The organism is Luteimonas fraxinea, from assembly GCF_021233355.1.
GTDB lineage: Bacteria > Pseudomonadota > Gammaproteobacteria > Xanthomonadales > Xanthomonadaceae > Luteimonas > Luteimonas fraxinea.
This window is the reverse complement of the sequence record NZ_CP089507.1, coordinates 2,522,622-2,580,292: the sequence shown is the minus strand read 5'-3', so window position 1 is coordinate 2,580,292 and position 57,671 is coordinate 2,522,622. Positions and strand designations below refer to the sequence as shown.

The following is a 57,671-nucleotide window of genomic DNA, read 5'->3' as shown; positions in this document are numbered from 1 at the left end:
TCGGGTATCAGCCATCGATCAAACCGGACACGCAGTCCGTCGGCGCTGCGGCACGACGGACAGGCGTGACGCCAGCGCGGAAATCCGCGGCCGGCGTCGCCAACTCATCCCTCGCCGTTGCGGGGGATCGCGAAGCGGTAACCACGGCCGCGGACGGTCTCGATCGGCTTGAGCGCACCTTCCGGATCGAGCTTCTTGCGCAGGCGGCCGATGAAGACTTCCAGCACGTTCGAATCGCGGTCGAAATCCTGCTGGTAGATGTGCTCGGTGAGATCGGCCTTCGAGACCAGTTCGCCGGCGTGCATCATCAGGTACTCGAGCACCTTGTACTCGTAGCTGGTCAGATCGACATTCTTGCCGTCCACACTGACCGTCTGCGCGGCGAGATCGAGCGTGACCGTGCCGCATTCGAGCGTCGGCTTGCTCCAGCCCGCGGCGCGGCGAACCAGGGCGTTGATGCGCGCGAGGAGCTCTTCGACGTGGAAGGGCTTGACCAGATAGTCGTCGGCGCCCTGCTTGAGGCCGTCGACCTTGTCCTGCCAGCTCGAACGCGCGGTGAGAATCAGCACCGGGAATTGCTTGCCTTCTTCGCGCAGCGCCTTGATCAGCTCCATGCCCGACATCTTCGGCAGACCCAGATCGATGATACCGACGTCGAACGGCACTTCGCGCCCCATGTACAGGCCTTCCTCGCCATCCTGTGCAGCATCGACGGCGAAGCCTTCGCGCTTCAGGCGCGCGGCGAGGGTCTCACGCAGGGGAGCTTCGTCTTCGACGAGCAGGATTCGCATGGGTCAACTCCGGTCTGACGGCCGGCCCGGCCGTGAATGGGGGCGAGGATGCAGGATCAATCGTCGTCGCCGCGTGCACGGGGCGCACGGGCGCGCTGGCCGGGATCGTCGACGAAGATGCGCACGCGGCCGCTGTCGTCCATCACCTTGACGCGATTGAGGTCGCGGCCGTCGGAATGCATCTGCTCGATGCTGAGCACGCGGCCTCGGGTATTGCGTTCGATCCGCCGCACCGATTCCGTCATCGAGTCCTGCGCGCGCTGGCGGCCGTTTTCCGGCCGCTGCACCGACGCCCGCATGTCGGGCCCGCGCGCGGCAGGCCCCTGCGGCGGCGGATCCTGCGCGGCCACGACCGATGTCGCCGCACACAGCAGCAGGGCGATCGGGGCGCAGATCAGACGGTGGGACGACGGGACGGGCACAGTCACTCCTGGCGGGGACGGGGCGATCAGGTAGACGTTGGATGGTCGGGCCGAGGCGGTGAATCCGTCCTTAACTTTTCGTTGACAAGGCTGTATCGGTTCAGCTTCAACCGCATCACGCCGCCATTTGCGCGGCACGCCGCTGCAAATCAATGTCAGGCCGCGTGGCGCGCCGCGGATGCCTCGGTCGCCGCCAGCGCCTGCTCGACGAGCGACCAGTCGGCGCCGGGCAGATGCGCCCCTTCGCTGAGCACCTGCCGGTACAGGCGACCGCCGGGCTGACCGTGGAACAAGCCGAGCACATGCCGGACGATGTGCTTGAGCGAGACGCCCTCGGCCATCTGCGCTTCGACGTAGGGCCGCAGCGCGCGCAGCAGATCGGCGCGCGGCTGCAGCGATGCGCCGGACAGCGCCGCGTCGAGCGTGTGCAACAGATAGGGATCGTGATACGCCGCGCGCCCCAGCATCACGCCGTCGACGTACGCGAGCTGCTCGAGCGCGAGCGCCTGCGTCGCGATGCCACCGTTGAGTACCACCGGCAGGGCGGGACGCTCGCGCTTGAGCCGGTGCGCCCAGTCGTAGCGCAGCGGCGGAATGTCGCGGTTCTCCTTCGGCGACAGGCCGTTGAGCCAGGCATTGCGTGCATGCACGACGATCATCGATGCGCCCGCGGCCACCGCGCCGTCGACGAAACGCGCGAACGCGTCGTAATCGTCGTCGTCGTCCACGCCGAGCCGGCACTTCACCGTCACCGGCACGTCGCTGGCCTGCGCCATCGCGGCGACGCAGTCGGCGACCAGCGCCGGCTCGCGCATCAGGCAGGCGCCGAAACGCCCGGCCTGCACGCGGTCGGACGGACAGCCGCAGTTGAGATTGATCTCGTCGAAGCCGTGATCGGCGGCGATGCGCGCAGCCTGCGCCAGCGCGTCGGGCTCGCTGCCGCCGAGCTGCAGCGCGAGTGGCGACTGCAGCGGCGTCTTCGCCAGCAGCCGCGTGCGGTCGCCGTGGATCACCGCCTTGGCGTGGACCATTTCCGTGTACAGCCGCACGCCCGGCGCCAGCAGCCGGTGGAACTCGCGGCAATGCGCGTCCGTCCAGTCCATCATCGGTGCGACGGACAGACGCAGCGATGCCGCATAGGCATCGGCATGCGCGTCGTAGGACGGGAGCGTGGATCCGGTCATGTGTCTGCGGGGCTGGAAGGCGCGTGGGGCGCGGGTCGCGTCGAGGCCGGTGGCGCACGGGCCGCCGCCACGACGGGGCGTCAGGATACACGCCGCCCCTTGGCTTCATGCCGCAGCCGGCGCTGGCCGGTCATCCTGTAGCGCCCTACCGCCGCGCGCAGGAAGCCGTCGATGGTGTTTCTCCAGGTTTTCGCGTTGCTGCTGCTCGCGTGGTGCTTCGGTGCAGTCCAGCTGTCGCAACGCGCCCGCGTGCTGCACAGCGCGCCGATGTGGCTGGCGGTCGTCTGGGCACTGGGCATCGTGGTCTGTATCGGCCTCGGCGCGTCCGGTCTGCTGCGCTACGGCGACTGGGAGTCGCTGTCCACCGGCCAGGCGCTGCACCGGGTGTTCGGCGAAGGCAATCTGGCGATGCGCCGCTCGGAATGGGCGGCGCTGAACCGCGCGGCGGGCGTATATCTCAATCTGGATGTCGTCTGGACGCTGCTGGCGCTATGCGTCACGCACTTCCACTCGGCGATGTTCTGGTCCGGCGTCGCCGAGCGGCGGCGCCATGCGCGGGCGTTGCGACAGCGCGCGCGCTGAGCGTCCTTACTCCGCGACGCTGGCCGCCTGGCGCGGTGCGACCGAGACCGGCACCACCTGCAGTTCGGCCTGCGCGCCATCCAGCAGCGGCGCGGCCTCGATCTGGCTGCCATCGACCGGCACGGCGCCATGCGGACTCGACTGGCTGACGATGCGCACCAGTTCGGTCGAACCGTCCGGCCACACGACGCGGAAGGTGTTGCCGGGCGGCAGTGCGAGGAACGGCGTGGCGCTCTGCGCGCGATACAAGGCGGCGATCTGCGCGGCGCCGAGCTGACGCTGTTCGAGCGGCGCGGCGGTCGTGGTCTGCGCGACGTGGGTCAGGCGCCGGTAGTTCTCGCCGACCGCGTCGACGACCACACCGGCGACGGCCACCGAGTAGCCGACGAACAGCGTCGCCCAGAGCCAGAAGCGGAGCTTGCGGGGGAGCATGCGTTTCATCGTGTCACCATTCCGAGCAGTTGGCGGGACGCGGGGGCGCCCTCGACCAGGGTCTTCTTCATTCGATCGAGTTCTTCCGCGCCCTGGCGCGGCACCGCCGCGTCACGCACGAAAGCGGAAAAATCCTGTCGCGCATCGCGTGCGCAGATACCGCCGTTGACGCAGTACTCGGTCATCAGCGCGCCGTCGGCGCTGCAGTCCAGACCCAGATCGCATGCGGCCAGTTGCCAGGCCAGCGCATGGACCTGGGTGCCGGCGACCGTATCGGCGAGCGCCACATCACCGCTCGCCGCGACGCCCATCGCCGGCGACAGCGCGACGAAGGCTTCCGGATCGCGCGAAGCCTGCACGCGCTCGACGAGTCCGCGCCGGTAGTCCATGTCGTCCTGCAACGGCGCGCCCATCGCCAGTAGCGCGGCTTCAGCGGCGAGACTGCCGGCCTCGGCCGCCTCCTGGCGGCGCTCGACCAGTTGCACGAACGTCGTCGCATCGCCGGGCACGAAGCGTCCGCAGCGCGTGCCGATGCGGCCGCGGGCCGCGCCCAGCGCGCGCGCCGCGTCGAACTGCAGGCCGTCGATCAGGGCACTGTCGCGGGCGAAACCGGCCGGATCGCGTGCATAACCCGCGCAGTATTCGTCGACGCGGCTCAGGACCCAGCGCGCGTCGGCGTCGCCGGTGTCGGCCAGCGGCTGCAGCGCCTGACGGAACGCGAACAGATCGTCGGCCCGCTCGAACGCGCGCGGCAGCGGGCGCATCGCAGCGGTCGACCACGCAGCGACACGGTCGGCATCGGTCACCATCGCCGCGTCCGGCACGGAGGCATCGACGAAGCCGCGCGTGTCCACATCGGCATTCCACGCCGCATCGCCGTCGCCAATGAGCGCGCCGGGCACAGCCGGGCGCCACATCGCCACGGCGGCGACGAGAGCTCCCAACAGCGCGATGGCGGCGAACACTCGGACGGTCACGTCGGATCCTGCGGCATCCGGCCACCGTGATCGGTGGACCGGCAGGCGCCGTCGCGGTGGCGATGGCGCGGTTCTGAGCGCGGATTCTAGCCGACCGCGACCGCCGCTATCGCCGGCCTGCCGCGCCGGGCCCGGACTGTGCGCGCATCCGCGTCGGCGGCGCGACGGTGCGCACATCCTGCCCGGACCCGCGCCGGCCGCAGGCGACGCGTCGCGCCGTTCGCCCCTTTACGCGCTCCGACCGGGGCACCAAGATGCCCGACCCCACTGCCCCACCCGGACCACCCGATGCCTTTCCTCGAACTGAGCCTGCGCTGCACCGAAGCCGAGCAGCCGCGCTACGCCCACGCCCTCGAGGACATCGGCGCGCTGGCCGTGACGATGATCGACGCCGATGCCGACACCACGGACGAGCAGGCGATCCTCGAACCCCGCGTCGGCGAGACGCCGCTGTGGCACGCGATCGTGCTGACGGCACTGTTTGAGGACGACACCGACGCGCTGCTGGTGCTCTCAGCGCTGGAAGCCTTCGACGCCGGGCTCGACTGGAGCCGCGCGAGCTTCCGCAAGGTCGAGGACCAGGACTGGGAACGCGCGTGGATGGACCAGTACGCGCCGCTGCAGTTCGGCGCGCGCACCTGGATCGTGCCGTGGAATGCGGAGCTGCCCGAGGCTGCCGGCGACGATGCGGTGGTGATCCGGCTCGATCCGGGCCTGGCCTTCGGTTCCGGCACGCACCCGACCACATCGCTGTGCTTGCAGTGGCTGGACGCGTTGTCGGCGGAAGGCGTGCTCACCGGCGCCGAAGTGCTCGATTACGGCTGCGGCAGCGGCATCCTCGCGCTGGCCGCACTCAAGCTCGGCGCTGCGCGTGCGGTCGGCATCGACAACGATCCGCAGGCGCTGATCAGTTCGCGCGACAACGCGGACCGCAACGACGTCGGCGCCTCGCTCGATGTGTATCTGCCGACCGATGCGCCGCAGGGCACGTATCCCGTGGTCCTCGCCAACATCCTCGCCACCGCGCTCGACGCGCTGGCCGAAACGCTGGCCGAGCGTGTCGCGATCGGCGGCCGTATCGCGTTGTCGGGCATCCTCGACGGCCAGGAAGAAGAGCTGCTGCGTCGATACCGCCCGTGGTTCGAGCAGCTGGCGGTGACCCGCGAAGGCGACTGGGTCCGCATCGACGGCGTCCGCAAGCAGGCCTGACGCGCCGCATCCGCCAGCGCGGCGGCGTGATTCAATAGCCGCATGTTCATCAACTGCAAGCACTGCGGTTCGCTGGTCGCCACCGACCCCGCGACCGACCAGCCGCCGGAACGCTGCCCGCGTTGCCGCGGTGTGCTGCGCAGTGCCTCGCCGCCGATGTCGGTGGCCTCGCTGCTGAAGACGCCGACGCCGGTTGCGGACGTCGCGACCACGCCGAGCGGAACACCGGATGCGTCCAAGTCCGCAGCGCCGGAGATACCAGCGACTGGAACGCCGGCAGAACAGCCGGTGCTGCGCGAGACGCCTGCATCGCCACGCGTGGTGCACGAAGACAACATTGCAACGCTCGCGCCGGCGGATGTACCTGTCGACACCGGCGTCGTCGACGACGCCGTCGCGAATGTGGCCGGGACCACGCCCGTTGATCCGCCCGCAGCTGTCGAAGCACCGCTGCCGGCGCCTGCACCCAGGCCTGCAGCCACGCGCACTTCGCCGAGCTTCGCGCGGCGCGGTGCGCCGGGTCCGCTCGATGCGCGCATGCGTCGACAACATCGCATCCTCTACGGCGCCGTCGTCGCGCTGACGCTGCTGCTCGGCCTGCAGGTGCTGCTCGCCGATCGCGCACGGCTCGCATCCGATCCCGGCTGGCGCCCCACGCTCGCACGCCTGTGCGGCGCGTTGCGTTGCAGCCTGCCACCGTGGCGCGAGCCCGCGGCGCTGACCGTGCTCGCGCGTGATGTGCGGCCCGATGGCGCGCGCGCCGGACAACTGCTCGCCACCGCGACCTTCCGCAACGATGCGCGCTGGGCGCAGGCCTGGCCGCGCTTGCGGCTGACGCTGTCGGACATCGACGGACGCGCGGTCGGCACCCGCGTGTTCACAGCGCAGGAGTATCTGCAAGGCGCGCCGGCGCAGCCGACACTCGCCGCCGGCGACAGCGCCGACGCCCGTCTGCAGCTCGTCGAACCGGACGCGCGGGCGGTCTCGTTCGCCTTCGATTTTCTCTGAAACCACGCTGGCAGCCGCCCTGGGGCCGCGCTAGACTGGCCTGCCGCTCCGCCGTCCGCACAGCCGTCGTCCTCGACTTCCGGCCGCGACAGCGACGCCGCCATTCCGAGACTCGACTTGAACGCAGACCGCACCGACAGCAGCACGCGCGAAGCACCGCGCACGCCCCTGCGCGAACACGTCGCGACCTCGATCCAGCGCTATCTCGGCGATCTCAACGGCAACGACACCGACAACCTCTACGAGGTCGCGCTGCGCGAGCTCGAGATTCCGCTGTTCGTCGAAGTGCTGAATTTCTGCGACGGCAACCAGAGCCGCGCCGCGGCGATGCTCGGCATCCACCGCGCCACGCTGCGCAAGAAACTGCGCGAGTACGGGCTGACCTGAGAACCGGCTCGAGGCCCGTCGCGAGCGCAGTCGGATGGTGCGTGGCGGCGCGCAGGAAGCACGTCGTTAGAGTGATACGTGCGCATTGTGTCCGCCATCCATGACGTCCACCCTTCGGGCCAGCGGCAAGCGCAGCAGGGCGTAGAACCGGTTCGGAGCCGCCAACGCACGGCCGTTATAATTCCCGGCCCCCTCGCCCGCAGTCGACTTCCATGACCGTCTCCGTTCCGTCCGGCGCGCCCACCGCGATCCGCCGTGCCCTGCTGTCCGTGTCCGACAAGACCGGCCTGCTCGATCTGGCCCGCGCGCTCGCCGCGCGCAACGTCGAACTGCTGTCGACCGGCGGCACCGCGAAGGCGCTGCGCGAAGCAGGTCTCACCGTGCGCGACGTCAGCGACGTGACCGGTTTTCCGGAGATCATGGACGGCCGGGTCAAGACCCTGCACCCGAAGGTGCACGGCGGGCTGCTCGGGCGCCGCGGCACCGACGATGCGGTGATGGCCGAACACGGCATCGACGCGATCGACCTGCTGGTGCTCAACCTCTACCCGTTCGAACGCGTGGCCTACGCGCCCGACGCGAAGTTCGACGACATCGTCGAAAACATCGACATCGGCGGCCCGGCGATGCTGCGCGCGGCGGCAAAGAACTTCGCCCATGTTGCGGTGGCCACCGATCCGGCGCAGTACGACGCGCTGCTGGCCGAACTCGACGCCAACGACGGCGCACTGTCGGCGCATACGCGCTTCGCGCTGTCGGTCGCCGCGTTCAACCGCGTCGCGCAGTACGACGCGCGCATCAGCGACGTGCTGTCGTCGATCGCCGAACCCTCCGATGCGGGCGCCGCGCAGCGCGCGCCGTTCGGCGGCCAGAGCAACGGCAACTTCGTCAAGGTCATGGACCTGCGGTACGGCGAGAACCCGCATCAGCAGGCGGCGTTCTACCGCGACCTGCACCCGGTGCCGGGCACGCTGGCGACGTTCGAGCAGCTGCAGGGCAAGGAACTCTCGTACAACAACATCGCCGATGCGGATTCCGCGTGGGAATGCGTGCGCCAGTTCGATGCACCGGCCTGCGTGATCGTCAAGCACGCCAATCCCTGCGGCGTGGCCGTCGGCGCGGCGTGTGGCGATGCCTACGAACTCGCCTACGCGACCGATCCGACATCCGCGTTCGGCGGCATCATCGCCTTCAACTGCACGCTCGACGCAGCGACAGCGAAGGCGATCCTCGACCGCCAGTTCGTCGAGGTGCTGATCGCGCCCGACTACGAGCCGGGCGCACTGGATTACGCGACGAAAAAGGCCAACGTGCGCGTGCTGCGCATTCCGCATGGCGACCCCGGATCAAGTCCGGGGCAGGCGGCGGGAAACAGTATCGACGTCAAGCGCGTGGGCTCCGGCCTGCTGATGCAGACCGCGGACATCCGCGCAGTCACCGCGGACGAGCTCAAGGTCGTGACGAAGATCGCGCCGACCGACCCGCAGCTGCGCGATCTGCTGTTCGCCTGGCAAGTGGCGAAGTTCGTGAAGTCGAACGCGATCGTCTACGCGAAGGATCACCGCACGATCGGCGTCGGCGCCGGCCAGATGAGCCGCGTTTATTCGGCGCGTATCGCCGGCATCAAGGCGGGCGATGCAGGCCTCGTCGTGCCGGGTTCGGTGATGGCCTCCGATGCGTTCTTCCCGTTCCGCGATGGCATCGACGCCGCCGCAGAAGCCGGCATCAAGGCGGTGATCCAGCCGGGTGGTTCGATGCGCGACGGCGAGGTGATCGCCGCCGCGGACGAACACGGCATCGCGATGGTGTTCACCGGCGTGCGCCACTTCCGCCACTGATCACCGCGCATCGCGCATGCACGTCGGCGTGAATGGTGCACGCCGACGCCGCTGCTAGAGTCCGGCGCATCTTCTCCGCAGGATGCGCCGATGTTGTACGCCCGCTCGACGCTGTCGCGTGCCGCCCTCCCCGTCTGTCTGCTGCTCTCGCTCGGCGCCTGCGGCCAGACACCCGCGCCACCGGCCGCCGCCGTAATGCCGGCTTCGACACCCGAGGCGCTTGCCACGCGCACCCGTGAGATGCCTCGCGATGACGCGCTGCCGGTCACCGGTCTCGACGGCGGCGCGGTGCGCAGCTTCCTCGTGAGCCAGTACGGCGACCTCGCGCAACTGTCGGGCGACTGGCCGGGCACACCTGTCGCCGAAGGACTCGGCAACGATGCCGCCTCGCGCGAAGTCTGCGCACGCGAGGCGATCGGCACACCGGACGCACCGGCCGAACTCGTCGCCATCTGCGGTGTGCCCGACGACGCGGGACACGCGACCACCGCGCGCATCGACTTCTTCCTGTTGCGCGCAGACGCCGATACCGTCTCTGCCGACGCACGCACGCACATGGACGGCTTCGGCAGTACCGGCGATGTCGCCGGTGTCGACGTGCGCCGGTTTGGTCCGCGCCTGTACGGCTTCGTCGTCGACGACGGCTTCACCGGCCAGGGCATCACGATCGGCAACAGCAGCCTCGTGCTGCCCGATGGCGACGGCTTCAAGGTCGCCGCGACGCTGCGCAGCAGCCTCGACAATCTCGGCGCGATGGCGGGCTGCGCCGAGCGCGACGACTGCGCGCCGGATGCCGCCTACGACCTGTCGTTCGAACTCGATATTGACGATCGCGATGCCAGCGCAGCCGCCTGGCCGCTGCGTGTGCGCGAACAGGGTGATGCCTGCGGACGTCGCGTCGAGCGCACGCACCAAGTGCCGTTCGACGTGGCAAGCGGCACCTGGACCGTGCCCGCCTCGCTGCAGCGCGACGGCTGCGACTGAGCCGGGCCAACGCATCGCAGGACGGGTAGAGCGCAGCGACACCCGTCGTCGCCCGCAGCACCGTATCGACACGCGCAAACGGCGCAGCGCTTACTTGACGTTCGCCACCGGCGCCACGGTCTTTTCCGCCGTCCAGATGCTGCGATCGATCGCATCGCCCAGCTCCGGAAAATCCGCCGCATCCAGTCGCGGTGACGCGTCACCGGCGCGGATCTTGCGGTCGTAGTCGCGGGTCAGTTTGATCGCCACGCCCGACAGCAGCACGACCGCGATCAGGTTCACCGTCGCCATCATGCCCATTGCCGCATCGGCGGTATCCCAGACGATGTCGAGCTTGGCGAACGCGCCCCAGGCCACCATCGCCAGACTGCCCAGGCGCAGCAGCAGGATCGAGATGCGGCCGCCGCGCAGGAACATCACCGCGCTTTCGGCATAGGCGTAATTGCCGAAGATCGACGTGCCGGCGAAGAAGAACAGCACCACCGCGATGAAGGTCGGGCCCCAGTCGCCGAAGTGGAAGGCCATCGCCTGTTGGGTCAGCACCGCGCCGTCGCCGCCGGCCGTGTCGAGCGCACCCGACATCAGGATCATCAGCGCAGTCGCGGTGCAGATCACCAGCGTGTCGACAAATACGCCGAAGGACTGCACCAGACCCTGGCTGGCCGGATGGTGCGGCACCGGCGTCGCGGACGCGGCGATGTTCGGCGCGCTGCCCATGCCGGCCTCGTTGGAGAACAGGCCACGCTTGACGCCGTTGAGCAGCGCGACCGCGAGGCCGCCGAGCACGCCGCCGGCCGCCTGGTCGAGACCGAAGGCGCTGCGCACGATCAGTGACAGCATCGCCGGCACTTCGGTGATGTTGCTGACGATCACCCACGCTGCGAGCGCGAGATAGGCAAGTGCCATTACCGGAATGATCAGCTCCGACATCTTCGCGACGCGGCGCAGGCCGCCGAAGATCACAGGCGCCGACAGCGCCACGAGCACGGCTGCCGTCCAGCCCGGATGGATGCCCCAGGCGCCGGTCACCGCTTCGGAAATCGAGTTCGCCTGCACCGCGCTGAACACGAAACCGAAGGCGAGGATCAGGCACACCGAGAAGATCGCGCCGAGCCACGGCTTGCGCAGGCCGTAGGCCATGTACAGCGCCGGCCCGCCGCGATAGTGGCCCACCGCATCACGACGCTTGTACAGCTGCGCCAGCGCGCTCTCCACATACGCCGTCGCCATGCCGAAGAACGCGACCACCCACATCCAGAACATCGCGCCCGGGCCGCCGACCGTCAGCGCGATCGCCACGCCGACCAGATTGCCTGTGCCCACGCGCGACGCGAGGCTGGTGCACAGCGATTGCAGCGGCGAGATGCCGGCATTGTCGTCGCCGGTGCCGCGCACGAGGCCGGAGATCATCTTCGGGAACCGCCGGAACTGGATGAAGCCCAAGCGCACGCTGAACCAGATGCCGACCAGCGGCAGCACGCCGACCAGCAGGTAATTCCACAACACGCCGTTGATGCCGCCGACGATGGGTGACAGGACGTTCTCGATCAGCTGGACCAGATCCATCGGCGGTCGCGACTCCGTTGCGGCGAAACGATCGAGTGTAGCAATCGGGTCCGGACCGACCCGTCAGCATCGGAACCGCAGGGACGACACGCGCGCAGCGAGGCGCGCCGCGACGCCGTAAACTGGCGGCCCCCTTGTATCCGGTCTGTTGCGCATGAAGAAGGTCCTCGTCATCGGTGCCGGCGGTCGCGAACACGCGCTGGCGTGGAAGCTCGCGCAGTCGCCGCAGGTTGGCGAAGTCCTGGTCGCGCCGGGCAATGCCGGCACGGCGAAGGAAGCCGGCTGCCGCAACGTCGACGTCTCCGCGACCGATCTCGATGCGCTGCTGGCGCTGGCGCAGTCCGAAGGCGTGGACGTAACCGTCGTCGGTCCCGAGGCGCCGCTGGTCGCGGGCGTCGTCGATCGCTTCCGCGACGCCGGCCTGCGTATCTTCGGACCCACCGCGGCCGCCGCGCAGCTCGAAGGCAGCAAGGCTTTCGCCAAGGATTTCCTCGCGCGGCACGCGATTCCGACCGCAGGCTATTCGGTGTTCACCGATGCCGACACCGCGATCGAGTACGTGCGCCAGCACGGCGCGCCGATCGTCATCAAGGCCGACGGCCTTGCCGCGGGCAAGGGCGTCATCGTGGCGATGTCGCTGGAAGAAGCCGAAGCCGCGATCACCGACATGCTGTCAGGCAACGCGTTCGGCGCAGCCGGTGCGCGCGTGGTGATCGAGGAATTCCTCGACGGCGAGGAAGCCAGCTTCATCTCGATCGTCGACGGCGCGATCGCGCTGCCGATGGCGACCAGCCAGGACCACAAGCGCGTCGGCGATGGCGATACCGGCCCCAACACCGGCGGCATGGGCGCGTACTCGCCCGCGCCTGTGGTCTCGCCCGAGGTGCATGCGCGCGTGATGCGCGAAGTCGTCGAGCCGACCGTGCGCGGCATGATCGAAGACGGCGTGCCGTTCACCGGTTTCCTCTACGCCGGCCTGATGATCGATCCGCAGGGTGCGCCGAAGGTCATCGAGTTCAACGTGCGTTTCGGCGATCCGGAAACCCAGCCGGTGATGCTGCGCCTGCAGTCCGACCTGCTGGATCTGGTCGAAGCCGCGATCGACGGCCGGCTCGCCGGCATCGAAGCGCAGTGGGATCCGCGTCCGTCGCTCGGCGTGGTGATGGCGGCCGAACACTATCCCGACACGCCGCGCACCGGCGACGTCATCAACACCTGGGATACGCCGCCGCTGGCCGACACCAAGGTCTTCCATGCAGGCACGAAACTCGACGCGCACGGCCAGGCCGTGACCGCCGGTGGTCGCGTGCTGTGCGTGGCCGCGCTCGGCGAGACCGTCGCCGATGCGCAGACGCGCGCCTATGGCGAGCTTGCCGGCATTTCGTGGCCCGGCGAGTTCCACCGCCACGACATCGGCTGGCGCGCGATCGCACGCGAACGCGACGACGCCTGATCCCTTCCCTCCCGCCAAGGCCACACTCGTGATCCCAGGCAACGCCCAGCTCAGCATGACCGTGCTGATGACGCCGGACATGGCGAACTTCTCCGGCAATGTGCACGGCGGCACGCTGTTGAAGTATCTCGACGAAGTGGCCTACGCCTGCGCCAGCCGCTACGCCGGCCGCTACGTGGTGACGCTGTCGGTCGACCAGGTCACGTTCCGCGAACCGATTCATGTCGGCGAGCTGGTGACCTTCCTCGCCTCGGTGAACTACACCGGGCGCACGTCGATGGAAGTCGGCATCAAGGTCATCACCGAGGACATCCGCAACCGCGCGGTGCGTCACACCAACAGCTGCTTTTTCACGATGGTGGCGATGGACGAGGACGGTCGCTCGACCCCGGTGCCGCCGCGCGAGCCGCAGACATCCGAGGAGCGGCGCCGGTTCGAGCAGGGACGCCAGCGGCGCGAGATCCGCCAGGAACTCGAGCAACGCTACCGGGCGGTGCGCGAGACCTTCCCCGACACGATCGACTGATTCCGCCACCTGCCGCCATGCGGCTTTGCTAGGCTCCGCGCATTCGTCGAGGAGCCTGCATGTCCGGCCAGTCCCAGTTCGCGCTGCTGAAGCAGCGCCGCTTCCTGCCCTACTTCACGGTCCAGGCGCTGGGCGCGTTCAACGACAACGTCTACCGGCAGTCGATCATCGCGCTGCTGTTCTTCCTGGGCGTCAGCACCGCAGAGCGCACGCTCTACACCAACCTCGCGCCGGCACTCTTCATCCTGCCGTACTTCCTGTTCTCGGCGATCGCCGGGCAGATCGCGGAGAAGGTCGAGAAGCAGAAGCTCATCGTCATCACGACGACGATGGAGATCGTGATCATGTCGGTCGCGGCCGCAGGCTTCCTGCTCGAGAACATGGCTGTGCTGCTGGTCGCGCTGTTCCTCACCGGCACGCAGTCCACGCTGTTCGGCCCGGTGAAGTATTCGATCCTGCCGTCGGTGCTGCGGCCGGAAGAACTCACCGGCGGCAACGGCCTGGTCGAAATGGGCACGTCGATCTCGATCCTCGTCGGCATGATCTACGGCGGCCTGGTGTTCAAGCTCGCCGGCAGCTACGGGCCCGAGGCCGCCGCGGTGTCGGTAATCGTGCTGGCGGTGGCGGGCAATGTCGTCGCGCGGATGATTCCCAAGGTCGACGCCGGCGCCCCCGAGCTCAAGGTCAACTGGAACCCGATTCCAGAATCGCGCGCGATCATGCGTCTGGCCAAGCGCCAGCTCGCGGTGCGAAACGCGATTCTCGGCGTGTCGTGGTTCTGGTTCGTCGGCACGGTGCTGACCGCGCAGTTGCCGACCTACGCCGAACTGCATCTGGGCGGCGTCGCTAACGACACCGCGCTGTACATCTTCGCGCTGGCGCTGTTCTCGATCGGCGTCGGCGTCGGTTCGCTGCTGTGCGAGAAGCTGTCGGCCCGCTCGGTCGAAATCGGCCTGGTGCCGATCGGCGCGTTCGGCATCACCGCGTTCCTGCTGGATCTGTACTTCGCGCGTCCCGGCGCACCGCCGGCGACTGGCCTCACCATCGCGCAGTTCCTCGGCGACTGGGCCGGCTGGCGCATCGTCATCGATCTGACCGGCATCGGCATGTTCACCGGCTTCTTCGTCGTGCCGCTGTTCGCGCTGATCCAGAGCCGCACACCGAGGTCGGAACTGTCGCGCGTGATCGCCGGACTCAACATCCAGAACTCGCTCTTCATCGTCACCGCCGCGATCCTCGGCGTGCTGTTGCAGATGGACGAGCTCGCGTTCGGTGGCGTACGCATTCCGCTGCCGGGGCTGAGCATTCCGCAGGTGTTCCTGGCGCTGGCGATCGCCAACGGTCTGGTCGCGCTGTGGATCTTCACCATCGTGCCCGAGTTCCTGATGCGCTTCGCCAGCATGCTGTTGGTGCGCGTGCTCTACCGGCTACGACTGCGCGACATCGAATCCGCGGTGCCGGCCGATGGCGCTGCGCTGATCGTCTGCAACCACGTCAGCTACATGGATGCGCTGATCCTGTCGGCGGCGATTCCGCGGCCGGTGCGCTTCGTGATGTATCACCGCATCTACAACGTGCCAGGCATGCACTGGATCTTCCGCCACGCGAAGGCGATTCCGATCGCCGGTGCGAAGGAAGATCCCGAGCTGATGCAGCGCGCGTTCGACGCGGTGGATGCGGCGCTGGCCGAAGGCGAACTGGTCGGCATCTTCCCCGAAGGCAAGTTGACCCGCGACGGCGAGATCGCAGCGTTCAAGTCGGGCGTCGAGCGCATCCTCGAGCGCGCCGCGGAGCGCGGTCAGCGCGTGCCGGTGGTGCCGATGGCGCTGCGCGGCATGTGGTCGAGCATGTGGAGCCATCGCGATTCACGCATGGGTCGCATGCGCGTGCCGCGCCGCGCGCGCGCGCAGATCGACGTCGTCGCCGGGCCGCGGATCGAGGACGGCGCGTCGATCGACGCCGGCACGCTCGAAGCACAGGTGCGGATGCTGCGCGGCGACGCCGCATGAGTCTTTCGTGACATCGCTTTTTGCGTCTCTGGCGCTACAGTACGGCGTCCCCGTCCACGGACGGCGGTCATCGACATTTCCCAACCGTTCCAGCACCCAGGAGCTTTCTCGATGAGTTCGATTCCGCCGCCGCCACCCGGCTCGTACGGCATCCCGGAAGCGCCGCTTCCCGGTTCGCCGATCGCCCCGGGCACTGTGCCCAACTATCTCGCGTGGTCCATCGTGGTCACCGTGCTGTCGCTGTGCCTGTGCTGCATCATCGGCACGATTCCCGGCATCGTCGCCATCGTGTTCTCGGCGAAGGTCAACACGCTGCTCGGCCAGGGCGATCTCGCCGGCGCTCAGCGCGCGTCGAACACCGCCAAAACCTGGTGCTGGGTGACCACCGGCCTGTGCATCATCGGCCTGCTGTGGACGATCTACTCGCTGACCCTCGGCGGCGGCATGGCGCAGTACCAGATGATCCTCGACCAGATGCAGGCCGGCAGCTGATGTCGCTGGCCGGCAGCCACGCGCCGCGCCGCATCCGGTCTTCGACCTTCGCCCTCGCGGGCGGCGGCGTGGCACTGGCGGCGGGCGGCGCATGGCTGCTGCGCACCTTCGATCCGAACGCGCCCGGCAATCCGTTTCCGCCGTGCATGTTCTACAGCGCCACAGGCTGGCATTGCCCGGCCTGTGGCCTGACCCGCTGTCTGCACGCGCTCGCCCACGGCGACCTCCCGCGTGCGTTCTCGATGAACCCGTTGCTGTTCGTGCTGCTCGCGCTGGCACCGCTGTTCGCGGTCTGGCATCTGGGCTGGCGGCCGCCCTGGCTGCAGCGGCTCGCCCGCGTTGCTGCGGATTGGAAACCCTGGGTCGCGCTGGTGCTGGTCTACTGGATCGCGCGCAACCTGCCGTGGTTTCCGTTCACCCTGCTCGCGCCGGGCTGATCGAAACACTCAGCCAATCGCATCGCCCGTGTGCTGTGCATGCCAGTGCGCGATCAGCCAGCGCGAGATCGACGACTTCGGCGACAGCTTCAATTCCGGATGCACATCACGCAGCGCCTCACCAATCGTGTCGGCGTCGAACCAGCGCGCGTCTTCCAGCTCATCAGTGACCTGCGGCGCATCCGGGCCCGCGTCGGCAATGAAGCCGAGCATCAACGAGGCCGGGAACGGCCACGGCTGCGAGGCGAGATAGCGACAACCGGTCACGCGCACCGCGCTTTCCTCGAACACTTCGCGCACGACGGTTTGCTCCAGCGTCTCGCCCGGTTCGACGAACCCGGCCAGCGTCGAATAGCGCCCGGGCGGCCATGCGGCCTGGCGGCCCAGCAACAGACGCGACCCGTCGGTGACCGCGACGATTACGGCGGGATCGGTGCGCGGGTAATGCTCGATGCCGCACCCGGTGCAGCGTCCCAGCCAGCCGGCACGCGCGTATTCGAGCGGCGCGCCGCAGGCGCCACAGAAGCGATGCCGGTCCCGCCAGTGCAGCACCGCACGCGCCTGCGCGAACGCGGTTGCCTCGCGGACCGGCCATTGCGCGGCCGCGGTGCGCAGATCGATCGTCGCCGGCACATCCAGCGTGGCGGGCGCATCGACGGCGGGCAACGCGAACCAGCCCTGCGCATCGTGCAGACCGAGGAACACCGCGGATCCGGGGCGCTTGCCGACCACCGTGCCGTCGAGCGCGGGCGGCATGCCGTGTGCATCGACACGGGCATCGCCTTTTGCATCGAGCACCAGCACACGCGCTTCCGGCCACAGGCGGGCCAGCGCGTCGGAATCGGTCCGGAGATGTTCTGCGCGATCGAGCGGCGCGTCGACGAAGCTGAAGTCCATGCGCCGATTATCGCCCCGGGCGGTGTCGCGATGGCGACACGCGGGCGACGCGACTCAGACGTTGAAGCTGCTGCCGCAGCCGCAGGTCGACTTGGCGTTCGGGTTGCGGATCGTGAACTGCGCGCCGTGCAGGCTTTCGACGTAGTCGACCGAGGCGCCCATCAGGTACTGCAGGCTCAGCGGATCGACGACCAGGGTCACGTCGTCGGTCACCACGGCCAGATCGTCGTCCGTGCGCTGCTCGTCGAACTCGAAGCCGTACTGGAAGCCGGAGCAGCCGCCGCCCTGGATGTAGACACGCAGGTTGAGCGCGGCATTGCCTTCGCCCTCGATCAGTTCGCGCACCTTGGCCGCAGCCGCGGGGGTGAAATCCAGCGGACGCTCCAGCGACTGGTAACCGGGACCTTCGATGGTGAGCACGTCATTCATGGCACACAGGATGGGGCTGCGTGCCCCCCGCTTCAAGCGCCGGGTGCGGAACGCGGCGTCACATCTGCCCAGCTGAACGGCCGCTCGACCGCGCTGCCACGCTCCGGCTCGAGCCGCACGACCACGCGCAGCGGCTGGAAGCCCGGCGGCAGCACGATGTCGCCCTCGACCTGCTGGAAGTACTTGAACGAATACGCCACGCGCGCGGCATCGTCGCGTTGGCGCAGTTGATCCCATTCCAGCGTCTCCAGGCGTCCGTCGCGGGTGCCTTCGACAGACAGCCGCATCGTGCCGACGCTCGCGGCCTCGCGGCTCAGGCTCTGGGTCAGGGTCGCGGTGTAGTGCCAGCCCTGATCGGTGCGCGGCTGCATGCGCAGTTCGTGCACGGTCAGGCCCTTGCGTTGCGCGGTCGCACCGACGAATCGTTCGTAGAACGCGACATCCGCGCGCAGCGCGGCGATTTCCTCGTCGCGTTCGGCCAGCGTGCCCTGCAGTTCGCGGTTCGCATCGCGGCTGATCTGGTCGGACCGGGTCAAGGTCGACACCTGCTGCTGCAGGCTGTCGAGTTCGGTCTGCTGCGTCGCCAACTGGCGCTGCGGATTGCCCGAGGTCGGCGAGAACGCCTGCCAGGCGCCCCAGAGCCCGAACAGCAGCGCGAGTGCGACGACCACCGCGAGTGCGATGACGATGCGCGGACCACGCGCGCGGCGGGTGGCCGATGGCGGCTTGGCCACGGGAGGCGGAGTGTCGTTCATCGTCACGGTATAGCCAGCGCCGTCGCGCCGCGTCAAGGCGAAGCCGGTCCTATACTCGCCGGCGTTGTGCACCCGTTGTCGTTCGCCACGGAGCGTCGCGATGTCCGAAGCCCATCTGTTCGCCGCTGGTGTGCTGCTCGCCTGGCTGGCCGGCGTGCGCGCGTATCTGACGGTGTTCGGTGTCGGACTGGCCGGCGTGTTCGGCTGGCTGGACCTGCCGCCGGCGCTCGAAGCCGCGGCGTCGCCCTGGGTGCTGGGCGTGTCGGGTGTGCTGGCGCTGGTGGAATTCTTCGCCGACAAGATTCCCGGCGTCGACTCGGGCTGGGATCTGCTGCAGACGCTGGCGCGCGTGCCGGCCGGCGCGTTTCTCGCCGCGGCCACGCTGTCGCCCGATGGCGATCTGGGCGCCGGCATGCTCGCAACCGGCGCCGGCGTGGCGCTCACCAGCCACGCGCTCAAGGCCGGGAGCCGCTTGCTGCTCAATGCCTCGCCCGAGCCGATCAGCAATCTCACCGCATCGACCACGGAAGATGTCGTCACCGTCGGCGCGCTGTCGCTGGCGCTGATTTCGCCATGGCTCGCACTCGCGCTGGTCGCTGCGTTCGTGCTGCCCTGCGCGGTCGCGGTGTGGTGGTTGTGGCGGCGTCTGTTGCGTCGCGCACCGAAGGCTGCGCGCGGCTGATCGAAGGTGGCGCGGCAGGCGTGACAGGCCGCTTCTGGCGACGCGATTCAAGGGGTAGCGGTTAAAGTTGCCTCATCCCCCACATCGCGTCACAGTGCCGCACCTATGTCAGAAGCCGACAGCAAGCACCGCGCCGAGTTTCCGCCCGCCGCCTATTGGCGGCGTTGGGCAGCCGACGCCGGTCAACCCACGCTGCCCGGCGATCCCGCCGAAGCGGCGGGTGAAGAATCGCAACCTTCGAATGTGCAGACGCGCGAATCGGTCGAAGCGCCGTATCGCGTGCTGATCGTCGAAGACGATCCCAGCCAGGCCCTGTTCGCCGAGAGCGTGCTCAACGGCGCCGGCCTGCAGGCGCGCGTGGTCGCCGTAGCCAACGAGTTCATGGCGACGCTGGGCGAGTTCCAGCCCGACCTCGTGCTGATGGATCTGCACATGCCCGGCATGGACGGTTCCGAACTGACCGCGCAGCTGCGTGGCCAGCCGACGTTCTCGCATATCCCGGTCGTGTTCCTGACCGGCGATGCGGATCCCGAGCGCCAGTTCGAAGCGCTCGAAGTGGGCGCCGACGACTTCCTGACCAAGCCGGTGCGTCCGCGCCATCTGATCGCCGCGGTGCAGAACCGCATCCGCCGCGCCCGCGCGCTGCAGCAGATGCCCGATCCCGGCCGCAATCCGCTGACCGGCCTCAACAGCCGTCTGCAGCTGTTGCAGCATCTGGCCGACGCGTTTCCGTCCACGGCACGTGGTGCGCTCGGCTTCGTTGAAGTCGAAGGCATCACCGCGCTGCGCGACCGCTACGGCTATGCGGGTCTGGAGACCGTGCTGACCGACGCCGGGCGCCACCTGCGCACGCTGGTAGTGGATGCGTCGGCAACGCGTCTCAATGACAACACGTTTCTGGTGTTCGCGCCGGATGTGGCGCGCATCGATCTCGACGCCTGGGCGCGCAGCCTGCGCGATGGCATTGGCAGCCATCCGTTCCCGCTTGCCGACCAGACCATCCGCCTGCGCGCGCTGGTCGGGTATGCCGATCTCGCCCACGGCTACGACGACCCGGGCAGCGCGCTCGCCGCCGCCGAACAGGCGCTGCGCGAATCGCGCGGCACGCCGGTCGGTATCGCGGTGCACATGCCTGCGCCGACCGTCGCGCCCGGCGAAGCGCAAGGTGGTCTCGCAGACGATCTGCGCGATGCACTCGCCGAACAGCGCATCGAACTCGCGTTCCAGCCGATCGTCGCCGTCGCCGGTGGCGACGAAGCCCAGTACCAGACTTTGCTGCGCCTGCGCGGTCGCGATGGCGAACTGCATTCCGCCGCGCGCGTATTGCCGGCGGCCGAACTCGCCGGCCTGCTGCTGGAAATCGACCGCCGCGTGATCGAGCTTGCGATCGCGACCTTGATCGAGCGCCAGCGCGTCGGCAGCACGATGCGGCTGTTCGTATCGCAGTCCTCGCGCAGTCTGATCCAGGGCGGCTATGCCGACTGGCTGCTGCAGCAGATCGAACGGTCCGGTGTGCCGGGCGCATCGCTGGTCATCGACGTGCGCCAGGACGATGCGCTGATCCACGCGCTGTCGCTGCAGGATTTCTGCGCGCGCATGGTGCCGGCCGGCGTGCAGCTCTGCCTGGGCCAGTACAGCGCCAGCGAAGAAGCAGACGCGTTGCTTGCACAGCTGCCACTCGGTTTCGTGCGCCTGGCTGCGCGCTACTCGCGCCAGCTCGACGAACCGCGCGTGCGCGACGAGATGCGCGTGGCAGTGGAGCACGCGCATCGGCTCGGACTGCAGGTGATCGGCCAGCAGGTCGAAGACCCACAGGCGGCCGCGACGCTCTGGATGAGCGGCATCGACTTCATCCAGGGCAATCTGGTCCAGCGCGTCGCGAACGTGCTCGACTTCGACTTCCACCACTCCGTGCTCTAGGGCCCGCTGACGCATGATCGCGCGCCGTCGCCCGTCCGCTCTCGTATTGCGCTGGCTCGCGCTCGGCGCAGCAGGCGGCGCGGCGCTGACGATGGTGCTGGCCGCGCTCGCGGTGCCCGGCCCGTGGCAGGTGATCGCGCTGGTGCTGGCGCTGGTCGCGGTGGTCGCATCGATCGGCGTCAGCGTGCACATGCACCAGAGCGTGCGCGAACTCGAAGCTGCAGACGAACGCCTGCGCCAGGACGAACTCGCACTCAACGAACTGCAGCGCGAACTCGAAGAACGCACCGAACTGGAAAAGGAACTCCGCCAGGCCAAGAACGAGGCCGAATCGGCGGTGATGGCCAAGGGTGAATTTCTCGCCACGATGAGCCACGAGATCCGCACGCCGCTCAACGGCATCACGCCGATGCTCGATCTGCTGATGCACGCCAGACTCGCGCCCGACCATGCCGAACTCGTGCGCACCGCCTACATGTCGGCGCAGCAGATGCAGCGCATCGTCGACGACATTCTCGACTATTCGAAGCTCGAATCGAACAAGCTCGATCTCGAAGTCACCGGCTTCAACCTGCGCGAACTGATGGACGGTGTGATCCAGGTGATGGAGCGCGCCGCGCAGACCAAGGGCCTGCGTCTGGGCCTGCAGATCGATCCGGTCGTGCGTCTACCGGTACGTGGTGATCCGGTCCGTCTGCGCCAGGTGCTGGGCAATCTGATCAGCAACGCGGTGAAGTTCACCGAGCGCGGCAGCGTGTCGGTGCAGGTGCGCCGGCTCGGCGAAACCGCGGCCCAGCACCAACTACGCTTCGAAGTCCGCGACACCGGTATCGGCATCAGCACCGAAGGCCGTTCGCGGCTATTCCAGGCCTTCAGCCAGGCCGACGCGTCGACGACGCGCCTATACGGCGGCACCGGCCTGGGCTTGGCGATCTCGCGTCGCATCGTCGAACTGATGGACGGCCGCATCGGCGTGGACTCCGAGCCCGGCGCTGGCTCGACGTTCTGGTTCGAGATTCCGCTGCGCAAGGCGCAGGGCGACATGCCGGTCGAAGACGCGAGCCCGCGCGACGGCCGCGCGCTGCTGCTCAGCGCCGATCCGCGTCTGCGCCTGCGCCTGAGCATGCTGCTGCCCAACTGGGGCCTGCGCGTGAGCTCGGTGGAAACCACGCAGGAGGCGCTGGACCGTTTGCGCACAGCCGCGAACCAGGGACCGCCGTGGGCCTATTCCGTCGTCGTCGCGGATCTCGCCGGCATGCGCAATACCGCGGTCGCCCTGTATCGCAACGTCACCCGGCAGGCGGCCTATGGCGATCTGCGTCTGGTGTGCCTGTACGGCGACGAGACGGTCTCCGAAGAACTGCGCCAGGGCGCGACGCTGCTGAGCCGGCAGTCGCCCGATGCCGATCTGCGCGAGGCCGTGCTCGGTACTGACAGCGCGCCTCAGGTGCCGGTCGAACCGCCCTACGCGCCGCCGCTCGACGTCTACACATCGACACCCGCGATGCCATCCGCATATGAGCCCCCGCCGGAACCTGTCTACGAAACGCCAGCCCCCGCATTCTCGCCCGCGCCTATGACGGCACCGGCTGCCGAAGCCTCCGCCGATGCCGCGCGCGGCAGTGGGCCGCGCAAGCCGCGCGTGCTGCTGGTCGAAGACAATCCGGTCAACCTGATGGTCGGCCAGCGCCTGCTGTCGGTGCTGGGCATCACTTGCGACACCGCCAGCAATGGCGAAGCCGCGCTGCTGCGGATCGCCGCGTCGCGCTACGACATCGTGCTGATGGACTGCCAGATGCCGGTCATGGACGGCTACACCGCGACGCGTCGTTGGCGCGAGCACGAAGCCGCCGAGCGCATCACGCGCCGCCTGCCGATCATCGCGATGACCGCCAATGCGATGGCCGGCGACCGCCAGAAATGCCTCGATGCAGGCATGGACGATTACCTCGCCAAGCCGGTCACGCGCAGCGAGCTCGAACGTTGCATCTATCGCTGGTGGGATCCGGACACCGCACCTGCGGTCGTCGAACCCGCGTCGCCGGCGCTCGCTCCGGTCAGCGAGCCGATGTCGGCCGCGGAGTGGACCGTGCCGACGCAGCCTCGTCCGCAGTCTTCGGACGAGGCCCAGGCCGAAGCCGAACAGATGGCCGTTGCGATTCCGATGCCGTCACTGGTCGTGGACCGTGGCCCGCTGCCACCGGTCATCGATCACGAGGTGCTCGACGATCTACGTACCGTGCTCGGCGACGAAGTCGACCGCTTGATCGATGTGTTCCTCGACGACACCCCGCGCCTGCTGTCGGCGCTGGAGAACGCGGTCGATGGTCCCGATTACGACGGCCTGCGCGATGCCGCGCATTCGCTGAAGTCGTCGAGTGCGAATCTCGGCGCGATGTCGCTGTCGGCAGCAGCGCGCCGCATCGAAGCCGGCGCCCGCGAGCGCAATCTCGAACGCCCGGCGGTGGCTGTGGCGCTGGTGTCGAACGAATTCGCGCGTGCGCGGCGGATGCTACGCGAAGGCCGGGTCTCGGGGATCACCTGAGGTCGCCGCCCGCTGCGTGCGGGCGTGCGAAATGGGCCGGGCTCAGTCTTCTTCGAGCTGGCTCTGCAGATAGTTCTCGACGCCGATGCGCGAGACCAGATCGAGCTGGGTTTCCAGCCAGTCGACGTGTTCCTCTTCCGATTCGAGAATATCGACCAGCAGCTTGCGGCTGACGAAATCGCCGGCGTTCTCGCAGTGGGCGATGCCCTCGCGCAAGGTCGGCAGACCGTCCATCTCGAGTGCGAGATCGCATTCGAGCGACTCGACCGGCGCCTCGCCGATGCGCAGCTTGCCCAGCGCCTGGAAGTTCGGCAGACCTTCGAGAAACAGGATCCGCTCCGACAGTTTGTCGGCATGCTTCATCTCGTCGATCGACGCCTTGTAGGCGCGCTTGCCGAGCTCGTTGAGGCCCCAGTTCTTCAGCATCTTGGCGTGCAGGAAGTACTGGTTGATCGCCGTCAGCTCGTTGTAGAGCGCCTGGTTGAGAAAGCGGATGACCTGCGCGTCGCCCTTCATCGAGGGATGCTCCTGATATCGCGGAATGCGCACACTCTAGCGATCCGTCGATGGCGATGACGGAACGCGAATCGTGATCATTAGTCGGCGCAGACCGGCGCCGCGCGGATGCCGCCTCAGGCGGCCGAGGCGATCAGCGGAAGATCGATGACCGGCGCACGACGCGCGGCGTGGAAGTCGTCGAGCAGGCCCGATGCCATATCCAGGCAGCTGCCGCAGGTCGCACCGCAGCCGGTCCGCATCGTCAGTTCACTGACTTCCCGGCAGCCATTGGCTGCGGCCTGACGGATCTGGGAGTCAGTGACGCCGTTGCAGATGCACACGTACAAGGCTGTTGTCCTGGCGGAGGGCTGGAGTGGCCATTCCGCCATAAACGAGAATCAGTGTCAAATAAGAACTGTTCAGCCCGCGCCGTCATCGCGGCCGCGCACCACGACGTCCGGCGTGCGACGCGCGCCCCGGCGCTGCGGCCGACGGCTGCGCGGCCGGGTCTCGATCGCAGGCTGCGGGATCGCCTGTGCGCCGGCGACCTGCCGGGCGTACTTGGCCAGATGGCTGAGCGCGCTGGTGTAGACCCCGCGCTTGAACATCACCACGTGTTCGAGCGGATACCAGAAATCGACCCAGCGCCAGTGGTCGAACTCCGGCGTCTCGGTGAGATCGAGTTGAAGATGCGCTTCCTCGCCGACGAACTGCAGCAGGAACCAGACCTGCTTCTGGCCCACGCAGACGATACGGTCGTTGCGGCGGATCGCGCGTTGCGGCAGGCGGTAGCGTAGCCAGCCGGGCGTGGCGCCGAGCACGGCGACGTGTTCGGGCAGCAGCCCGGTTTCCTCGCGCAGCTCGCGATACATCGCCTCGAGCGGCGTCTCGTCGGTGTTCATCCCGCCCTGCGGGAACTGCCAGCCATCACGCCGGACCCGACGCGCCCAGAAAACACGGCCGTCCGGGTGCATCAACACGATGCCGACATTGGGCCTGAACCCGTCCGGATCGATCACGATGCGGACTCCTAATGCGATTGACTTGCGTCACTGGCATCGACTCTGCCACGCGCCGCCCCGGGGAACAAGCCGGAACTGAACGCCGATGCGCGGCCACAAAAAACCCGCCATCTGGCGGGTTTTCGGCGACGCTTTCGCGTTGGTGGCTATGGGTGGACTCGAACCACCGACCCCGTCATTATGAGTGACGTGCTCTAACCGGCTGAGCTACATAGCCATCGGTCGTGCGGAACTTCCCGCGACGAGCCGCGCATTCTGCCCAAGCCCCGGGCCTGCGTCAATCCGCGCACGCGGTCCGCCGCCGCCATCACCCCCCCTCTTGCCGCCCGGTCGCCGACGCAGTCCAATGCGGCGATGCGCTCCATCGTCCATGCCGGTCGTCGTCGTTTCATCGGGTTCGCCGGCGCTGCCGGCCTGCTGCCATGGCATCTGGCATCGGCATCGATGTCCGGGGACAGCGCGCAGAGCTGGATCCCCGCCCCGGCGCTGCTGGCGGACCTGCCGCGGGTCATGGCGGCCTTCGCGGTGCCCGGCCTTGCCATCGCGGTCGTCGAGGACGGCAAGGTGACCTGGCAGCAGGGCTTCGGCGTGACCCACGTCGAACGCGGCACGCCGGTGCAGGCCGACACCCTGTTCGAGGCGGCATCGCTGAGCAAGCCGGTGTTCGCCTACCTGGTGCTGCAGCTGGCCGATGCGGGCGTCATCGATCTCGACCGGCCGCTCGTTGCCTATCGACGCCCGGACTATCTCGGCCGGCATCTCTGGCTGGACCGCATCACCGCACGCGATGTGCTGCGTCACACGACCGGCCTGCCGAACTGGCGACCGCATCCGGCGACCGAGCTGCTGGTGCCGCAGGCCGAACCCGGCACGCGGATCGACTATTCGGGCGAAGCTTTCGTCTGGTTGCAGCTGGTGATCGAAACCCTGACCGGCCAGAGCCTGGACCAGACAATGCAGGCGCGCCTGTTCGGCCCCGCCGGCATGCGCGACAGCAGCTACGCATGGGACGACGCAATGGCCGCACGATCGGTCCATGGTCACCGCACCCATGATGCCGATGACGAAGGCACGCCCACGCAGATGCTGCGCGAACAGTGGAGTGCGGCCCAGCGCATCGCCGGACGCAATGGCAGACCGCTGTCGGCATGGACTTGGGACGATGCCATGCGTGCATTGCCCGAGGTCCAGGCCCACACACCGCCGGGGCTGGTCAACTGGGCGGGCGACATTCTCGCCAACGCCGCCGCCAGCCTGCGCACGACGGTCCGCGACTACGCGACGTTCGTGTCGCTGGTGATGGCGCGCGGCGCACAGCGCGCGTCGTGGGAACTCACAAGCCCCACGCGCGAGGCGATGCTGACGCCGCAGACGATCGGCGCGACGCCATGGAGCGCGAAAGGTCTGGGCTGGAATGTGGAGCCGACGCCGGACGGTCCGGTGTTCCACCATTCCGGCAGCAACGGCGGCATCTTCAAGACCTTCGCGATGGGCGATGCGACGCGGCGACGCGGCACCGTCGTGGTGACCAATGGCGGCAGCGGCCAATACGTCTATCGGCGCATCGTGCGCGCTGCCACCGGGCACGATCTGCTGGCGTTCGATCGCTGACGCTCCGGGTATTCGCGTCACGCGCGTGATGCATCTGGCGACTGCCTAACGCAAAACGCCCGCATCTCTGCGGGCGTTTTCTTTCTACGCGGTGCTGGGATCAGCGCGTCGCCGCGTCGAGCCCCAGCTGGTCGAGCATGAAGGCGTACATCTCCGCCGATTCGCGGTAGCGACGGAAGCGACCCGACTTGCCGCCGTGACCCGCTTCCATGTTGGTGCGGAACACCACTGGATGCGCGCCGGTGTTGAGATCGCGCAGCCTGGCCACGTACTTCGCCGGCTCCCAGTACTGGACCTGCGAATCCCACAGGCCGGTGCCGACGAACATCGCCGGATAGGCCTTGGCTTCGAGGTTGTCGTACGGCGAGTAGCCGAGGATGTAGTCGTAGTAGCGCTTCTCTTCCGGGTTGCCCCACTCGTCGTACTCGTTGGTGGTCAGCGGGATGCTCGGATCGAGCATCGTCGTGACCACGTCGACGAACGGCACCTGCGACAGGATCGCCCGGTACTTCTCCGGTGCCATGTTCGAGATCGCACCCATCAGCAGACCGCCGGCGCTGCCGCCGTAGGCCGCGACGCGATCGGGTGCCGCATAACCCTGCTTCACCAGATCGTCGGTGACGTCGATGAAGTCGGTGAAGGTGTTGATCTTGTTGAGCAACTTGCCGTCGTCGTACCAGGCGCGACCCATCTCTTCGCCGCCGCGGATGTGCGCGATGGCGTAGACCATGCCGCGGTCGAGCAGGCTGACATTGGTGACCGAGAAACCCGGATCCATCGACGCGCCGTAGCTGCCGTAGCCGTACTGCAGCAGCGCCGCGGTGCCGTTCTTCTCGAAGCCCTTGCGGTAGACCAGCGACACCGGAATGCGCTTGCCGTCGCGCGCCGTCGTCCACACGCGTTCGGTGACATAGTTCGACGGCTCGTAGCCGATCACCGCCTGCTGCTTAAGCTGGCGACGCTCGCCGGTCTGCGTGTTGACCTCGAAGGTCGTCGCCGGCGTGGTCAGCGAGGTGTAGCCGTAACGCAGCCAATCGGTGTCGGGCTCGGAGTTCACCGCCAGACCCATCGCATACGCCGGCTCGTCGGCCTGCACGAATTCATCGCTGCCGTCGGTCTTGAGCACACGCACGCGGGTCAGCGCTTCGGCGCGCTCCTCGATCGCGGTGAAGCCGTCGAACAGCTCGTAGCCTTCGATGTAGACATCGTCGCGATGCGGCACGAAGTCGGTCCACTGACGGCGCGAGGTCGCATCACTGGGCGCAGTGACGAGCTTGAAGTTCGTCGCCTTGTCGGCGTTGGTGCGGATCACCCAGCGACCGCCGTAATGATCGGCGTCGTATTCGACATCGCGCGCGCGCGGCGCGAGCACGGCGAAGGTCTCGGGATTGTCGGCCGGCGCGTAGCGCGTTTCGCTCGACACGGTGCTGCCGACGCCGATAACGATGTACTTGTCGTCGCGCGTGCGGTCGATGCCCATGTAGAAGCTGTCGTCTTTTTCCTCATACACCAGCACGTCATCGGCGACCGGCGTGCCGAGCACGTGCTTCTTCACGCGCACGGTCAACAGCGTTTCCGGATCGTTCTCGACGTAGAACAGCGTCCGGTTGTCGTCGGCCCACACGAGGTTCGCCGACACGCCCGGAATCGATTCGGGATAAAGCTCGCCGGTCTCGAGATTCTTGAAACGGATCGTGTACTGGCGACGGCCGTTGGTGTCGTCGGCGTAGGCGAGGATGCGGTTGTCGCGTGTCACGTCCCAGTCGCCGACCGCGTAGTAATCCTTGCCGTCGGCCAGCTGGTTGACGTCGAGCATGACCTGCTCGCCGCTGAAATCGGCCTTGGCGTTCGCGGCCTGGATCGACAGCGCATCGACACCGGCGCCATCGGCGCGGCGCGCGTGCACCGGGTAGTCCTTGCCGGTTTCAAAGCGCGAGTAGTACCAGAAGCCGCGGTCGCGGTACGGCACCGAGCTGTCGTCCTGCTGGATGCGGCCGACGATCTCGTCGTATAGCGTGTTCTCGACCGGCTTCAGCGACGCAAGCATCGCGTCGGCATAGGCGTTCTCGGCATTGAGATAGGCCAGCATCGCCGGGTCTTCGCGCTTGTCGTCGCGCAGCCAGTAGTAGACGTCCTCGCGCGCCGCGCCGTGCGGCGCCTTGACGGTGTGCGGGCGCTGTTCGGCGTCGGGCGGGACCGGCGCGGTGGCGTGTGCAGCAGGAGAAACACTCATCAGGCTCAGGCTCGTCAGGAACGGCGCGGCCAGAAACAGGGCCGCGCGCGGGAAAGATGTCTTCATAGGTGGGTCCACTCGCTGCCGATGCAACGCCAGAAAGAACACCGGCCGCGAAAGCGGCCGGTGCAGGATCGAATCACTTGCCCAGTTGCTGCCACAGGAACGTCAGGTAGAGCGCGTCCATGTGCGCGGCCTGGCGGTTGTTTGCAGCGCCGCCGTGGCCACCCTCGATGTTCTCGTAATAACGCACGTCCTTACCGGCTTCGGACATCTTCGCCATCATCTTGCGGGCGTGGCCGGGGTGGACGCGGTCATCTCGGGTGGAGGTCAGGATCAGCGTCGGCGGATAGTCCTTCGCCGGATCGAACAGGTGGTAGGGCGAGAAGGTGCGGATGAATTCCCACTCTTCCGGCTTGTCCGGATTGCCGTACTCGGCCATCCACGACGCACCTGCCAGCAGCTTGTGATAGCGCTGCATGTCGAGCAGCGGCACCTGGATCACGACCGCGCCGAACAGCTCCGGATACTGCGTGAGCATGTTGCCGGTCAGCAGACCGCCATTGCTGCCGCCGCGGATGCCCAGGTGCGCGGGTGAGGTGATCTTGCGCTGGATCATGTCCTGCGCGACCGCGGCGAAGTCCTCGTAGGCCTTGTGGCGGTTCTGCTTGAGCGACGCCTGGTGCCAGCGCGGGCCGTACTCGCCACCGCCGCGGATGTTGGCAACCGCGTACACGCCGCCCTTCTCCAGCCAGCCCTTGCCGACGCCGCCGGAATAGCCGGGGGTCAGCGAGATCTCAAAGCCGCCGTAGCCGTAGAGCAGCGTCGGATTGCTGCCGTCGAGCTGCATGTCCTTCGGACGCACGAGGAAGTACGGCACGCGCGTGCCGTCCTTGGACGTGGCGAAGTGCTGCTCGACTTCGTGCGTGCTGGCGTCGAAGAACGCCGGCATGGTCTTCAGCGTTTCCGGCGAGGAGTTGCCGCCCACCTCGGCCAGCATCAGCGTGCTCGGCGTCAGGTAGTCGGTGACCGTCATCCACACCGCGTCGGACTCGTCGCTGTCGACGGCGCTGACCGCGACGGTGCCGAGTTCCGGCACGCCGGCCAGGGCACTGCGCGCCCAGCCATTGGCGCCCGGCGTCAGCACGGTGAGCTTGTTCTTGACGTCCTCGAGCACGTTGATCACGAGGTGGTTCTTGGTCCACGTCGCGCCGGCGAGCGAGGTGGTCTCGCTCGGCTCGAACAGCACGTCGAACTCACGCTTGCCGCCCATGAAGGCGTCGAAATTCGCCGCGAGCAGCGAGCCGGCCGGATACGTGCGGCCGCCCACTTCCCAGGCCTCGCGCAGTTCCAGCATCAGCCAGTCGTGGTGGACAGACTTGTTGGCCGAGTTCGGCGCGTCGATCTTGGTCAACTGGCCATCGGCGCCGCGCAGGTAGAGCTCGTCGTTGTAGAAGGCCAGCGTGCGGCTGACGTAGTCACGCTCGAAGCCCGGCGTGTCGTCGTGCATCGCGGCGATGTACATGTCGTCCGGCTTGCCTTCGTAGACCAGCGTGGCCTGGTCCATCGACTGGCCGCGCGCGAGCTGCTTGACGATGCGCGGGTAGCCCGAGGAAGTCAGCGAGCCGTCGCCGAAATCGGTGTAGACGTAGACGTTGTCCTGGTCGATCCAGCCCAGCGCGCCCTTGGCTTCCTCGCGGAAGAAACCGCCTTCGACCCAGGACTTCGACGCGACGTCGAACTCGCGGGTGACGTCGGCATCGGCGCCGCCGCGCGACAGCGCGATCAGGCAGCGCGTGTAGGCCGGACGCAGGCAGCTCGCGCCGTGCCACACCCAGTTCTCGCCCTCGGCCTTGTTGAGCGCGTCGAGGTCGAGCACAGTCTCCCACTGCGGCTGCGGCTTGCGGTATTCCTCGAGCGTGGTGCGGCGCCAGATGCCGCGCTCGTGGTTCCGGTCGCGCCAGAAGTTGTAGTACCACTCGCCCTGCTTGTAGACGGCGGGAATCTTGTCGTCGGAGTCGTAGATGCCCAGCAGATCGGATTCGAGCTGCTTGAATTCGGGCGTCGCGGCCAGTTCGGCTTCGGACTTGGCGTTCTGCGCGCGGACCCAGTCCAGCGCCTTCTCGTCGGTGACGGCTTCGAGCCACTGGTGGGGATCGGACACGGCGGCCTCCTGGGCAGATGCGGCGCCCATCGACAGGCCGGCGGCAATACCGGCGGCGAGGCAGAGCTTGGACAGTTGGGACATGGCGACTCCGGTGGCGCATGGACGGATAACCGCCAACGCTAGCACGCAGCATGGCTGCGAGCCGCATGACCAAAGTCACGATCCGGCAGCGCCGCAGGCCGCCGGTGGGGATCAGCGCAGCAGCGGCAGCAGCCCGGCTGCGATCAGGGCCGCACGCACCGAGATCCGCCCGCGACGACGCGACACCGGCCGGCGCTGGGCCTGGGCAAGGCCTGGCCGACGCCGCCGCAAGACCGCTGACGAGGCCAGCTTGCGGCGGCGCGGCAGGCGACGCAGGAACAGGGTGAGCCAGGCAACCGCCGGCATGCCGATCAGCCACAGCGGCGGCCAGCCGACCGCAGTGACACCGGTCCGCAAACCGGGGAACGACAGCAGCGCGACCGCGCCGAGACACAGCGCGCCGATCAGCAGCGTATGCAGGGCGGCATCTGCGGGGACATCGACATCGGGCGAGGCATTGGCGATACGGAACATCTGCGCAGCTCCTGTGGACGCGGTGATCGATGGCCCAGCTGGGCATGGCCGCAGTCTGTGCGGCGCGCATCTCATGGGCTGCGACCCTTGGCGTTGTCCGAGGAAAAAGATTCGCGCGCTGAGCTGGAGCCGGACCGCTGAGACCCCTTGAAAGCCGCGCGCCCACCGCCGCGTGAAGCGCATCGACCCCGGATCGGAGCCGGGACAGGCTCCCTCCCGGAAGAAGCAGCGCTCGCCGATTACATCGGGCGGTCAGCCGCTCAGTAGCCGGCTTCGTCCAGCGCGCGCATCGCCTGATGGCGGCCGATATCGATCAGTTCGGCGGCGCGCCAGAATTCGTAGAACTGGCAGACGTCGCGCGGAATGCGGATCACCAGCTCGGGCGGATCGAGCGCCAGCTGCACGCGCGAGATCTGCGCCTGCATGGTGTCGAGCGAGCGCGACATGACTTCGATCAGGCCATGCGGCGCGGCGTCGGTGTCGAGCTGCGCTTCGCCCTGCCGTGCCGGTGTGCCGGGCGGCTGCGTCGGCCAGCCGTGCATGTCGACCGCGATCAGACGTGTCGCGTCCGAGAGTCGCGTCGCGGCGATCGGCAACGGCGCCAGCAGACCGCCATCGACCAGCGGCCGTCCGTTGACGACATGCGGGGTGAACACGCCGGGGATCGCGAACGACGCGCGCAACGCATCCCAGAGCGGACCGTCCTGGATCCAGACTTCGCGCTGGCGCTGCAGATCGACCGCGACCGCGGTGAACTCGATCGGCAGTGTTTCGATCAGCGGATCGCCGACCACTTCCCGCATCGTTTCGACCAGGCGCTTGCCGGCGAGCACGCCCGCACGCCGGAAGCCGGGATCGAGCAGGCGGATGAAATCCCGCCGCGACATCGCGCGGATGCGTGCATCGAACTCGCGCAGGCGCCCGGCCACATAGACGCCGCCGACCAGCGCACCGCTGGACGCGCCCGAGATCGTGACGATCGGAAAGCCGCGCTCCTCCAGCACTTCGATGACGCCGATCTGCGCCAGACCACGCGCACCGCCGGCGCCCAGCGCCAGGGCGACAGGCTCACGCATTGTCATGCGCTGGCTCCAGAACCTGTTCAAGGTCCGTTGCGAGCACCGCCAGGTGACGTGTGGCGGAGCGCAGGAAGCGCAGCGTACGCGTGGTACGTGAGCAGTCCGAGCACCGCACGCGCGCCAGCTGGCAAGCGCAGTAGGACATTGAGCAGGTGCTCAGCCTTCGTACTTCTGCAGCGCCATCATCAGCAACGAACGCGCCTGTTCGCGCAGGGCGACCGGCTCGATCACCTCGGCGTCGGCGCCGTAGTGCAGCACGTCCATCAACAGCTCGCGCGCGCCGCTGTAGGGCACTTTCAGCTCGAAGCGGCCGTCGGGCAGGAACCGGCCCTGCTGCTGCGAATGCCAGTGTTCGTCGGCGACCCAGCGCGCGGCCTTGGCGCTGAAGAGGATCGTCGCGATACCTTTCGGCGGACCGGAAAAGATGCCGTAGCTGCCAGCCAGATGCGTGTCGAGTTCGGCGTCGTCGATGTCGCGCGCATCGGCGGCGAGCACGCGCGCGTTGGTGATGCGGTCGACCGAGAAGCTGCGCAGCGCATCGCGATCCTGGTCCCAGGCATCGAGATACCAGTTGTCGCGGTAGTGGGTGATGCGCTGCGGCGAGACCGTGCGCTTGGTGCGCTCGTCGGTCGAGCGTGCGCGGTATTCGAACGACAGCTGCTTGCGCTGCAGCACCGCCGAGCAGACGTTGCGGAACGCGTGCTCGTCCATGCGCCGGCCGCGATGCGGAATCACCCGCACGCGCTGCACGGGCCACTGCTTGCCGGCCGAATGTTCGTCGAGCAGCTTCTCGATGCGCGACTGCAAAGGGGCGAGCGCGCTCGACAGCACCCCGCCGCTGCTGCGCGACATCAGCTGCTGCGCCGCGAGCAGTGCATGCAGTTCTTCGGAACTGAGCCACAGGCCCGGTAGTTCGAAGCGCCCGCCCTCGTCGTTGTCGTAACGGAAGCCCGCGTCGCCGTCACCGATGATCGGCGCCATCAACGCGTCGCGCAGGAAGGCCAGATCGCGATAGACCGTTGCACGCGAGCATTCCAGCTCGTCCTGCAACTTGGCCACCGTCACCGGATAGCGCGAGGTCTTGAGGATGCGATGCAGCGAGAGAATGCGTTCATATCGGTCCATGCGGCCGATTATGGCGCCAGTCGGCGGCGACGGCGTGACCGCGTGCGGATAACCGGTGGTTAACGCAGTCCGCCGGGCCGCGACCCTAGACTCCGCCATCGGAGTTCGACCGGATCGACATGGCGCAGGGAATGCGGAATGGGACTGTCAGCATCGCGCTGGCCGCGACGGTGCTGGTGCATGTGGGCATCGCGTGGTGGCTGCTGACCCTGCGGCAGACGTCGCCCGCTCGCGAAACGGACGCGCTGACGGTGACCTGGATCGAGCGACCGGTGCCGGTCCTTCCGCCGCCCACCCCGCCGCCCTCGCCCGTCCCCGCCACGTCTAATACCGCGACTCCGCTGCCGGCGCGTGCGCCACGCAGCAGCGCATTGCAGGCAGTCGAAGTAGAGCGCCCGTCGATCGAAGACGCCGCGCCGTTGCCGACCGCCAGCGCGCTGCTCGAACAGGCCGGTGACTGGGCGCGCCAGCAGGCGCCGGCGGCGGACTTCGCGCACGATCCGCTGCGGCGTCGCCCGCCGCCCAGCGTCGATGGGCGTTTTGCGATGCGGCGCTCGATCACGCCCGAGGACATCGCCAAGGGAATCGGCCAGTTGTTCGGCGGCGCCGGCTACACCCAGGATCCCTGCCCGCAGATCCGCCGCAACATCGCAAACCTCGGCACCGGCGGCGACGCCGAGCTGACCAGCGAGGAACTCCGGCGCCTGCAGCAGTACTGCCTGTAGCGGTCAGCGGTCGGCGAGTGCCTGTCGCACGCCGACCGCCACGCGCTCGGCCTGACCGCGCAATTCCGGCATCGCGACGGTTTCCCACAGGTCGCCGATGCGGGTCGCGCCGAGCGTCCAGAGGCCCGGCACGACCTCACCGTTCGAATCGAGCACTTCGCCGTCGCCACGCGTCGCGAGCCCCAGATCGAGTGGCCCGGGCGCGATCAGACCGCGCGCGTGCAATGCAGGCAGGAGCCGGCCCGGCGCACGCGCAAGTCGCTTTTCCATGCCGGTCGCATTGATCACGACATCGACGACGGTGGTAACCGGCGCGCCGCCACGTGGCGTCCAGTCGATGGAAACCCGACCGTCGCACGCTTCGATCCGCGACAGCCGTCCGGCCTGCAGCGAGAACCGGCCTGCCGCCGCCATGTCGTCGACGATCGCCGCGACGCCGGGCGCGATGCGATGGCGATGGATGTCCCACTGCCGCACCGCATGCCGCAGGAAGCGGCGGCGTTCGGGCTCGGGCCAGGCCTGCCACAGCGCGCGCACGTGCGGCCGCAGGCGCTCGACCGCGTCCTGCCATGGACGTCCCTGCGCAACCGCATCGGCCGCCCACTGCCGCAGCATCCGCATGCGGACGCGCACACCGAGCGGCATCAGCGCATCGACGCCGCCGGCCTGCGGCACGGTGCCAGGCGCGTGCGCCAGCGGCATCAGGCCATTGCGCGAGATCGCGAGCACGCGCCCGCGATGGCCGTTCGCCTGCAACGTCAGCAGCACGTCGACCATGCTCAGGCCTGCACCGATGATGCCGACGTCCGCATCAGGCGCGATTGCGGCAACCGCCTCGTAATCCCAGGCCTCGACCGACGCGCCGACCGGCGCACCGCCCGGCAATGCCGCGGGCAGATTGCCTGTGGCCAGCACGACGGCGCGCGCATGCAACTGCGCGCCAGACGCGAACGTCGCGATGAAGCCGGTGCCCTGACGTTCGAGATCCACGACCGCCTCCGCATGCAGGGCCATCGACGCGCGCGCGGGATGCGCATCGAGCCGCGCCTGCAGATATCGCCCGTAAACACGTCGCGGTGCGAACTGCGCGGCCAGTGCCGCGTCTTCGAGCCCGGCGGATTCCGGCTGCGTGCGCAACCAGGCGACGAAATCGTCCGGCACGCCATCGAAGGCGCTCATGCGTGCCGCGTTGACGTTGAGTACGTGCTCGGCGCGCGGTGTCGAGTACGCCGCGCCGCGCGCGGGCGTATGCCGCGGTTCGGCCAGCGCGACACGCACGCCGTCCTGATCCAGCAGATGCAGCGCCACCAGCGCACCGCAGGCGCCACCACCGATCACGAGCACGTCGACGAATCCGGGCGTGTCGGGTGCGGGTACGGCTGCGGTCATGGACGGTCCTGGCACATCGGGATGCGCAGTATCCCATCCGCTTCCGTACCATGACGCGCCGCGGGTGGCCGCAAGGCGACTCACCCGACCTCCGCAGCGGCGCAGGCAGGCTGGCCGGACCGCCCGGCGCGCGGCAGCTGGGACACTCGATGACGAAGGAGGCAGCGTGGATCTGTGGTTGACGCTGGCGGTGATGGCCGGCGCGGTGTTCCTGTTCGTGACCGAGAAGCTGCGCGTCGACGTGGTCGCACTGCTGGTGGCCGCGTCGCTGCTGGTGCTGGGCGTGGTCACCCTGCCCGAGGCGCTGTCGGGTTTCAGCAACCAGGCGACGGTGATGGTCGCGGCGATGTTCGTCCTCAGCGGCGCCCTGCAGCGCAACGGCGCGCTGATTGCGGTAGGCGACCTGCTCGCGCGCATCCGCTGGCCGTGGCTGTTCCTGCTGGTGATGATGGCGCTGGTCACCTGCGTGGCCGCGTTCGTCAACAACACCGCGACCGTGGCGGTCTTCCTGCCGCTGGTGCTCGCAGCGACGACGGCCAACCGCTGGGCGCCGTCGAAATTCCTGATCCCGCTGTCCTATATGTCGCAGACCGCCGGCGTGTGCACCCTGATCGGCACCGACCAATCTGCTGGTCGATTCGATGGCGCGCGAGACCGCCGGCATCGGCTTCACCCTGTTCGAGTTCGCGCCGCTCGGCATCGTGTTCGTCGGCATCTGCGTGCTGTACCTGATGACGGTGGGTCGCCTGCTGCTGCCCGACCGCGGCGTGCCCGGCAGCGATACGGCCGACCACATCGGCCGCTACGTCGCCGAACTGCTGGTGGCCGACGGCGCCGCGGTGATCGGTCGCCGGCGAGATGAAGTGCTGTCCGAACACAACACCGAGGTGACCGTGCTCGCAGTGCTGCGCAACGGCGCTGCGATGCGCGGATCGGACGTGCGCGTCGAGGCCGGCGATCGCCTGCTGCTGCGCGGCCTGTGGCAGGACATCGACGCGGCGCGCAAGTCCCTGAAGCTGAAGTTCGACCACGTGGCCCGCGATCTCGACGGCGACGTCAACGCGGAACGCCTGCACGTCGAGGCGATGGTCGCACCGGGCTCGCACCTGATCGGCCACACGTTGTCGGGTATGCGCTTCGGCCACACCTACCGCGCACGCGTGCACGGCCTGCATCGACGCCAGCTCGGGATCCACAAACCGCTCGACCAGGTACCACTGCACGTCGGCGACGTGCTGCTGCTCAATGCACCGGCGAAATCGATCGACGACCTGCGGGTGGACCGGGGCCTGATCGTGTTGGGCGCGCGTACGCAGCGCAAGGTCGATACGACCAAGGCGACGCTGTCGGCGATCGTCATGGCGGCCGCGATTGCCGCCGCCGCACTCGGCTGGACCTCGATCGTGGCCTCCGCCCTGCTCGGCTGCGTCGCACTGGTGGTGCTGCGTCTGCTCGATCCGGACGAAGCCTACGAGGCGATCGACTGGCGCGTGATCCTGCTGCTCGCCGGCATCATTCCGCTCGGCATCGCGTTGCAGAAGACCGGCGGCGCGGCGCTCGCGGCGAACCACCTGATCAACCTCGTCGGGCATTACGGTCCGACGGCGACCCTGGCAGCGGTCTATCTGATGACCTCGACCCTGACCGAGTTCATGAGCAACAACGCCTCGGCCGTGCTGGTGGTGCCGATCGCCATCGCCACGGCGGACTCGCTGGGCGTCGATCCCAAACCGTTTCTCATCGCGGTCGCCTTCGCCGCGTCGACCAGTTTCGCCACGCCGATCAGCTACCAGACCAACACGATGGTCTACACCGCCGGCAACTACCGGTTCAGCGATTTCGTGAAGATCGGCATGCCGCTCAACATCATCTTCCTGGTCACCGCAACGCTGCTGATCCCGCGCTTCTTTCCGTTCTGACTGTGCAGCGGCCTGGCCGCGTGGCACGCTGCCGGGCGAACACCCGACGGGATGCAGGATGCGCCAGATGCTGAGGATCGCCGCGATGCCGCTGACGGGTGCCGGTCTGGGCCTGTTGATGTGGAGCGGCATGACGACCGCGCTGTTGCAGTTGCGGCCCGAAGCGACATCGACGCTGCACCAGTTGCAGCTGCTCGGCCTGCTGCTGGGAGTGGCGTTCGTCGCCGCCGGACTGCTCGCGCGGCGCCTCGCACGTCCCGTCGCCCCGACCGCGCCGCGTCGCGCGCGCGTGCTGATCGTGATCACGCTCGCGATCGCCACACTGCTGCTGGTGCTGCTGGTGGCCGGCGCATGGACCACGCTCGGCCCGCTGCTGGTCGCGCTGGGACTGCTGCTGTTGCTCGCCGCATTCGGTACCGTGGCCGCGATCGCCAGTGGCTACGCCGGGCCGACAGCGCCTGCGCCCTGGCAGCAGCCGCTGGTGCTGCCGGTCCATCTGCTGCTCGCGATGAGCACCGGACTCGCCGTGCTCTATGTGCTGATGGATCGGCTGTTCGTGTCCGGCAACGACGGCCGCACGATGCTGGCGACGCTGACCGGACTCGGCGCCTGCCTCGCCCTGTGCAAGGGCCTCTACTGGCGCGCCGTGGACCGGTTGCCGGCGCCCGGCATCGCCCCGCCGCCGTTCCGCGGTGCGCGCATCGCGGTTCTGGGCCTTGCCGCAGGTGCGCCGCTGCTGTGCTGGCTGCTGGCGTTGACCGGCAGCGTGCCGCCGCTTGTGCTGTTGATGCTGGCGGCTCTTGCCCTGCTGGGCGCCGCGGCGCTGGAGCACCGCCTGTTTCTCGACGAAGGCGCCGGGCTGCAGCGCGATGCCGGTCACGATTCCTGAAGCCTGCTTCGACGGCGATCCGCCGGTGATGGCAACTGCCACGTCGGCTTCGGCATAATCAACCTGTAACCGCTTACATGAATGGCTGAAATGCTTGCTGGCTGGTGGCTGGCTATCGCGGGCCTGCCGATCTACACACAACCGCTCCCTGCCGCACCGGAGCTGCCTGCCATCGCCGCTGTGGCTGCGCGGCAGGTGCCGCTGCGCCGTCCCTGCTACCGGCTGTCGTGCCGGGATGCGGAATGGACGGCCGGTGTCGCGCGTCAGCGGATCTGGTCGCCGAAAGCACCCGGCGTGCGTCCGCGCACAGTGGCGCATCCGCTGGTCAAACTGCCGGACCGGCGCCTGGCGCCGCTGCATTCGCCGTTCTCCAGCCGGGAATTCATCCGGTCCGGCGGCAATCACGTGAAGTGGGACACCCGCTACGGCCTCGAAGCGATCCGCAGCCCCGAAACCTCACTGCGCATCGAGTTCGGCACCGGCGTCCGGATCGAGCCCTATACCGACTTCGGCACCGCCGCGATGGGGCCGATCGCGACCGGCCAGGTGCAGCTGTCGCAGGAGCTCGGCAAGCGCGCGTCCTTCACCCAGGAAGTGCAGGTGGAGACCGGGCGCGAGAACACCTTTCTGCGGCAGACGCTGGCGTTCGATTACGAGCTGTTTCCGCAGTGGACACTGCGCTCGGACTTCGAACTGCGCCACGACACGCTGGGCAACGGCGGCCGCGGCAGTACCGACACCGAAGGCTCGCTCAAACTCCGCCGCACGTTCTGACGTCGCGTCCGCTTCGTAGGATGGGTAGAGCGTCAGCGAAACCCATCGCCGGGTTCGACAAAACGCAAGCGCGCGGCGCTCACCCCGGCAGAAACGCCCCAGCCCCCGCTTCCAACAACAGCGACGCGACCCGGGCGCCGAGCGCATCGCCCTCGGCATGCGAGGACTCGCCGCCCGCGCGCACGGCGCGGCCGTCCTGCGCCGAACCGACCAGCCCTTCGAGCCGCAACCGGTCACCGTCGAGCCAGGCATAGGCCGCAACCGGCACGTGACAGCTGCCATGCAGCGCCCGGTTCATCGCACGCTCGGCCTCGACGCAGCGGCGCGTCTGCGCATCGTCGAGCGTCGCCAGCAACGCGTGCAGCCGCGGCGCGTCGTCGCGACATTCGATCGCGATCGCGCCCTGCGCCGGCGCCGGCAACCAGTCGGGCGCATCGAGCCGCGCGCGGATGCGCGTCTCCAGTCCCAGCCGTTGCAGACCCGCACACGCCAGCACGATCGCGTTGTAATCGCCGGCGTCGAGCTTGGCCAGACGTGTATTGACGTTGCCGCGCAGATCCACGAGTTGCAGATCCGGACGACGCGCCCGCAGCTGCGCCTGCCGACGCAACGACGACGTGCCCACACGTGCGCCGATCGGCAGCGCGTCGATGCCATCGAAGTCGTTGCTGACGAAGCCGTCGGCGTGATCGGCGCGAGCGAGGATCGCCGGCAACGCGAAGCCGGGCTCGAGCGCCATCGGCACGTCCTTGAGCGAATGCACCGCGCAGTCGGCCTCGCCCGCCTGCATCGCGATTTCGAGTTCCTTGAGGAACAGACCCTTGCCGCCGATCGCCGCCAGCGACCGGTCCAGCACTTCGTCGCCGCGTGTGCTCAGCGGCACCAGTTCGACATCGAGGCCGGGATGGCGCGCGCGCAGGGCGGCGGCCACGTGCTCGCTCTGCCACAGGGCGAGCGGACTCTTGCGGGTGGCGATGCGCAGTCGATCCATCCGCGCATTATCGGCGATCGCCGCCGGGCCCGCTTGCCGGGGGATCAGAGCTGACGCACGGTGTCGCGCAACTGCGACACGCAGCGACGGCTGACTTCCAGCGGCCGGTCGCCGTGACGCAGCACCGCGTGCACGTGACCTTCAAGATCGCGACGCAGTTCGACCAGTTCATGCCGGGCCACCAGACAGTTGCGGTGGATGCGCACGAAGCGGTCGCCGAACTCGTCTTCGAGCGACTTCAGCGATTCCTCGACCAGATCCTCGCCGCGCGCGTGATGCACGACGACGTACTTTTCCTCGGCCTGCAGATAGCGGATGTCTTCGACCGGAATCAGCCGCAAGCTGCCGCGCAGGCGTGCGCACAGATGCGTACGCCGCTTGTCGCCATGCGCCTCGCCATCGATCGCCACGTCGCGTCCGGCAGTGAACGTCCGTGCACGCTCGACCGCCACCTGCAGGCGCTCGGGGCGCACCGGCTTGACCAGATAGTCGACGGCCGCGGCTTCGAATGCTTTCAGCGCATGCGCGTCGTAGGCGGTGCAGAACACGATTGCAGGCCGCGGTTCGAACGCACTGAGATGTCGCGCGACCTCCAGCCCATCGATGCCCGGCATCGCAATGTCCAGCAGCACCAGCGCCGGATCGTGCGCGGCGCAGGCTTCCAGCGCGCTGCGACCATCGCCGACCTCGGCCACGATCTCGATGCCGCTAAGCTGCGCTAGCAGCACCCGCAAGCGCTCGCGTGCGAGTGGTTCGTCGTCGGCGATCACGACCTTCATGGCGTGCGTCCTCCCGGGACCGGCGCCGCACCGTCCGTCGGCACCGGCAACTGGATGGTGCACACATAGCGCCCGTCGTTCCACCCGTAGCGCATGCGCGCACGCGGCCCGAATGCGTAGCCGAGACGTTGGGCAATGCTGCGCTGGGCGTGTCCTGCGCCTTGTGCGGGCGCATTGTCGGGCGGCAGCGAAGGATTCGCGACCTCGATTTCGAGCACACTTGCGTCAAACGTCAGACGCACATCGATGGTCCCGCCCTCGGGCAATCGCGAGATGCCATGCAGCACCGCGTTTTCCAGCACCGGCTGCAGCACGAGACGCGGCATCGGCAAGGTCCATGGCAGGTCACCCTGCTTGTCCCAGTCCACGCGCAGACGATCCCCAAGGCGCAGCTGCTCGATCGAGAGATAGCGTTCGGCCAGTGAAACTTCTTCCGACAGCGTCGACGTGCCTTCGCCTGCACCGAGCGCAGCACGGAACAGATCCGACAGATCGAGCACTGCGCGTTCGGCGACCACCGGATCGCGACGCAACAGCGTGGCGATCATGTTCATGCTGTTGAACAGGAAATGCGGGCGGATGCGCGCCTGCAGCGCGTCGGCTTCGGCGCGCGCGTGCGCGGCCACTTGACCCTGCCAGCGATCGATGACGTAGAAATAGCGCAGCGCGATGCCGGTGAGCAGCGCGACGACCGCGCCACTGCCGCCGACGAATCGACCGAAGCCCGGCAACGCAGTCGTGCCGCCGACGCTCGCGAACAGACCGTGCACGATCGCCGAGGCGACCACCGCGACCGCCATCGCCAGGGCAACCGCGATCAACGCGCCGAGACGCACGGGAAACCGCGACAGCGGTCGCCGGCATGCGCACAGCAGTACCGAGACCGACAGCGCGAGCCACAACGCGTAACCGCTCGCGGAGACGAACGCGGACAGATCCCAGGGCGCCGCGGGATTCGGCACCAGCAGCACCACGAGTACGGTGAGCTGGGCAAGGCCCAGCATCGTCAGCAGACGCGGCAGACGGCACAGGTCCGGCAACCAGAGACCGTCGACTGCCGGCGCGGCCATGCTCAGCCGGCCGCGAACCGCGCGTCGAACCAGTCGCCGAGGGCGGCGATCTCTTCGGCGCAGACCGAATGCGGCATCGGGTACTGATGCCAGGCGATGTCGAAGCCGGCCTGGCATAGCCACGCGGCACTCTGCTCACCGGCCCCCAGCGGCACCACCGGATCCTGCGTACCGTGCGCCATGAACACCGGCTGGCGCGCTGCGCCGTCGACCAGTGCGGCACCGGCATTGCGCGCGGCAGGCAGATACGTGGACAACGCGACCAGACCGGCAAGCGGCACGCGTCGACGCAGGCCTGCTGCGAGCGTGACCGCGCCGCCCTGCGAGAAGCCCGCAAGAATCACACGCGACGCCGGAATGCCCCGCGTCGCTTCGCGCTGGATCAGCGCATCGATCTGCGCCACCGATTCCAGCACCCCCGCTTCATCGGCGCGGTTGGCAAGATCGAAGTCGACGATGTCGTACCAGGCGCGCATGCGCACGCCGTTGTTGATCGTCACCGCGCGCACCGGCGCATTCGGAAACACGAAGCGGATCGCCGGCCAGTCCTTGCGCAGGAGCTCGGGGACCAGCGGGACGAAATCGTTGGCGTCGGCACCGAGGCCGTGCAGCCAGATCACGCTCCACGCCGGTGCGGGGCCGGTCTCGCGTTCGATGCAGTCGAGCAGTACGGAGGTCTGGGAATCCATGCGCAGTCGGGAAACGGTCGGAAACACCAGTGTAAGCGCTCCGTCGCGCGCGACTAGCCGTGCGCCACCGGCGAAGGTGCCACGACTTCCGGCGGATGCGCTTCGGCACGCAACGCGGCGGCGCGTACGAGCACCTCGGGTGGCGAATGTTCCTCGGGGGTCGAGAACAATCCAGCGCGACGCAGCGCCAGGCCGACGCGACGCGACGATGTGAGCCGCACGATCGGAATCGAGGCGACGAGGCCGACGATCATCGGCGACATCCACAAGGCCAGGCCCGGCGACATCATCCACGCGCCCAGACCCATGATCACGCCGAGCAGTGTGGTGCCGCGATAGTTGCGCCACAGGTCGCCCCAGGTCTGACGTCCGTCGTCGCGACGCTGCGCATCCCAGCCCGAATCGCGACCCGCCAGCACTTCGGCCACGCCGCGCGACTGCACATACATCGTGATCGGCGCCATCAACGCGGCGAGGACATTCTCGATCAACAGACTGATGAAGCCACGCAATGCACCGCCGGCGCCGCGCCGCATGCGTGCATCGGCGAGCGTGGCGATGTAGCCCAGGATCTTCGGCGCGAACAGCATCACCATCGTCAGCACGAACACACCGAGAAAGCGGCCGTCGTCGATCGCCATCCAGTATTCGGCCGGCGACAGGCCGTCAGTGAACGCGCCATGCTGCAGCGGCACGGCCAGACCGATCAGCACCAGCATCGCCCACAGCGGCGCGGTGAGGTAATGACCGATGCCGATCAGCAGATGCCAGCGGCTGACCCAGTGCAGGCCGCGCGCGGGCAGCACACCGCCGTGCTGCAGATTGCCCTGGCACCAGCGGCGATCGCGCACCAGCATGTCGGTCAGCGTCGGCGGTCCTTCCTCGTAGCTGCCTTCCAGTGTCGGCACCATGTGCAGTGCCCAGCCGCCGCGCCGGATCAGCGCGGCTTCGACGAAATCGTGACTCAACACCGCGCCGCGAAACGGCGTGTGGCCCTGCAGTTCCGGCAACCCGCCATGCGCGGCGAATGCGGCGGTGCGGATCAGTGCGTTGTGGCCCCAGTAGTTGCTCTCCGCGCCATGCCACCAGGCGACGCCGTGCGCGATCACCGGTCCGTACATGCGCCCGGAGAACTCCTGCATGCGCGCGAATACCGTGGCGCCGTTGACGATGACCGGCAGCGTCTGCACGAGCGCGACGTCGTCGTTCGCAGCCATCGCCGCCGCCAGTCGCACCAGCGTGTCGCCGGTCATCAGGCTGTCCGCGTCGAGGATCAGGAACTGAGGATATGCACCGCCCCAACGCCGCACCCAGTCCGCGATGTTGCCGGCCTTGCGCTCGTGGTTGTCCTCGCGCAGGCGGTAATAAAGCCGCGCCTGCGGCATCGCAGTGCGCAACCGCTCGAAGGCGATCACTTCGCGTCGCTGGATATCCGCATCGCGCGTATCGCTGAGCACGAACAGATCGAAATGATCGCCGCGTCCGGTTTCCTGCAGCGATTCGATGATCGCCTGCAGGCCGGCCAGCAGACGCTCGGGATCTTCGTTATAGGTCGGCATCAACAGCGCCGTGCGCACGTTGAGCGTGGGCAACGGCGCCTGCGGATCGATGCCGAGTCGCGCCGGGCGCTTCATCAGCACGAGCACGAAGCCGGCGAGGGAACTCGCGAACGACTGCACGATCCACGCGAACAACGGCACGAAGACCAGCAACAACAGGCCCTCGAGCAGATCGATCCCGCCGATGCGCAGCAACCACCAGATCTGATAGGTCGCGAAGATCGTCAGCACCGCCGCGGTCGTTACGATGAACGCACGACGCCAGGCCATCCCGGTCGGTGCGCTGGGCAATGGCCGCGTGGTCAGTTGCCCTTCGCGCAGCGACTGGATCGGCATCTGCACCGGCGATGTTTCCGGCATCGCCGGCAGGTCGACGACGCTCATGCGCTCCACCGGTAGACCCAGGTCTCGGAGACGGCAGCGCCGCCGCGATGCAATCGCGCGCGCAGTTCGCTGCTCGTACGCCCGTCCGGCGCAAACTCGAAACCGACACGCCAGCCACCGCCGGGCCGCGCATGCACGACCGGGTTGGCGATACGCCCGATGTTCGCCGCTACTTCAACCTGTGGCGCGTCAGTACCGATGTCGCCGCCCTCGAAATCGATGACGACCAGCCGGATCGAACGGTCTTCGCCTGGGCGTGCGCCGATCCGCGTCGCTGCGACGTGCGCAAGCCCCGGCTTCCACAACTTGGTCGCCGTCCAGTGCAATCGATAGCGCCACCGGCTTTCGCTACCGGCCTTCAACGCCCCGGCTGGTCGCCAGAATGCAACGATGTTGTCCTGGTACTCGTCGGCCGTCGGAATCTCCACGAGATGCACCTCGCCGGCGCCCCAGTCGTCGAGCGGCTCGATCCATGCCGAGGGCCGCTTCTCGTAGCCGGCTTCCGCATCCTCGAAGTCGTCGAACCCGCGCTTGCGCTGCATCAGACCGAAGCCACGCGGCGTCCGGTCCTGGAAGCCGCTGTGCTGGATCGAGGACGGATTGTGCAGCGGTCGCCAGACCTGTTCGTCGGTGCCGGTCAACAGGCCGAGGCCGTCGGAGTCGTGCACGGACGGACGGTAGTCATCGATGCCGGTGCGATCGGAGGCATCGAACTGGTACATGCTGGTCAGGGGCGCGATACCGGCGTGGGCCAGATCCACCCGCGGGAACAGCCGCGCATCGACTTCGAATACGGTGTCCTCGCCCGGCTGGATCTGGAACCGGTAGGCGCCTGCCACGCTCGGACCATCCAGCAAGGCGTCGACGGTGATCGTCGTGCTGCCGGGCTCCGGACGATGCAGCCAGAACGCGCGGAACACCGGAAATTCTTCCGGGCCCGGATCGCCACTGCCCAGCGCGAGTCCGCGCGCCGAGAGCCCATAGGCAAGCCCCTTACCGACCGCGCGGAAGTAGCTCGCGCCGAGGAAGACGCACAGCTCGTCGAGGTATTCGTGGCTGTTCAACGGCGCGTGCAGACGGAATCCTGCGAAGCCGGTGCTGTCGTCCAGCGCGGGTGTGGGATTCGGGCTGTAGTTGAACAGCGATGTCGAGAACGGCAGCTCGCGGGCCCGATCACCCTCGACGACGTGGATCTCGATACGCGGTTTGAACAGGAATCCGCGATGGAAGAACTGCGCCTGGAAATCGACACCCGGCAGGTCACGCCACAGCGCTTGGTCAGGGCGGTAACGGAAATCCCGGTACTGGTCGTAATTCGCACCGGCGAGCGCGGCAGGCAACGTCGTATCTGGCGCAACGTAAACGTCTGCCGCGAGCGCACGCGCCAACTGCACGACCGTTTCGGAGCCGAACGGGATTGGCGTCAGGCCTTCCGCCGCTGCAGCCAGCGCCGGCCACCAGCCACCCAAGAGTGGTGCAGCCAGGGCAGTCTTCAGAACATCACGTCGTCGCACCGAAAGCCCCGCCGGATCGTATTCAGGTCCAGCGCAATGTAGCGGTGCAGGTGTAAGGATGTTGCGAAACACATGAACCGTCGGCGCGACATCAAGAACGCACAGTCAGGATTCGAATGCCTGACGTGGCACCCTCGTCTAGGTCGGAAGCGTTTACGAGGCGAATTGCCTCGACAGCCGCGCCCAGTCGAGCGCGGGCGCCGCCGAGCAAAAACGCGCATGACACCGTTACCCAAAAAGTCGTTGCAACGCACGACACATGGTGGGCCCACCAGGACTCGAACCTGGAACCAAAGGATTATGAGTCCTCTGCTCTAACCATTGAGCTATAGGCCCGCGGTCGGCAATCGTAACAATTCGCTCGACAGAAGCGGAATGCCTTGATCAGACGCAGCGGGATCGGAACTGCGGAGCATCAAAAGCAATTCATCAGGCGAACACACTCCAGTCATATCGAAGACCGGTCGACTGATTCGCCCAGTTCGCGTGGCGCCAAGACGCCAATTCCAAGTCCCGAGGACAAGCTCTCGTAGGACGGAAAGAGCGAAGCGAAACCCATCGCCCATCGCCCCGGTCCGCCTGATCGCCTGAAGCCTCGAGTCCCGGCGCGCCGTCGCAAGCGAACACAGCGCCCGTCCTCGAGCAGCTGATATGTCGCGTGCGCCTCCATGCGCAGCCGGATTCTGAGCGAGCGGAGATTATCTAGCGGCACCCGACGACTAAATCTCCTCGCGTCATGTGCTGAGACCTGACTCTCTAACACCCTGACTTTCTCACTCTTTCTCGTACTACCGCCAAAGCGCACGCAAAGAAAAACCCCCGCCGGAATCCCGGCGGGGGTTTTGGGTAAAAACCCTGGCGATGACCTACTCTCGCATGCTAGATGCACACTACCATCGGCGCATGTACGTTTCACTTCCGAGTTCGGAATGGGATCGGGTGGTTCCATACAGCTATAGTCACCAGGGAGAGGGTGGAGGGTCGCAAGTCAGTCCGGTGATCGGTCGCAGGTATGCGCTCGAAAGTGGGACTGACAGCGCTCACGCTCTCAGAGGTTGGGAAGTAGCGAACATTTTAGACGACTCATTCGTGTCGTTGGCCAAGGATGCTTCGGTTAGAAGCAACTTGAGGTTATATGGTCAAGCCACACGGATCATTAGTACTGGTTAGCTCAACACATTGCTGTGCTTACACACCCAGCCTATCAACCACCTGGTCTTGATGGTTCCTTCAGGGGAGTCAAGCTCCCGGGAGATCTCATCTTGAGGCGCGCTTCCCGCTTAGATGCTTTCAGCGGTTATCGCTTCCGAACATAGCTACCCGGCAGTGCCACTGGCGTGACAACCGGAACACCAGAGGTTCGTCCACTCCGGTCCTCTCGTACTAGGAGCAGCCCCTCTCAAATCTCCAACGCCCATGGCAGATAGGGACCGAACTGTCTCACGACGTTCTGAACCCAGCTCGCGTACCACTTTAAATGGCGAACAGCCATACCCTTGGGACCGACTACAGCCCCAGGATGTGATGAGCCGACATCGAGGTGCCAAACACCGCCGTCGATATGAACTCTTGGGCGGTATCAGCCTGTTATCCCCGGAGTACCTTTTATCCGTTGAGCGATGGCCCTTCCATACAGAACCACCGGATCACTAAGTCCTAGTTTCCTACCTGCTTGATCCGTCGATCTCGCAGTCAAGCACGCTTATGCCTTTGCACACAGTGCGCGATGTCCGACCGCGCTGAGCGTACCTTCGAGCTCCTCCGTTACTCTTTGGGAGGAGACCGCCCCAGTCAAACTACCCACCATACATGGTCCCCGATCCGGATAACGGACCTAGGTTAGAACGTCAAGCACGACAGGGTGGTATTTCAAGGTTGGCTCCACCACAGCTAGCGCCATGGTTTCAAAGCCTCCCACCTATCCTACACAGACGAACTCAACGTTCAATGTAAAGCTATAGTAAAGGTTCACGGGGTCTTTCCGTCTTGCCACGGGAACGCTGCATCTTCACAGCGATTTCAATTTCACTGAGTCTCGGGTGGAGACAGCGCCGCCATCGTTACGCCATTCGTGCAGGTCGGAACTTACCCGACAAGGAATTTCGCTACCTTAGGACCGTTATAGTTACGGCCGCCGTTTACCGGGGCTTCGATCAAGAGCTTCGCCTTGCGGCTGACCCCATCAATTAACCTTCCGGCACCGGGCAGGCGTCAGACCCTATACGTCCACTTTCGTGTTTGCAGAGTCCTGTGTTTTTGATAAACAGTCGCAGCGGCCTGGTCACTGCGGCCCCCGATCGCTGTAGCCCGCATGGGCCACGATCAAGGGCGCACCTTCTCCCGAAGTTACGGTGCTATGTTGCCTAGTTCCTTCACCCGAGTTCTCTCAAGCGCCTTAGAATTCTCTTCCTACCCACCTGTGTCGGTTTACGGTACGGTCTGCATAAGCTGAAGCTTAGGGGCTTTTCCTGGAAGCGTGGTATCAGTCACTTCGCTCTAATGAGCTCGTCTCGGTGCTCGGAGTTAAAGGGTCCCGGATTTGCCTAAGACCCACTCCTACCGCCTTTCCCCAGGACAACCAACGCCTGGTAGACCTAACCTTCTCCGTCCCCCCATCGCACTTATGCGAGGTGCTGGAATATTAACCAGCTTCCCATCGACTACGCATTTCTGCCTCGCCTTAGGGGCCGACTCACCCTGCGTCGATTAACGTTGCGCAAGGAAACCTTGGGCTTTCGGCGTGGAGGCTTTTCACCCCCATTATCGTTACTCATGTCAGCATTCGCACTTCCGATACCTCCAGCAGACTTCTCAATCTGCCTTCGACGGCTTACGGAACGCTCCTCTACCGCGCACATATAAATATGTGCACCCCAAGCTTCGGTTTATCACTTAGCCCCGTTAAATCTTCCGCGCAGACCGACTCGACCAGTGAGCTATTACGCTTTCTTTAAAGGGTGGCTGCTTCTAAGCCAACCTCCTGGCTGTCTGTGCCTTTCCACATCGTTTCCCACTTAGTGATAATTTGGGACCTTAGCTGTGGGTCTGGGTTGTTTCCCTTTTCACGACGGACGTTAGCACCCGCCGTGTGTCTCCCATGCAGTCTGTCTTGGTATTCGGAGTTTGCAATGGTTTGGTAAGTCGCAATGACCCCCTAGCCATAACAGTGCTCTACCCCCAAGAAGATTCACATGAGGCGCTACCTAAATAGCTTTCGAGGAGAACCAGCTATCTCCGGGTTCGATTAGCTTTTCACTCCTAATCACACCTCATCCCCTACCTTTGCAACGGGAGTGGGTTCGGACCTCCAGTTGATGTTACTCAACCTTCATCCTGGGCATGACTAGATCACCCGGTTTCGGGTCTATTGCCCGCGACTATGCGCCCTTATCAGACTCGGTTTCCCTTCGCCTCCCCTATACGGTTAAGCTTGCCACGAACAATAAGTCGCTGACCCATTATACAAAAGGTACGCAGTCACCCCTTGCGAGGCTCCTACTGCTTGTACGCACACGGTTTCAGGGTCTATTTCACTCCCCTCTCCGGGGTTCTTTTCGCCTTTCCCTCACGGTACTGGTTCACTATCGGTCGGTCAGGAGTATTTAGCCTTGGAGGATGGTCCCCCCATATTCAGACAGGGTTTCTCGTGCCCCGCCCTACTCATTTTTCATCGATATGGCCCTTTCGCATACAGGGCTATCACCTTCTATGGCCGGTCTTTCCAGGACCGTTTTGCTAAAACCATATCGACTTTTGGGCTGTTCCCCGTTCGCTCGTCACTACTCAGGGAATCTCGGTTGATTTCTTTTCCTACGGTTACTTAGATATTTCAGTTCACCGCGTTCGCCCTGCATGGCTATGTATTCACCATGCAGTACCTCCTAGGAGGTGGGTTTCCCCATTCGGACATTACCGGATCAAAGCTTGTTGCCAGCTCCCCGATACTTTTCGCAGGCTACCACGTCCTTCATCGCCTCTGACCGCCAAGGCATCCACCGTGTGCGCTTATTCGCTTGACCATATAACCCCAAGTTGCCTCGGAGCTATATTTCGGTCGATGGGTACAAAGCATCGACGCAAATATAACGACTCAATTTACTAGGGACTCGAGGTCCCCGCCTTAGCCACACGACACGTATGAGTTCTTGTCTCAGACGCTCGCTACTTCCCTATTTTTCAAAGAACCGTCGTCAGGCCACAGTGCCTGTCGACATTCAAATCTGATGTGTGCGCAGCGATCGGTGAATCATCATCAAGAATGGTGGAGCCTGTCGGGATCGAACCGACGACCCCCTGCTTGCAAAGCAGGTGCTCTCCCAGCTGAGCTAAGGCCCCATGTGGTGGGTCTGGGAGGACTCGAACCACCGGCCTCACCCTTATCAGGGGTGCGCTCTAACCACCTGAGCTACAGACCCAGTCTTGCTTTTGATTACCAATCGTGCAGGTTACTTATGAGGACGCCTGGACAAGTCACGTGGTCTTGTCTCTAAAGGAGGTGATCCAGCCGCACCTTCCGATACGGCTACCTTGTTACGACTTCACCCCAGTCATCGGCCACACCGTGGCAAGCGCCCTCCCGAAGGTTAAGCTACCTGCTTCTGGTGCAACAAACTCCCATGGTGTGACGGGCGGTGTGTACAAGGCCCGGGAACGTATTCACCGCAGCAATGCTGATCTGCGATTACTAGCGATTCCGACTTCACGGAGTCGAGTTGCAGACTCCGATCCGGACTGAGAAAAGGTTTCTGGGATTGGCTTGCCCTCGCGGGTTTGCAGCCCTCTGTCCTTTCCATTGTAGTACGTGTGTAGCCCTGGCCGTAAGGGCCATGATGACTTGACGTCATCCCCACCTTCCTCCGGTTTGTCACCGGCGGTCTCCTTAGAGTTCCCACCATTACGTGCTGGCAACTAAGGACAAGGGTTGCGCTCGTTGCGGGACTTAACCCAACATCTCACGACACGAGCTGACGACAGCCATGCAGCACCTGTGTCACGGTTCCCGAAGGCACCAATCCATCTCTGGAAAGTTCCGTGCATGTCAAGGCCAGGTAAGGTTCTTCGCGTTGCATCGAATTAAACCACATACTCCACCGCTTGTGCGGGCCCCCGTCAATTCCTTTGAGTTTCAGTCTTGCGACCGTACTCCCCAGGCGGCGAACTTAACGCGTTAGCTTCGATACTGAGTTCCTAGTTGAACCCAACATCCAGTTCGCATCGTTTAGGGCGTGGACTACCAGGGTATCTAATCCTGTTTGCTCCCCACGCTTTCGTGCCTCAGTGTCAGTGCTGGTCCAGGTAGTCGCCTTCGCCACGGATGTTCCTCCCGATCTCTACGCATTTCACTGCTACACCGGGAATTCCACTACCCTCTACCGCACTCTAGCCTGCCAGTATCCAATGCAATTCCCAGGTTGAGCCCAGGGCTTTCACATCAGACTTAACAAACCACCTACGCACGCTTTACGCCCAGTAATTCCGAGTAACGCTTGCACCCTTCGTATTACCGCGGCTGCTGGCACGAAGTTAGCCGGTGCTTATTCTTTGGGTACCGTCAGAACAATCGGGTATTAACCGACTGCTTTTCTTTCCCAACAAAAGGGCTTTACAACCCGAAGGCCTTCTTCACCCACGCGGCATGGCTGGATCAGGCTTGCGCCCATTGTCCAATATTCCCCACTGCTGCCTCCCGTAGGAGTCTGGACCGTGTCTCAGTTCCAGTGTGGCTGATCATCCTCTCAGACCAGCTACGGATCGTCGCCTTGGTGGGCCTTTACCCCGCCAACTAGCTAATCCGACATCGGCTCATCTATCTGCGCGAAGCCCGAAGGTCCTCCGCTTTCACCCGTAGGTCGTATGCGGTATTAGCGTAAGTTTCCCTACGTTATCCCCCACAAATAGGCAGATTCCGATGTATTCCTCACCCGTCCGCCACTCGCCACCCAAGGAGCAAGCTCCTCTGTGCTGCCGTTCGACTTGCATGTGTTAGGCCTGCCGCCAGCGTTCACTCTGAGCCAGGATCAAACTCTTCACTTAAATGTTTCGACATCACCGAAGTGACATCTAATGCTTCGAGTGCAGATGTCTTTTCCAGAACTCGAACTACTCACCAGCATTTGCATGCTTTTGAATCTTTCTTGCTCTTTCTAGAACGTCTGCTAATGGACTCACGCCACCAGCCAGACGTCCGCATAAGTATCCTGCGCACACTGTCAAAGATCTGCGGAAGCGGCCTCAGCGCCTGCTTCCCACTGCTTCGTTGTTTCCTCCGAAGCGAGCCGCCCATGATAGCGCGGTTTTGGCTTTCGTCAACACCTCGGTGAGGGTTGGTTTCCGCCGACTTCTCCGTCCGGCCCGAAGGCGTTTCGTTGAAGCGAGCCGCACATATTACCGCGACTTTCGAGTCTGTCAACACCGCGTGAAGCCGCGTTTTCGTCCTCTTTCCCGCCTGGCTCGCCGCCCCGAAGAGCAGCCCGTCAAGCGGGGGGGCGAATTATGCATAGATGAAATCGGTTTGCAAAGAGGCTGACACGAATTTCTGTATCAGACCGTTAAACGCCGGCACCTGTTCAGGACGATTCCCGCAACGGCGCTATTCGACGGTGACCGACTTGGCCAGATTGCGGGGCTTGTCGACATCGGTGCCCCGCGACAGGGCCGTGTGATACGCAAGCAGCTGCACGGGAATGGTGTGCACGATCGGGCTCAGCACGCCGACGTGGCGTGGCGTCCTGATGACATGCACGCCCTCGGAGGCGCTGAAGTTGCTGTCGGCGTCGGTGAACACAAACAGCTCGCCGCCACGCGCCCGCACTTCCTGCATGTTCGACTTCACTTTCTCGAGCAACGCGTCCTTCGGCGCGATCACGACGACAGGCATCTCCGCATCCACGAGCGCCAGCGGACCATGCTTGAGTTCGCCCGCCGGATACGCCTCGGCATGGATGTAGGAGATCTCCTTGAGCTTGAGCGCGCCCTCCAATGCGATCGGGTAATGCACGCCGCGGCCGAGGAACAGCGCGTGATGCTTGGGCGTGAACTTCTCCGCCCAGGACGTGATCTGCGGTTCGAGGTTGAGCGCGTGCTGCACGCTGCCCGGCAACTGGCGCAGATCTTCGATGTAAGCGGCTTCCTGCTCTGCACTGAGGCGTCCATTGAGCTTGGCCAGCGTGACCGCGAGCGCAAACAGCCCGACGAGCTGCGTCGTGAACGCCTTCGTCGACGCCACGCCGATCTCGGCGCCAGCGCGGGTGTAGAACACTAGACCGCTGGCACGCGGGATCGCGCTCTCGGGCACGTTGCAGATCGACAGCGTGCGCGTATGTCCGAGCGACTTGGCGTACTTGAGCGCTTCCATCGTGTCGAGCGTTTCGCCCGACTGCGAGATCGTGACGATCAGATGCTTCGGATTGGCGACGGCGCTGCGATAGCGGTACTCGCTGGCGATCTCGACCGAGCACGGCAGGCCGCTGATCGCTTCGATCCAATAGCGCGCGACGGATCCCGCATAGAAACTGGTGCCGCAGGCGAGGATCTGCACACCTTCCACTTCGCGCAGAACATCCCCAGCGTCCTTGCCGAACAACGTCGGCTCGAACGCCGCCGCATCGATGATCGCTTCGATGGTGTCGGCCAGCGCGCGCGGCTGTTCGTGAATTTCCTTCTGCATGAAATGGCGATAGGGGCCGAGCTCAAGCGACGCAAGCGAGACATCCGACAGATGTTCATCGCGGGTGACGTTGTCGCCATTGCCGTCGTAGACCTGCACCGCGGCCCGTGTGAGGACGGCGGTGTCGCCTTCTTCGAGGAAGATCACACGGCGCGTGGCCTGCAGAATCGCCGAGACATCGGAGGCGACGAAGTTCTCGCCCTCGCCCAGGCCCACGAGCAGCGGGCAGCCCATGCGTGCGACGACCATGCGGTCGGGGTCGGACTTGTCGATCACCGCCAGCGCATACGCGCCTTCGAGTTCCTGGACCGACGCCTGCAGTGCGGCCAACAGATCCAAGCCCCGCGACTGGTGGTGATGGATCAGGTGCGCGATGACCTCGGTGTCGGTCTGCGACTCGAACACGTAGCCGAGTTCGGTCAGCCGTTCGCGCTGCGCTTCGTGATTCTCGATGATGCCGTTGTGCACCAGCGCGAGGCTGTCGTGGCTGATGTGCGGGTGCGCATTGGTCTCGGTCACCCCGCCGTGTGTGGCCCAGCGCGTGTGGCCGATGCCGAGTCCGGCCTGCAAGCCATCGGCACGTGCGGCCGCTTCCATCTCGGCGACGCGACCGGTGCGGCGCACGCGGCGGACAGCGCCATCGACCACGACCGCAATGCCGGCCGAATCGTAGCCGCGATACTCCAGCCGCTTGAGGCCCTCGACGAGGACGGGCACCACATCACGCCCTGCGATCGCACCGACGATTCCGCACATCCGGCCAGCTCCTATCTATTGAGGACGCCATTCTAGCGGCGCTGCCGGCTGCACTCGTATGGCGGCCCCTGCAGGCGTTCAGCGCAACAAGAGCTCGAGTTGCGAAGAGATCTGGGCTACGTCGAGCACCGCGTCGGAACCGGGAGGCCGCTGCCGCCAACCGCGTCGATTCGATGCGATCGCGCCGGCCCCCGGACAACGTTCGCCCACCAATATCGAAGCGCACCCATTACAAGCCGGAGCATCTCTGGGCTTCAAACGAAAGCGGCGTCTCGGGACTTCAGTTATCAATCCATTCGTGCTCCGCACAGCCACCCATTGCCGCCGCGACTCATGGATTCACGCGCGCGCCGCGCCGTCCGCCCGCGGACGTCCGGACGGCGCGCGGACACTGAACCCTGAAAATTTTATCCATATAAATCAGATGCTTGAAATTGGCACGGCATCTGCTTTACAGGACGTATCTGCAAGAGATCGTCCGCATGTCCAACGCTCCTCCCAATCAACCTCCCCGCCCTGCCGGCATCCGCGACACCGCCGGGCAGGACACTGTCCACGCGCGTTCCGGTCATTCGCGCCGCCGCCCGTGGCTGATCGGCGGCGTCGCAGGTGTGCTGCTCATCGGCGCTGTCGCCTGGCTGCTCAGCGGCTGGGCATCCGGCGCGCAGTCGGTCGATGCGCAGCGTCTGCGCTTCGCTGAGGTGACCCGCGGCGATCTGGTCCGCGACATCGCGGCCGAGGGCCGGGTCATCGCAGCCAACAGCCCGACGTTGTATGCGATCTCCGGCGGCATGCTCACCCTGAAAGTCGTTGCTGGCGATCGCGTCGAGAAAGGCCAGGCGCTCGCCGAGATCGACAGCCCGGAGCTGCGCAGCAAGCTGGCGCAGGAGGAGGCCACGCTGGCCGGCTACGAGGCCGAAGCCAGCCGCGCCGGGCTCGATGCGCAATTGCGACAGGCCGAAGCGCGCAAGGTCCTCGACCAGGCGCAGATCGACCGCACCGCGGCGGAGCGCGATCTGCAGCGCTACCAGCGCGCCTATGAAGGTGGCGCCGTGGCGCAGGTCGATCTGGCACGCGCGCAGGACACGCTGCAGAAGACCGAAATCGGTGTGGCATCGGCCACCGAGGATCTCGGCCTGCAGGGCCGCGGTGCGGGGCTGGACACGCGCAACAAGCAACTCGTCGCCGACCGCCAGCGCAGTGTGGTGACGGAAGTGCGTCGCCAGGTCGATGCGCTGACGCTGCGCGCGCCGTTCGACGGCATCGTCGGCCAGGTGCAGGCGGTGCAGAGCAGCAACGTCGCCGCGAACGCGCCGGTGCTGTCGGTCGTCGATCTGTCGGTGTTCGAGGTCGAGATCAAGGTGCCGGAAAGCTTCGCGCGCGATCTCGAGATCGGCATGCCGGCCGAACTGCGCAGCGACGGCACGACATATCCGGCGAAGGTCTCGGCCGTCTCGCCCGAGGTGGTCAACGGCGAAGTCGTCGCGCGCCTGCGCTTCGACGAGAACAGCCAGCCGCCGGGCCTGCGCCAGAGCCAGCGCCTGACCGCGCGCATCCTGCTCGACACACGCAAGGACGTGCTGATGGTCGCGCGCGGTCCTTTCCTCGATCAGGAAGGCGGCAGCGCGGCGTACGTGATGGATGGCAACACGGCGGTGCGCAGGCCGATCACGGCCGGCGCCAGCAGCCTGTCGGCGGTGGAAATCGTCGAGGGCCTGCAGCCGGGCGAACGCGTCGTCGTCGCCGGCACCGATCTCTTCGACAACGCGGACCGCATCCGCATCTCCGGACTCTGATCATGCACACACGCATCGATTGCCCGTTTCCCGTCGCCTGGACCGCCGACGAACTCGCCAGCGCCGTGCCGCGCCGGCTGTCGGCCGCATTCGAGGCCGGCATTCCCACCGACATGTCATCCGGCGCGCGCATGCCCGTGTTCGCACGCACCCGCCGGCACACCGTCGACCGCGGCCTGCCGAACCTGTTCCGCGTCCGCTGATCGCGACGCGCCTTCCTTCTCTCCAGTTCACGTCACAGGACACATTCCCATGCTCGACATGCGCCAGGTCGCCAAGGTCTACCGCACCGAACTCGTCGAAACCCACGCGTTGCGCTCGCTCGACCTGCATGTCGCCGAGGGCGAGTTCGTCGCCGTCACCGGACCGTCGGGTTCGGGCAAGACGACCTTCCTCAATATCGCCGGCCTGCTGGAAACCTTCACCGGTGGCGAGTATCGGATCGACGGTGTCGAGGTACGCGGACTCAATGACGATGCGCGCTCGAAGCTGCGCAACGAAAAGATCGGCTTCATCTTCCAGGGCTTCAACCTGATCCCCGATCTCAATCTGTTCGACAACGTCGACGTACCGCTGCGCTATCGCGGCATGGCGGCGTCCGATCGTCGCCTGCGCATCGAGGAGTCGCTGTCGCTGGTCGGCCTGGGCTCGCGCATGAAGCACTTTCCGGCCGAACTGTCGGGCGGTCAGCAGCAGCGCGTGGCGATCGCACGCGCACTCGCCGGCAGTCCGCGCCTGCTGCTCGCCGATGAACCGACGGGCAACCTCGATTCGCAGATGGCGCGCAGCGTGCTGGAGCTGCTGGAGGACATCAACGCGCGCGGCACCACGATCGTGATGGTCACGCACGATCCGGAACTCGCGGCGCGCGCGCATCGCAACGTGCACATCGTCGACGGCATGGCGACCGATCTGCAGGCGCTGCACGCATCACCATCGTCAGCGGCCGCATCGCG

At 66.5% G+C, this 57,671-nt stretch carries 47 protein-coding genes, 4 tRNA genes, 3 rRNA genes and 1 pseudogene (2 of these 55 cut by a window edge); 22 read left to right on the top strand and 33 right to left on the bottom strand.

The window, feature by feature from the left end:
* From LU699_RS11580 to dusA, 4 genes are all read right to left on the bottom strand, one after another.
* Positions 1-15, bottom strand: partial view of an ATP-binding protein gene (locus tag LU699_RS11580; RefSeq protein ID WP_232138016.1) — the beginning only. Its footprint begins 1,404 nt before the window's first position; 15 of the gene's 1,419 nt are visible here — the first part of the coding sequence; its start codon is at positions 13-15; the stop codon falls past the left edge of the window.
* Between the two features lie 89 nt (positions 16-104).
* Entirely contained in the window at positions 105-791 is a 687-nt protein-coding gene (locus LU699_RS11575; protein WP_232138017.1) for a response regulator transcription factor, read from the bottom strand.
* A gap of 56 nt (positions 792-847) precedes the next feature.
* A complete protein-coding gene (locus LU699_RS11570; protein ID WP_232138018.1) occupies positions 848-1,213 on the bottom strand; it encodes a hypothetical protein in 366 nt (121 codons plus the stop codon).
* 155 nt (positions 1,214-1,368) lie between these two features.
* On the bottom strand, positions 1,369-2,397 hold the full coding sequence (gene dusA / locus LU699_RS11565; protein WP_232138019.1) for a tRNA dihydrouridine(20/20a) synthase DusA: 1,029 nt from the start codon (positions 2,395-2,397) through the stop codon (positions 1,369-1,371).
* 171 nt (positions 2,398-2,568) lie between these two features.
* Here dusA and LU699_RS11560 point away from each other — a divergent pair, with 171 nt between their 5' ends.
* Positions 2,569-2,979 (top strand): hypothetical protein, encoded by a 411-nt coding sequence (locus tag LU699_RS11560; protein WP_232138020.1) that lies wholly within the window; start codon positions 2,569-2,571, stop codon positions 2,977-2,979.
* 6 nt (positions 2,980-2,985) lie between these two features.
* Here the strand turns inward: LU699_RS11560 and LU699_RS11555 are convergent, their stop codons facing one another.
* On the bottom strand, positions 2,986-3,420 hold the full coding sequence (locus LU699_RS11555; protein ID WP_425491233.1) for a hypothetical protein: 435 nt from the start codon (positions 3,418-3,420) through the stop codon (positions 2,986-2,988).
* On the bottom strand, positions 3,417-4,388 hold the full coding sequence (locus LU699_RS11550) for a hypothetical protein (protein WP_232138021.1): 972 nt from the start codon (positions 4,386-4,388) through the stop codon (positions 3,417-3,419). Before LU699_RS11550 ends, LU699_RS11555 begins: the two co-directional genes overlap by 4 nt.
* A gap of 288 nt (positions 4,389-4,676) precedes the next feature.
* Here LU699_RS11550 and prmA point away from each other — a divergent pair, with 288 nt between their 5' ends.
* The 5 genes from prmA (at position 4,677) to LU699_RS11525 (ending at position 9,814) form a co-directional block, all read left to right on the top strand.
* A complete protein-coding gene (gene prmA, locus LU699_RS11545) occupies positions 4,677-5,597 on the top strand; it encodes a 50S ribosomal protein L11 methyltransferase (RefSeq protein WP_232138023.1) in 921 nt (306 codons plus the stop codon).
* Positions 5,598-5,639: 42 nt separating this feature from the next.
* Positions 5,640-6,605 (top strand): DUF3426 domain-containing protein, encoded by a 966-nt coding sequence (locus LU699_RS11540; protein ID WP_232138025.1) that lies wholly within the window; start codon positions 5,640-5,642, stop codon positions 6,603-6,605.
* A gap of 117 nt (positions 6,606-6,722) precedes the next feature.
* Complete coding sequence (fis, locus tag LU699_RS11535; protein ID WP_232138027.1) at positions 6,723-6,992, top strand: DNA-binding transcriptional regulator Fis; 270 nt, start codon at positions 6,723-6,725, stop codon at positions 6,990-6,992.
* Positions 6,993-7,204: 212 nt separating this feature from the next.
* Positions 7,205-8,830, top strand: coding sequence for a bifunctional phosphoribosylaminoimidazolecarboxamide formyltransferase/IMP cyclohydrolase (gene purH, locus LU699_RS11530; protein WP_232138029.1), 1,626 nt, complete (start codon positions 7,205-7,207; stop codon positions 8,828-8,830).
* Positions 8,831-8,920: 90 nt separating this feature from the next.
* Positions 8,921-9,814 carry a hypothetical protein gene (locus LU699_RS11525; protein ID WP_232580175.1) on the top strand — a complete coding sequence of 298 codons (894 nt, stop codon included), beginning with the start codon at positions 8,921-8,923 and terminating at the stop codon, positions 9,812-9,814.
* A gap of 90 nt (positions 9,815-9,904) precedes the next feature.
* Here the strand turns inward: LU699_RS11525 and LU699_RS11520 are convergent, their stop codons facing one another.
* Complete coding sequence (locus LU699_RS11520) at positions 9,905-11,380, bottom strand: alanine/glycine:cation symporter family protein (RefSeq protein WP_232138031.1); 1,476 nt, start codon at positions 11,378-11,380, stop codon at positions 9,905-9,907.
* 154 nt (positions 11,381-11,534) lie between these two features.
* Here LU699_RS11520 and purD point away from each other — a divergent pair, with 154 nt between their 5' ends.
* The 5 genes from purD (at position 11,535) to LU699_RS11495 (ending at position 16,297) form a co-directional block, all read left to right on the top strand.
* Positions 11,535-12,833 (top strand): phosphoribosylamine--glycine ligase, encoded by a 1,299-nt coding sequence (purD, locus tag LU699_RS11515; protein ID WP_232138032.1) that lies wholly within the window; start codon positions 11,535-11,537, stop codon positions 12,831-12,833.
* A 55-nt stretch (positions 12,834-12,888) separates the two neighbouring features.
* Positions 12,889-13,359: an acyl-CoA thioesterase gene (locus LU699_RS11510; protein WP_425491236.1), complete on the top strand. Its 471-nt coding sequence runs from the start codon at positions 12,889-12,891 to the stop codon at positions 13,357-13,359.
* Between the two features lie 59 nt (positions 13,360-13,418).
* A complete protein-coding gene (locus LU699_RS11505) occupies positions 13,419-15,368 on the top strand; it encodes an MFS transporter (protein WP_232138034.1) in 1,950 nt (649 codons plus the stop codon).
* A 111-nt stretch (positions 15,369-15,479) separates the two neighbouring features.
* A complete protein-coding gene (locus tag LU699_RS11500; protein ID WP_232138035.1) occupies positions 15,480-15,860 on the top strand; it encodes a CD225/dispanin family protein in 381 nt (126 codons plus the stop codon).
* Positions 15,860-16,297 (top strand): DUF2752 domain-containing protein, encoded by a 438-nt coding sequence (locus LU699_RS11495; protein ID WP_232138036.1) that lies wholly within the window; start codon positions 15,860-15,862, stop codon positions 16,295-16,297. The genes LU699_RS11500 and LU699_RS11495 overlap by 1 nt, the downstream gene beginning before the upstream one ends.
* Positions 16,298-16,306: 9 nt before the next feature.
* Here LU699_RS11495 and nudC read toward each other — a convergent pair whose 3' ends face one another.
* The 3 genes from nudC to LU699_RS11480 are packed head-to-tail and all read right to left on the bottom strand — an operon-like array spanning position 16,307 to position 18,378.
* On the bottom strand, positions 16,307-17,194 hold the full coding sequence (gene nudC, locus LU699_RS11490; RefSeq protein WP_232138038.1) for an NAD(+) diphosphatase: 888 nt from the start codon (positions 17,192-17,194) through the stop codon (positions 16,307-16,309).
* A 54-nt stretch (positions 17,195-17,248) separates the two neighbouring features.
* Positions 17,249-17,623, bottom strand: coding sequence for an iron-sulfur cluster insertion protein ErpA (gene erpA / locus LU699_RS11485; RefSeq protein WP_232117933.1), 375 nt, complete (start codon positions 17,621-17,623; stop codon positions 17,249-17,251).
* 32 nt (positions 17,624-17,655) lie between these two features.
* The gene (locus LU699_RS11480) at positions 17,656-18,378 is read right to left on the bottom strand and encodes a DUF6776 family protein (RefSeq protein WP_232138040.1); all 723 of its coding nucleotides are present in this window, start codon (positions 18,376-18,378) and stop codon (positions 17,656-17,658) included.
* Between the two features lie 100 nt (positions 18,379-18,478).
* Here LU699_RS11480 and LU699_RS11475 point away from each other — a divergent pair, with 100 nt between their 5' ends.
* The 3 genes from LU699_RS11475 (at position 18,479) to LU699_RS11465 (ending at position 23,525) form a co-directional block, all read left to right on the top strand.
* A complete protein-coding gene (locus tag LU699_RS11475) occupies positions 18,479-19,060 on the top strand; it encodes a DUF4126 domain-containing protein (RefSeq protein WP_327058894.1) in 582 nt (193 codons plus the stop codon).
* Positions 19,061-19,165: 105 nt separating this feature from the next.
* Positions 19,166-20,980, top strand: coding sequence for an EAL domain-containing protein (locus LU699_RS11470; protein ID WP_232138042.1), 1,815 nt, complete (start codon positions 19,166-19,168; stop codon positions 20,978-20,980).
* Between the two features lie 13 nt (positions 20,981-20,993).
* Entirely contained in the window at positions 20,994-23,525 is a 2,532-nt protein-coding gene (locus tag LU699_RS11465) for a hybrid sensor histidine kinase/response regulator (protein WP_232138044.1), read from the top strand.
* A 42-nt stretch (positions 23,526-23,567) separates the two neighbouring features.
* Here the strand turns inward: LU699_RS11465 and bfr are convergent, their stop codons facing one another.
* From bfr to LU699_RS11445, 4 genes are all read right to left on the bottom strand, one after another.
* Complete coding sequence (bfr, locus tag LU699_RS11460; protein ID WP_232138045.1) at positions 23,568-24,041, bottom strand: bacterioferritin; 474 nt, start codon at positions 24,039-24,041, stop codon at positions 23,568-23,570.
* A 116-nt stretch (positions 24,042-24,157) separates the two neighbouring features.
* Positions 24,158-24,370, bottom strand: coding sequence for a (2Fe-2S)-binding protein (locus LU699_RS11455; RefSeq protein WP_232138046.1), 213 nt, complete (start codon positions 24,368-24,370; stop codon positions 24,158-24,160).
* A 72-nt stretch (positions 24,371-24,442) separates the two neighbouring features.
* Positions 24,443-25,042: an RNA pyrophosphohydrolase gene (locus LU699_RS11450; protein ID WP_425491234.1), complete on the bottom strand. Its 600-nt coding sequence runs from the start codon at positions 25,040-25,042 to the stop codon at positions 24,443-24,445.
* 143 nt (positions 25,043-25,185) lie between these two features.
* Positions 25,186-25,262: transfer RNA gene (locus tag LU699_RS11445), tRNA-Met, on the bottom strand.
* Positions 25,263-25,399: 137 nt separating this feature from the next.
* Here LU699_RS11445 and LU699_RS11440 point away from each other — a divergent pair.
* Positions 25,400-26,656, top strand: coding sequence for a serine hydrolase domain-containing protein (locus LU699_RS11440; protein ID WP_232138047.1), 1,257 nt, complete (start codon positions 25,400-25,402; stop codon positions 26,654-26,656).
* Between the two features lie 100 nt (positions 26,657-26,756).
* Here the strand turns inward: LU699_RS11440 and LU699_RS11435 are convergent, their stop codons facing one another.
* From LU699_RS11435 to LU699_RS11415, 5 genes are all read right to left on the bottom strand, one after another.
* Positions 26,757-28,955: a S9 family peptidase gene (locus LU699_RS11435; RefSeq protein WP_232138048.1), complete on the bottom strand. Its 2,199-nt coding sequence runs from the start codon at positions 28,953-28,955 to the stop codon at positions 26,757-26,759.
* Between the two features lie 73 nt (positions 28,956-29,028).
* Positions 29,029-31,137 carry a prolyl oligopeptidase family serine peptidase gene (locus tag LU699_RS11430; protein WP_232580174.1) on the bottom strand — a complete coding sequence of 703 codons (2,109 nt, stop codon included), beginning with the start codon at positions 31,135-31,137 and terminating at the stop codon, positions 29,029-29,031.
* A gap of 111 nt (positions 31,138-31,248) precedes the next feature.
* Positions 31,249-31,611 (bottom strand): hypothetical protein, encoded by a 363-nt coding sequence (locus tag LU699_RS11425; protein ID WP_232138050.1) that lies wholly within the window; start codon positions 31,609-31,611, stop codon positions 31,249-31,251.
* A 260-nt stretch (positions 31,612-31,871) separates the two neighbouring features.
* The gene (locus LU699_RS11420) at positions 31,872-32,693 is read right to left on the bottom strand and encodes a patatin-like phospholipase family protein (protein WP_232580173.1); all 822 of its coding nucleotides are present in this window, start codon (positions 32,691-32,693) and stop codon (positions 31,872-31,874) included.
* Positions 32,694-32,846: 153 nt separating this feature from the next.
* Positions 32,847-33,815 carry a helix-turn-helix transcriptional regulator gene (locus LU699_RS11415; protein WP_232138052.1) on the bottom strand — a complete coding sequence of 323 codons (969 nt, stop codon included), beginning with the start codon at positions 33,813-33,815 and terminating at the stop codon, positions 32,847-32,849.
* Between the two features lie 131 nt (positions 33,816-33,946).
* Here LU699_RS11415 and LU699_RS11410 point away from each other — a divergent pair, with 131 nt between their 5' ends.
* Positions 33,947-34,540 (top strand): hypothetical protein, encoded by a 594-nt coding sequence (locus LU699_RS11410; protein WP_232138053.1) that lies wholly within the window; start codon positions 33,947-33,949, stop codon positions 34,538-34,540.
* Positions 34,541-34,543: 3 nt separating this feature from the next.
* Here LU699_RS11410 and LU699_RS11405 read toward each other — a convergent pair whose 3' ends face one another.
* On the bottom strand, positions 34,544-35,929 hold the full coding sequence (locus LU699_RS11405; RefSeq protein WP_232580172.1) for an FAD/NAD(P)-binding protein: 1,386 nt from the start codon (positions 35,927-35,929) through the stop codon (positions 34,544-34,546).
* On the opposite strand from LU699_RS11405, the pseudogene LU699_RS11400 reads away from it, so the two are divergent.
* From LU699_RS11400 to LU699_RS11390, 3 genes and pseudogenes are all read left to right on the top strand, one after another.
* A pseudogene (locus LU699_RS11400) lies at positions 35,928-37,848 on the top strand (SLC13 family permease). The gene LU699_RS11405 and the pseudogene LU699_RS11400 sit on opposite strands and share 2 nt — an antisense overlap.
* Before the next feature lie 67 nt (positions 37,849-37,915).
* Positions 37,916-38,737: a hypothetical protein gene (locus LU699_RS11395; protein ID WP_232580171.1), complete on the top strand. Its 822-nt coding sequence runs from the start codon at positions 37,916-37,918 to the stop codon at positions 38,735-38,737.
* 81 nt (positions 38,738-38,818) lie between these two features.
* Positions 38,819-39,511 carry a DUF481 domain-containing protein gene (locus LU699_RS11390; protein ID WP_232138058.1) on the top strand — a complete coding sequence of 231 codons (693 nt, stop codon included), beginning with the start codon at positions 38,819-38,821 and terminating at the stop codon, positions 39,509-39,511.
* Between the two features lie 79 nt (positions 39,512-39,590).
* On the opposite strand, the gene hemC is transcribed toward LU699_RS11390, so the two are convergent.
* From hemC to glmS, 13 genes are all read right to left on the bottom strand, one after another.
* A complete protein-coding gene (gene hemC / locus LU699_RS11385; RefSeq protein WP_232138059.1) occupies positions 39,591-40,502 on the bottom strand; it encodes a hydroxymethylbilane synthase in 912 nt (303 codons plus the stop codon).
* A 44-nt stretch (positions 40,503-40,546) separates the two neighbouring features.
* On the bottom strand, positions 40,547-41,281 hold the full coding sequence (locus LU699_RS11380; RefSeq protein WP_232138060.1) for a LytR/AlgR family response regulator transcription factor: 735 nt from the start codon (positions 41,279-41,281) through the stop codon (positions 40,547-40,549).
* Positions 41,278-42,351, bottom strand: coding sequence for a sensor histidine kinase (locus LU699_RS11375; RefSeq protein WP_232138061.1), 1,074 nt, complete (start codon positions 42,349-42,351; stop codon positions 41,278-41,280). The genes LU699_RS11380 and LU699_RS11375 overlap by 4 nt, the downstream gene beginning before the upstream one ends.
* Positions 42,352-42,353: 2 nt before the next feature.
* Entirely contained in the window at positions 42,354-43,040 is a 687-nt protein-coding gene (locus LU699_RS11370) for an alpha/beta hydrolase (RefSeq protein ID WP_232138062.1), read from the bottom strand.
* A gap of 53 nt (positions 43,041-43,093) precedes the next feature.
* On the bottom strand, positions 43,094-44,983 hold the full coding sequence (gene mdoH / locus LU699_RS11365; protein WP_232138063.1) for a glucans biosynthesis glucosyltransferase MdoH: 1,890 nt from the start codon (positions 44,981-44,983) through the stop codon (positions 43,094-43,096).
* Positions 44,980-46,452 (bottom strand): OpgD/OpgG family glucan biosynthesis protein, encoded by a 1,473-nt coding sequence (locus tag LU699_RS11360; RefSeq protein WP_232138065.1) that lies wholly within the window; start codon positions 46,450-46,452, stop codon positions 44,980-44,982. Before LU699_RS11360 ends, mdoH begins: the two co-directional genes overlap by 4 nt.
* Positions 46,453-46,757: 305 nt before the next feature.
* A tRNA-Ile gene (locus tag LU699_RS11355) sits at positions 46,758-46,833 on the bottom strand.
* Positions 46,834-47,350: 517 nt separating this feature from the next.
* A 5S ribosomal RNA gene (gene rrf / locus LU699_RS11350) occupies positions 47,351-47,464 on the bottom strand.
* A gap of 168 nt (positions 47,465-47,632) precedes the next feature.
* Positions 47,633-50,516, bottom strand: a 23S ribosomal RNA gene (locus LU699_RS11345).
* Positions 50,517-50,756: 240 nt separating this feature from the next.
* Positions 50,757-50,832, bottom strand: a tRNA-Ala gene (locus LU699_RS11340).
* Between the two features lie 3 nt (positions 50,833-50,835).
* Positions 50,836-50,912 (bottom strand) — tRNA-Ile (locus LU699_RS11335).
* Positions 50,913-50,985: 73 nt separating this feature from the next.
* A 16S ribosomal RNA gene (locus LU699_RS11330) occupies positions 50,986-52,530 on the bottom strand.
* Together the 16S, 23S and 5S rRNA genes with 2 tRNA genes alongside form the textbook arrangement of a ribosomal RNA operon.
* A gap of 556 nt (positions 52,531-53,086) precedes the next feature.
* The gene (glmS, locus tag LU699_RS11325; protein WP_232137388.1) at positions 53,087-54,919 is read right to left on the bottom strand and encodes a glutamine--fructose-6-phosphate transaminase (isomerizing); all 1,833 of its coding nucleotides are present in this window, start codon (positions 54,917-54,919) and stop codon (positions 53,087-53,089) included.
* 482 nt (positions 54,920-55,401) lie between these two features.
* Here glmS and LU699_RS11320 point away from each other — a divergent pair, with 482 nt between their 5' ends.
* The 3 genes in view from LU699_RS11320 to LU699_RS11310 are tightly spaced (at most 49 nt apart) and all read left to right on the top strand, a layout consistent with a single transcriptional unit that may run on beyond the window.
* Positions 55,402-56,715 carry an efflux RND transporter periplasmic adaptor subunit gene (locus LU699_RS11320; RefSeq protein ID WP_232137390.1) on the top strand — a complete coding sequence of 438 codons (1,314 nt, stop codon included), beginning with the start codon at positions 55,402-55,404 and terminating at the stop codon, positions 56,713-56,715.
* A gap of 2 nt (positions 56,716-56,717) precedes the next feature.
* Positions 56,718-56,918, top strand: coding sequence for a hypothetical protein (locus LU699_RS11315; protein WP_232137392.1), 201 nt, complete (start codon positions 56,718-56,720; stop codon positions 56,916-56,918).
* 49 nt (positions 56,919-56,967) lie between these two features.
* Positions 56,968-57,671, top strand: the 5' portion of a protein-coding gene (locus LU699_RS11310) for an ABC transporter ATP-binding protein (RefSeq protein WP_232137394.1). 19 nt of this gene lie beyond the right edge of the window; the window shows 704 of its 723 coding nt (coding positions 1-704); the start codon lies at positions 56,968-56,970; the stop codon falls past the right edge of the window.

Bases quoted from the DNA above. Each gene is read 5' to 3' on its own strand.
- LU699_RS11520 (WP_232138031.1), bottom strand. From the start codon at position 11,380: ATGGATCTGGTCCAGCTGATCGAGAACGTCCTGTCACCCATCGTCGGC.
- LU699_RS11575 (WP_232138017.1), bottom strand. From the start codon at position 791: ATGCGAATCCTGCTCGTCGAAGACGAAGCTCCCCTGCGTGAGACCCTC.
- LU699_RS11475 (WP_327058894.1), top strand. From the start codon at position 18,479: ATGTCCGAAGCCCATCTGTTCGCCGCTGGTGTGCTGCTCGCCTGGCTG.
- LU699_RS11480 (WP_232138040.1), bottom strand. From the start codon at position 18,378: ATGAACGACACTCCGCCTCCCGTGGCCAAGCCGCCATCGGCCACCCGC.
- LU699_RS11375 (WP_232138061.1), bottom strand. From the start codon at position 42,351: ATGGCCGCGCCGGCAGTCGACGGTCTCTGGTTGCCGGACCTGTGCCGT.
- LU699_RS11425 (WP_232138050.1), bottom strand. From the start codon at position 31,611: ATGTTCCGTATCGCCAATGCCTCGCCCGATGTCGATGTCCCCGCAGAT.
- LU699_RS11555 (WP_425491233.1), bottom strand. From the start codon at position 3,420: ATGAAACGCATGCTCCCCCGCAAGCTCCGCTTCTGGCTCTGGGCGACG.
- LU699_RS11420 (WP_232580173.1), bottom strand. From the start codon at position 32,693: ATGACAATGCGTGAGCCTGTCGCCCTGGCGCTGGGCGCCGGCGGTGCG.
- LU699_RS11415 (WP_232138052.1), bottom strand. From the start codon at position 33,815: ATGGACCGATATGAACGCATTCTCTCGCTGCATCGCATCCTCAAGACC.
- LU699_RS11315 (WP_232137392.1), top strand. From the start codon at position 56,718: ATGCACACACGCATCGATTGCCCGTTTCCCGTCGCCTGGACCGCCGAC.
- LU699_RS11370 (WP_232138062.1), bottom strand. From the start codon at position 43,040: ATGGATTCCCAGACCTCCGTACTGCTCGACTGCATCGAACGCGAGACC.
- LU699_RS11540 (WP_232138025.1), top strand. From the start codon at position 5,640: ATGTTCATCAACTGCAAGCACTGCGGTTCGCTGGTCGCCACCGACCCC.
- purH (WP_232138029.1), top strand. From the start codon at position 7,205: ATGACCGTCTCCGTTCCGTCCGGCGCGCCCACCGCGATCCGCCGTGCC.
- LU699_RS11410 (WP_232138053.1), top strand. From the start codon at position 33,947: ATGCGGAATGGGACTGTCAGCATCGCGCTGGCCGCGACGGTGCTGGTG.
- purD (WP_232138032.1), top strand. From the start codon at position 11,535: ATGAAGAAGGTCCTCGTCATCGGTGCCGGCGGTCGCGAACACGCGCTG.
- LU699_RS11510 (WP_425491236.1), top strand. From the start codon at position 12,889: ATGACCGTGCTGATGACGCCGGACATGGCGAACTTCTCCGGCAATGTG.
- LU699_RS11470 (WP_232138042.1), top strand. From the start codon at position 19,166: ATGTCAGAAGCCGACAGCAAGCACCGCGCCGAGTTTCCGCCCGCCGCC.
- LU699_RS11440 (WP_232138047.1), top strand. From the start codon at position 25,400: ATGCGCTCCATCGTCCATGCCGGTCGTCGTCGTTTCATCGGGTTCGCC.
- erpA (WP_232117933.1), bottom strand. From the start codon at position 17,623: ATGAATGACGTGCTCACCATCGAAGGTCCCGGTTACCAGTCGCTGGAG.
- LU699_RS11320 (WP_232137390.1), top strand. From the start codon at position 55,402: ATGTCCAACGCTCCTCCCAATCAACCTCCCCGCCCTGCCGGCATCCGC.
- LU699_RS11500 (WP_232138035.1), top strand. From the start codon at position 15,480: ATGAGTTCGATTCCGCCGCCGCCACCCGGCTCGTACGGCATCCCGGAA.
- LU699_RS11525 (WP_232580175.1), top strand. From the start codon at position 8,921: ATGTTGTACGCCCGCTCGACGCTGTCGCGTGCCGCCCTCCCCGTCTGT.
- LU699_RS11430 (WP_232580174.1), bottom strand. From the start codon at position 31,137: ATGTCCCAACTGTCCAAGCTCTGCCTCGCCGCCGGTATTGCCGCCGGC.
- nudC (WP_232138038.1), bottom strand. From the start codon at position 17,194: ATGGACTTCAGCTTCGTCGACGCGCCGCTCGATCGCGCAGAACATCTC.
- LU699_RS11390 (WP_232138058.1), top strand. From the start codon at position 38,819: ATGGCTGAAATGCTTGCTGGCTGGTGGCTGGCTATCGCGGGCCTGCCG.
- LU699_RS11465 (WP_232138044.1), top strand. From the start codon at position 20,994: ATGATCGCGCGCCGTCGCCCGTCCGCTCTCGTATTGCGCTGGCTCGCG.
- bfr (WP_232138045.1), bottom strand. From the start codon at position 24,041: ATGAAGGGCGACGCGCAGGTCATCCGCTTTCTCAACCAGGCGCTCTAC.
- hemC (WP_232138059.1), bottom strand. From the start codon at position 40,502: ATGGATCGACTGCGCATCGCCACCCGCAAGAGTCCGCTCGCCCTGTGG.
- glmS (WP_232137388.1), bottom strand. From the start codon at position 54,919: ATGTGCGGAATCGTCGGTGCGATCGCAGGGCGTGATGTGGTGCCCGTC.
- LU699_RS11560 (WP_232138020.1), top strand. From the start codon at position 2,569: ATGGTGTTTCTCCAGGTTTTCGCGTTGCTGCTGCTCGCGTGGTGCTTC.
- dusA (WP_232138019.1), bottom strand. From the start codon at position 2,397: ATGACCGGATCCACGCTCCCGTCCTACGACGCGCATGCCGATGCCTAT.
- LU699_RS11435 (WP_232138048.1), bottom strand. From the start codon at position 28,955: ATGAAGACATCTTTCCCGCGCGCGGCCCTGTTTCTGGCCGCGCCGTTC.
- LU699_RS11405 (WP_232580172.1), bottom strand. From the start codon at position 35,929: ATGACCGCAGCCGTACCCGCACCCGACACGCCCGGATTCGTCGACGTG.
- mdoH (WP_232138063.1), bottom strand. From the start codon at position 44,983: ATGAGCGTCGTCGACCTGCCGGCGATGCCGGAAACATCGCCGGTGCAG.
- prmA (WP_232138023.1), top strand. From the start codon at position 4,677: ATGCCTTTCCTCGAACTGAGCCTGCGCTGCACCGAAGCCGAGCAGCCG.
- LU699_RS11505 (WP_232138034.1), top strand. From the start codon at position 13,419: ATGTCCGGCCAGTCCCAGTTCGCGCTGCTGAAGCAGCGCCGCTTCCTG.
- LU699_RS11380 (WP_232138060.1), bottom strand. From the start codon at position 41,281: ATGAAGGTCGTGATCGCCGACGACGAACCACTCGCACGCGAGCGCTTG.
- LU699_RS11395 (WP_232580171.1), top strand. From the start codon at position 37,916: ATGCTGAGGATCGCCGCGATGCCGCTGACGGGTGCCGGTCTGGGCCTG.
- LU699_RS11495 (WP_232138036.1), top strand. From the start codon at position 15,860: ATGTCGCTGGCCGGCAGCCACGCGCCGCGCCGCATCCGGTCTTCGACC.